The sequence below is a fragment of the Catellatospora sp. NPDC049111 genome (assembly GCF_040648615.1).
Classification (GTDB): domain Bacteria; phylum Actinomycetota; class Actinomycetes; order Mycobacteriales; family Micromonosporaceae; genus Catellatospora; species Catellatospora aurea.
The window spans coordinates 1-56,734 of the sequence record NZ_JBEZEB010000034.1 but is presented as its reverse complement, the minus strand read 5'-3'; the positions used below and the strand labels follow the sequence as shown (position 1 = coordinate 56,734).

50 protein-coding genes (1 of these 50 cut by a window edge) are annotated in these 56,734 nt (G+C 71.9%); 29 read left to right on the top strand and 21 right to left on the bottom strand.

Translation table 11 applies throughout. The features are described 5' to 3' along the window. The 8 genes in view from panD to AB0B66_RS32380 are tightly spaced (at most 33 nt apart) and all read left to right on the top strand, a layout consistent with a single transcriptional unit that may run on beyond the window. On the top strand, positions 1 to 188 hold the 3' portion of the coding sequence (gene panD / locus AB0B66_RS32415; RefSeq protein ID WP_360537153.1) for an aspartate 1-decarboxylase. 184 nt of this gene lie to the left of the window's left edge; only the last 188 of its 372 coding nucleotides appear in the window; the start codon falls outside the window, past its left edge; it ends in the stop codon at positions 186 to 188. Positions 189 to 191: 3 nt separating this feature from the next. Continuing rightward, the gene (locus AB0B66_RS32410; RefSeq protein WP_360537151.1) at positions 192 to 1,283 is read left to right on the top strand and encodes a potassium transporter TrkA; all 1,092 of its coding nucleotides are present in this window, start codon (positions 192 to 194) and stop codon (positions 1,281 to 1,283) included. Positions 1,284 to 1,316: 33 nt separating this feature from the next. Next, the gene (locus AB0B66_RS32405; protein ID WP_360537149.1) at positions 1,317 to 2,687 is read left to right on the top strand and encodes a DUF6002 family protein; all 1,371 of its coding nucleotides are present in this window, start codon (positions 1,317 to 1,319) and stop codon (positions 2,685 to 2,687) included. Beyond that, positions 2,687 to 5,170, top strand: a complete 2,484-nt coding sequence (locus AB0B66_RS32400) for a non-ribosomal peptide synthetase (RefSeq protein WP_360537147.1) — start codon at positions 2,687 to 2,689, stop codon at positions 5,168 to 5,170. The genes AB0B66_RS32405 and AB0B66_RS32400 overlap by 1 nt, the downstream gene beginning before the upstream one ends. After that, on the top strand, positions 5,167 to 6,549 hold the full coding sequence (locus AB0B66_RS32395) for a polyketide synthase (RefSeq protein WP_360537146.1): 1,383 nt from the start codon (positions 5,167 to 5,169) through the stop codon (positions 6,547 to 6,549). The genes AB0B66_RS32400 and AB0B66_RS32395 overlap by 4 nt, the downstream gene beginning before the upstream one ends. Next, positions 6,542 to 8,893: a lantibiotic dehydratase gene (locus AB0B66_RS32390; RefSeq protein ID WP_360537144.1), complete on the top strand. Its 2,352-nt coding sequence runs from the start codon at positions 6,542 to 6,544 to the stop codon at positions 8,891 to 8,893. The genes AB0B66_RS32395 and AB0B66_RS32390 overlap by 8 nt, the downstream gene beginning before the upstream one ends. A 2-nt stretch (positions 8,894 to 8,895) precedes the next feature. Continuing rightward, positions 8,896 to 12,378, top strand: coding sequence for an amino acid adenylation domain-containing protein (locus tag AB0B66_RS32385; RefSeq protein WP_360537142.1), 3,483 nt, complete (start codon positions 8,896 to 8,898; stop codon positions 12,376 to 12,378). Continuing rightward, entirely contained in the window at positions 12,375 to 15,323 is a 2,949-nt protein-coding gene (locus tag AB0B66_RS32380; protein WP_360537140.1) for a beta-ketoacyl synthase N-terminal-like domain-containing protein, read from the top strand. The genes AB0B66_RS32385 and AB0B66_RS32380 overlap by 4 nt, the downstream gene beginning before the upstream one ends. Positions 15,324 to 15,326: 3 nt before the next feature. On the opposite strand, the gene AB0B66_RS32375 is transcribed toward AB0B66_RS32380, so the two are convergent. Both AB0B66_RS32375 and AB0B66_RS32370 read right to left on the bottom strand, forming a co-directional pair. Further along, positions 15,327 to 16,691 carry a condensation domain-containing protein gene (locus tag AB0B66_RS32375; protein ID WP_360537138.1) on the bottom strand — a complete coding sequence of 455 codons (1,365 nt, stop codon included), beginning with the start codon at positions 16,689 to 16,691 and terminating at the stop codon, positions 15,327 to 15,329. A gap of 61 nt (positions 16,692 to 16,752) precedes the next feature. Beyond that, positions 16,753 to 18,312 (bottom strand): MFS transporter, encoded by a 1,560-nt coding sequence (locus AB0B66_RS32370; protein WP_360537136.1) that lies wholly within the window; start codon positions 18,310 to 18,312, stop codon positions 16,753 to 16,755. Between the two features lie 282 nt (positions 18,313 to 18,594). Between AB0B66_RS32370 and AB0B66_RS32365 the strand changes: the two genes are divergently transcribed. Further along, a complete protein-coding gene (locus AB0B66_RS32365) occupies positions 18,595 to 19,542 on the top strand; it encodes an NADP-dependent oxidoreductase (RefSeq protein WP_360537134.1) in 948 nt (315 codons plus the stop codon). Here AB0B66_RS32365 and AB0B66_RS32360 read toward each other — a convergent pair. After that, positions 19,539 to 19,913, bottom strand: coding sequence for a DUF4259 domain-containing protein (locus AB0B66_RS32360; protein ID WP_360537132.1), 375 nt, complete (start codon positions 19,911 to 19,913; stop codon positions 19,539 to 19,541). The two genes, AB0B66_RS32365 and AB0B66_RS32360, sit on opposite strands and share 4 nt — an antisense overlap. Positions 19,914 to 20,102: 189 nt before the next feature. Between AB0B66_RS32360 and AB0B66_RS32355 the strand changes: the two genes are divergently transcribed. Beyond that, positions 20,103 to 20,396 carry a hypothetical protein gene (locus AB0B66_RS32355; RefSeq protein WP_360537130.1) on the top strand — a complete coding sequence of 98 codons (294 nt, stop codon included), beginning with the start codon at positions 20,103 to 20,105 and terminating at the stop codon, positions 20,394 to 20,396. 54 nt (positions 20,397 to 20,450) lie between these two features. On the opposite strand, the gene AB0B66_RS32350 is transcribed toward AB0B66_RS32355, so the two are convergent. The 3 genes from AB0B66_RS32350 to AB0B66_RS32340 all read right to left on the bottom strand — a co-directional run bounded on the left by AB0B66_RS32350 (position 20,451) and on the right by AB0B66_RS32340 (position 22,647). Further along, entirely contained in the window at positions 20,451 to 21,668 is a 1,218-nt protein-coding gene (locus tag AB0B66_RS32350; RefSeq protein WP_360537128.1) for an esterase-like activity of phytase family protein, read from the bottom strand. 115 nt (positions 21,669 to 21,783) lie between these two features. Further along, positions 21,784 to 22,167, bottom strand: coding sequence for a hypothetical protein (locus AB0B66_RS32345; protein ID WP_360537126.1), 384 nt, complete (start codon positions 22,165 to 22,167; stop codon positions 21,784 to 21,786). Positions 22,168 to 22,200: 33 nt separating this feature from the next. Then, positions 22,201 to 22,647 carry a hypothetical protein gene (locus AB0B66_RS32340; RefSeq protein WP_360537124.1) on the bottom strand — a complete coding sequence of 149 codons (447 nt, stop codon included), beginning with the start codon at positions 22,645 to 22,647 and terminating at the stop codon, positions 22,201 to 22,203. Between the two features lie 60 nt (positions 22,648 to 22,707). On the opposite strand from AB0B66_RS32340, the gene AB0B66_RS32335 reads away from it, so the two are divergent. Then, entirely contained in the window at positions 22,708 to 23,181 is a 474-nt protein-coding gene (locus tag AB0B66_RS32335; protein WP_360537122.1) for a hypothetical protein, read from the top strand. A gap of 4 nt (positions 23,182 to 23,185) precedes the next feature. On the opposite strand, the gene AB0B66_RS32330 is transcribed toward AB0B66_RS32335, so the two are convergent. After that, positions 23,186 to 24,739: a phospholipase D family protein gene (locus tag AB0B66_RS32330; protein WP_360537120.1), complete on the bottom strand. Its 1,554-nt coding sequence runs from the start codon at positions 24,737 to 24,739 to the stop codon at positions 23,186 to 23,188. 145 nt (positions 24,740 to 24,884) lie between these two features. Further along, a complete protein-coding gene (locus AB0B66_RS32325) occupies positions 24,885 to 25,868 on the bottom strand; it encodes a hypothetical protein (protein WP_360537118.1) in 984 nt (327 codons plus the stop codon). Positions 25,869 to 26,100: 232 nt separating this feature from the next. Between AB0B66_RS32325 and AB0B66_RS32320 the strand changes: the two genes are divergently transcribed. From AB0B66_RS32320 to AB0B66_RS32295, 6 genes are read left to right on the top strand one after another with little or no spacing between them, the layout of a single operon-like run. Further along, positions 26,101 to 27,150 (top strand): LacI family DNA-binding transcriptional regulator, encoded by a 1,050-nt coding sequence (locus tag AB0B66_RS32320; protein WP_360537116.1) that lies wholly within the window; start codon positions 26,101 to 26,103, stop codon positions 27,148 to 27,150. A gap of 2 nt (positions 27,151 to 27,152) precedes the next feature. Further along, positions 27,153 to 28,727: an FAD-dependent oxidoreductase gene (locus tag AB0B66_RS32315; RefSeq protein ID WP_360537114.1), complete on the top strand. Its 1,575-nt coding sequence runs from the start codon at positions 27,153 to 27,155 to the stop codon at positions 28,725 to 28,727. 26 nt (positions 28,728 to 28,753) lie between these two features. Next, entirely contained in the window at positions 28,754 to 30,031 is a 1,278-nt protein-coding gene (locus tag AB0B66_RS32310) for a sugar ABC transporter substrate-binding protein (protein ID WP_360537112.1), read from the top strand. Next, entirely contained in the window at positions 30,028 to 30,921 is an 894-nt protein-coding gene (locus tag AB0B66_RS32305) for a sugar ABC transporter permease (protein WP_360537110.1), read from the top strand. Before AB0B66_RS32310 ends, AB0B66_RS32305 begins: the two co-directional genes overlap by 4 nt. After that, positions 30,911 to 31,741, top strand: a complete 831-nt coding sequence (locus AB0B66_RS32300; RefSeq protein ID WP_360537108.1) for a carbohydrate ABC transporter permease — start codon at positions 30,911 to 30,913, stop codon at positions 31,739 to 31,741. The genes AB0B66_RS32305 and AB0B66_RS32300 overlap by 11 nt, the downstream gene beginning before the upstream one ends. Positions 31,742 to 31,744: 3 nt before the next feature. Further along, positions 31,745 to 32,698, top strand: coding sequence for an acetylxylan esterase (locus AB0B66_RS32295; protein ID WP_360537106.1), 954 nt, complete (start codon positions 31,745 to 31,747; stop codon positions 32,696 to 32,698). Positions 32,699 to 32,799: 101 nt separating this feature from the next. Here AB0B66_RS32295 and AB0B66_RS32290 read toward each other — a convergent pair whose 3' ends face one another. Genes AB0B66_RS32290 through AB0B66_RS32280 form a run of 3 tightly spaced genes read right to left on the bottom strand, consistent with a single transcriptional unit; the run spans position 32,800 to position 34,203 of the window. After that, positions 32,800 to 33,003 carry a hypothetical protein gene (locus tag AB0B66_RS32290; protein ID WP_360537105.1) on the bottom strand — a complete coding sequence of 68 codons (204 nt, stop codon included), beginning with the start codon at positions 33,001 to 33,003 and terminating at the stop codon, positions 32,800 to 32,802. A gap of 41 nt (positions 33,004 to 33,044) precedes the next feature. Next, positions 33,045 to 33,494: a hypothetical protein gene (locus tag AB0B66_RS32285; protein WP_360537103.1), complete on the bottom strand. Its 450-nt coding sequence runs from the start codon at positions 33,492 to 33,494 to the stop codon at positions 33,045 to 33,047. Positions 33,495 to 33,549: 55 nt separating this feature from the next. After that, complete coding sequence (locus tag AB0B66_RS32280; protein WP_360537101.1) at positions 33,550 to 34,203, bottom strand: DUF402 domain-containing protein; 654 nt, start codon at positions 34,201 to 34,203, stop codon at positions 33,550 to 33,552. An 82-nt stretch (positions 34,204 to 34,285) separates the two neighbouring features. Here AB0B66_RS32280 and AB0B66_RS32275 point away from each other — a divergent pair, with 82 nt between their 5' ends. The 3 genes from AB0B66_RS32275 (at position 34,286) to AB0B66_RS32265 (ending at position 35,736) form a co-directional block, all read left to right on the top strand. Further along, on the top strand, positions 34,286 to 34,582 hold the full coding sequence (locus AB0B66_RS32275; protein WP_360537099.1) for a metalloregulator ArsR/SmtB family transcription factor: 297 nt from the start codon (positions 34,286 to 34,288) through the stop codon (positions 34,580 to 34,582). Next, positions 34,579 to 34,965 carry a VOC family protein gene (locus tag AB0B66_RS32270; protein ID WP_360537097.1) on the top strand — a complete coding sequence of 129 codons (387 nt, stop codon included), beginning with the start codon at positions 34,579 to 34,581 and terminating at the stop codon, positions 34,963 to 34,965. Before AB0B66_RS32275 ends, AB0B66_RS32270 begins: the two co-directional genes overlap by 4 nt. Positions 34,966 to 35,046: 81 nt before the next feature. Then, a complete protein-coding gene (locus AB0B66_RS32265; protein ID WP_360537095.1) occupies positions 35,047 to 35,736 on the top strand; it encodes a hypothetical protein in 690 nt (229 codons plus the stop codon). Here AB0B66_RS32265 and AB0B66_RS32260 read toward each other — a convergent pair. Beyond that, positions 35,720 to 36,412 (bottom strand): alpha/beta hydrolase, encoded by a 693-nt coding sequence (locus AB0B66_RS32260; protein WP_360537093.1) that lies wholly within the window; start codon positions 36,410 to 36,412, stop codon positions 35,720 to 35,722. The genes AB0B66_RS32265 and AB0B66_RS32260 overlap by 17 nt on opposite strands. 92 nt (positions 36,413 to 36,504) lie before the next feature. Between AB0B66_RS32260 and AB0B66_RS32255 the strand changes: the two genes are divergently transcribed. Continuing rightward, positions 36,505 to 37,695, top strand: a complete 1,191-nt coding sequence (locus AB0B66_RS32255; protein ID WP_360537091.1) for a serpin family protein — start codon at positions 36,505 to 36,507, stop codon at positions 37,693 to 37,695. Positions 37,696 to 37,779: 84 nt separating this feature from the next. On the opposite strand, the gene AB0B66_RS32250 is transcribed toward AB0B66_RS32255, so the two are convergent. Beyond that, positions 37,780 to 38,346, bottom strand: coding sequence for a helix-turn-helix domain-containing protein (locus AB0B66_RS32250; RefSeq protein WP_360537089.1), 567 nt, complete (start codon positions 38,344 to 38,346; stop codon positions 37,780 to 37,782). A gap of 105 nt (positions 38,347 to 38,451) precedes the next feature. Here AB0B66_RS32250 and AB0B66_RS32245 point away from each other — a divergent pair, with 105 nt between their 5' ends. Together AB0B66_RS32245 and AB0B66_RS32240 are read left to right on the top strand one after the other, a co-directional pair. After that, positions 38,452 to 39,381: an SDR family NAD(P)-dependent oxidoreductase gene (locus AB0B66_RS32245; RefSeq protein WP_360537087.1), complete on the top strand. Its 930-nt coding sequence runs from the start codon at positions 38,452 to 38,454 to the stop codon at positions 39,379 to 39,381. A 28-nt stretch (positions 39,382 to 39,409) separates the two neighbouring features. Next, complete coding sequence (locus tag AB0B66_RS32240; RefSeq protein WP_360537085.1) at positions 39,410 to 40,450, top strand: MBL fold metallo-hydrolase; 1,041 nt, start codon at positions 39,410 to 39,412, stop codon at positions 40,448 to 40,450. Between the two features lie 61 nt (positions 40,451 to 40,511). On the opposite strand, the gene AB0B66_RS32235 is transcribed toward AB0B66_RS32240, so the two are convergent. Continuing rightward, positions 40,512 to 41,303: a hypothetical protein gene (locus AB0B66_RS32235; RefSeq protein ID WP_360537083.1), complete on the bottom strand. Its 792-nt coding sequence runs from the start codon at positions 41,301 to 41,303 to the stop codon at positions 40,512 to 40,514. Between the two features lie 284 nt (positions 41,304 to 41,587). Between AB0B66_RS32235 and AB0B66_RS32230 the strand changes: the two genes are divergently transcribed. Next, positions 41,588 to 42,817, top strand: coding sequence for an MFS transporter (locus AB0B66_RS32230; protein WP_360537081.1), 1,230 nt, complete (start codon positions 41,588 to 41,590; stop codon positions 42,815 to 42,817). Positions 42,818 to 43,063: 246 nt separating this feature from the next. Here AB0B66_RS32230 and AB0B66_RS32225 read toward each other — a convergent pair whose 3' ends face one another. Continuing rightward, complete coding sequence (locus AB0B66_RS32225; protein WP_360537079.1) at positions 43,064 to 43,609, bottom strand: hypothetical protein; 546 nt, start codon at positions 43,607 to 43,609, stop codon at positions 43,064 to 43,066. A gap of 609 nt (positions 43,610 to 44,218) precedes the next feature. Between AB0B66_RS32225 and AB0B66_RS32220 the strand changes: the two genes are divergently transcribed. Next, positions 44,219 to 44,731, top strand: coding sequence for a hypothetical protein (locus tag AB0B66_RS32220; RefSeq protein WP_360537077.1), 513 nt, complete (start codon positions 44,219 to 44,221; stop codon positions 44,729 to 44,731). Between the two features lie 254 nt (positions 44,732 to 44,985). On the opposite strand, the gene AB0B66_RS32215 is transcribed toward AB0B66_RS32220, so the two are convergent. Together AB0B66_RS32215 and AB0B66_RS32210 are read right to left on the bottom strand one after the other, a co-directional pair. Then, the gene (locus tag AB0B66_RS32215; protein ID WP_360537075.1) at positions 44,986 to 45,450 is read right to left on the bottom strand and encodes an SMI1/KNR4 family protein; all 465 of its coding nucleotides are present in this window, start codon (positions 45,448 to 45,450) and stop codon (positions 44,986 to 44,988) included. A gap of 186 nt (positions 45,451 to 45,636) precedes the next feature. After that, positions 45,637 to 47,886, bottom strand: coding sequence for a cellulose binding domain-containing protein (locus AB0B66_RS32210; RefSeq protein WP_360537073.1), 2,250 nt, complete (start codon positions 47,884 to 47,886; stop codon positions 45,637 to 45,639). Between the two features lie 428 nt (positions 47,887 to 48,314). Here AB0B66_RS32210 and AB0B66_RS32205 point away from each other — a divergent pair, with 428 nt between their 5' ends. Continuing rightward, the gene (locus AB0B66_RS32205; protein WP_360537071.1) at positions 48,315 to 48,788 is read left to right on the top strand and encodes a DIP1984 family protein; all 474 of its coding nucleotides are present in this window, start codon (positions 48,315 to 48,317) and stop codon (positions 48,786 to 48,788) included. Between the two features lie 280 nt (positions 48,789 to 49,068). On the opposite strand, the gene AB0B66_RS32200 is transcribed toward AB0B66_RS32205, so the two are convergent. The 4 genes from AB0B66_RS32200 to AB0B66_RS32185 all read right to left on the bottom strand — a co-directional run bounded on the left by AB0B66_RS32200 (position 49,069) and on the right by AB0B66_RS32185 (position 52,644). Next, positions 49,069 to 49,839 carry an ABC transporter permease gene (locus AB0B66_RS32200; RefSeq protein WP_360537069.1) on the bottom strand — a complete coding sequence of 257 codons (771 nt, stop codon included), beginning with the start codon at positions 49,837 to 49,839 and terminating at the stop codon, positions 49,069 to 49,071. Further along, positions 49,836 to 50,624 carry an ABC transporter permease gene (locus AB0B66_RS32195; RefSeq protein WP_360537067.1) on the bottom strand — a complete coding sequence of 263 codons (789 nt, stop codon included), beginning with the start codon at positions 50,622 to 50,624 and terminating at the stop codon, positions 49,836 to 49,838. The genes AB0B66_RS32200 and AB0B66_RS32195 overlap by 4 nt, the downstream gene beginning before the upstream one ends. Beyond that, on the bottom strand, positions 50,624 to 51,565 hold the full coding sequence (locus AB0B66_RS32190; protein ID WP_360537215.1) for an ABC transporter ATP-binding protein: 942 nt from the start codon (positions 51,563 to 51,565) through the stop codon (positions 50,624 to 50,626). Before AB0B66_RS32190 ends, AB0B66_RS32195 begins: the two co-directional genes overlap by 1 nt. Positions 51,566 to 51,645: 80 nt before the next feature. Further along, positions 51,646 to 52,644 (bottom strand): zinc-dependent alcohol dehydrogenase family protein, encoded by a 999-nt coding sequence (locus AB0B66_RS32185; protein ID WP_360537213.1) that lies wholly within the window; start codon positions 52,642 to 52,644, stop codon positions 51,646 to 51,648. Positions 52,645 to 52,709: 65 nt separating this feature from the next. On the opposite strand from AB0B66_RS32185, the gene AB0B66_RS32180 reads away from it, so the two are divergent. The 3 genes from AB0B66_RS32180 (at position 52,710) to AB0B66_RS32170 (ending at position 56,682) form a co-directional block, all read left to right on the top strand. After that, positions 52,710 to 52,919, top strand: a complete 210-nt coding sequence (locus AB0B66_RS32180; protein ID WP_360537065.1) for a DNA-binding protein — start codon at positions 52,710 to 52,712, stop codon at positions 52,917 to 52,919. A 45-nt stretch (positions 52,920 to 52,964) separates the two neighbouring features. Further along, positions 52,965 to 54,038, top strand: coding sequence for a serine/threonine protein phosphatase (locus AB0B66_RS32175; protein WP_360537063.1), 1,074 nt, complete (start codon positions 52,965 to 52,967; stop codon positions 54,036 to 54,038). A 244-nt stretch (positions 54,039 to 54,282) separates the two neighbouring features. Further along, the gene (locus AB0B66_RS32170) at positions 54,283 to 56,682 is read left to right on the top strand and encodes a discoidin domain-containing protein (RefSeq protein ID WP_360537061.1); all 2,400 of its coding nucleotides are present in this window, start codon (positions 54,283 to 54,285) and stop codon (positions 56,680 to 56,682) included. The last annotated feature ends 52 nt before the right edge of the window (positions 56,683 to 56,734 follow it).

The following is a 56,734-nucleotide window of genomic DNA, read 5'->3' as shown; positions in this document are numbered from 1 at the left end:
GCGAGCGGGGCAGCGGCGTGGTCTGCGTCAACGGCGCGGCCGCGCACCTGATCCACCCCGGCGACCTGGTCATCATCGCGGCGTACGCGATGATGAGCGACGACGAGGCGCGCGACAGCAAGCCGAAGGTCGTCTTCGTCGACGAGGCCAACCGCATCGCCGCCGTGCACAGCGATCCCGCCGTCTGAGCCATGACGAACCGGCACCACATCGCCATCGTCGGCAGCGGCTCGCTGGCGACCTCGATCTGCGAGTCGCTGGCCGTGCTCGCGCCGCCGCACGGCGCGCTGAACGCGGCTCCGATCGAGGTCACCGTGCTCGCCCGCAACCCCGACGCGGTGTCGGCCATCGCCCGCCACTGCCGGGCCCGAGCCGCGGTGGCGGGCACCACGATCAGCTTCACCGGGGAGCGGCTCGGCGACGAGGCCGCCACCCTGGCCCGGCTCCAGCCGACGTACCTGGTGTGCTGCGCGTCCGCGCAGTCGCCGTACGAGAAGGTCGAGCGGCCCTCGCCGTGGACGCGGCTGGTCGGGCGGGCCGGGTTCGGGGTGACGCTGCCGTTGCAGGCCACCGTCGTGGTGCGGCTGGCCCGCGCGATCACCACGGCCAGCCCGCACACGGCGCTGATCAACGCCTGCTTCCCCGACGCGGTCAACCCGCTGCTGGCCGCGATGGGGCTGCCGGTGCTCTGCGGCGTCGGCAACGTCGCCACCCTGGCCGCCTGCCTGCAGGCCGCGCTGGGGCTGCCCGACCAGCGCCGGCTGGCCGTGCTCGGCCACCACGCGCACCTCGACGCCCCCGACGCCCCGGGCGACGACGTGCTCGCCTGGCGCGACGGCCGGCCGGTGCCCGGGGTGACGGCGCTGCTCGCGCCCGACCGGGCGCTGCCCCGGCCGCAGCTCAACGCGATCGCCGGGCACGCGGGTGCACGCCTGCTCACCGACCTGCTGTCCGGCGCGGAGGTGCACACCAGCCTGCCGGGGCCGCTCGGCCTGCCCGGCGGCTACCCGGTGCGGCTGACCGGCGGCGGGCTCGCACTCAACCTGCCGGGCCTGAGCCCGGCGGAGGCGATCGAGTGGAACGTGCGCGCCGGCCGCCGCGACGGCATCGAACTCGGCGGCGGCCGAGTCCGGCACCTGCCCGCTGCGGTGGCCGCACTGGAGCCCCACCTGCCCGAACTGGCGCACGGCTGGGACGCCACCGACTACGACGCGGTGCAGGACCTGTTTCGCGTGCTGCGCCGCCGGCTGCGGGCCACGAGCCCCAGCCCGGCCCTCATCTGAACCGAACCCCACGCCGACCCAAAAGGAGCAAGGGTGCTCACGACAGCGACCGCCCCGGTGACCCGCAACCTCATCGTCGACTACTACCAGGTCATCGCCGCCGCCGTAGCCCGGCTGGGCGCGGGCGCCGGTGGCCCGGCCGGCACGGCGGGTTTCGCGCCCGGGTTCGACCTGCCGGACCTGTCCGACGACGTGCGGCAGTTCTTCGCCGCCGCCAACGCCACGTGGCGCGAGCTGGGTGCGCACGGCGGCCACGGCGTGCAGTTCATGGACCTGACCGGCAACCCCGGCACGCACACCACCAAGACGTTCCCGTCCATGCTCATCGTCGCCCGCGCCGTGGAGCACATCCGGCGCACCGGCGAGTCGATCTGCGTCTTCACCCCGACCTCGGCCAACAAGGGCATCGCGCTGCGCGACGCGGTCAGCCGCGCCATCGCCGCGAAGCTGGTCACCCCCGAGCAGCTGCGCGTCGTCGTGCTGGCACCGGCCTCGACCCGGCACAAGTTCCGCCGCGACGCGCTGTCGGCCGACACCGCGCTGCGGGCCGCCAACCCGCTGCTGCGCTTCGGCGGCGCGGAGCCCGAGGGGGTCAAGGCGCTCGGCCGGGCCTTCGTCGACGCGTACGCGCGCCAGGCGTACGACAAGCACGGCACCACGCTGTGGTTCTCCCTGGCCCTGCCGAACTACCTCGTCGCCGACGCGGCCCGCGCCGCGTTCGAGCTGGACGCGGCCCCGGCGATCGCCGCCGCGCCGCGCTGGCACGCCCACGCCGTGTCCAGCGCGTTCGGCCTGCTCGGCTACAACCTGGGCCGGGACGTGCTGGAGGACTCCGGCCGCGCCGACGGCTCGCCGCGACCCGGCTTCCTGCTGGTGCAGCATCTGGGCACCCCGGACATGGTGCTCAACCTGCGCACCGGCTCGTTCTCCCGGGACGGGCTGCCCGCATACCGGATGGACGCCGCGACCGGCCTCTGGTCGCAGGACGCGGACCCGCACTTCCCGGCCGTGGCCGACGACCTCGACGAGGTGCTCGACCCGACGTTCTACACGCACCAGCCGGTCACCTCGCCCGCCATGAACGACCTCATCAAGCGGTACGGCGGCGACGGCATCACGGTGTCGCGGCACGAGTGCGTCGCCCGCTACCCGCAGCTGCGCGACTGGCTGCGCAACACCCCCTGCGAGCTGCCCGCCGACCCGGCCGACCTGCGCGAGTGGTCGATCGTCATGGCGCTGACCGGTGTGCTCAACGCGATCGACCGGGGGCTCGTGCCCGCCGGCCGGGAGATCGTCGTGCACGGCTCGGGCAGCTACCGCGACGACGACTACGCGGTGTGCGAGCCGGACGCCGAGGTGTCCACGGTGGAGGAGATCGCGGCGGCGGTCCTGGGCGGCCGCTGATGACGATCGCCCTGCCCCCGGCGGCGGTGGACGAGCTGGCGAGCGCCTGCGGCGTCACCGCCGACCGGGCCGCCCACGCTGCCGTCGCACTGCTGGCCCGCCGCTACACCGGCCGCGCCATGCAGTCGGTGCGGTGCCCCGACGGCGTCGCCCACTTCGACCTGACCGCCGACGGCACGGTTCACGAACTGGCTACCCGACGTCCGGACCCGGACCCGGCGTCGTCGTATGCCGACGAGCAGCTCACCGACCTGGCGGTGCTGCCGGGCAGAGACGGCGCGCTGGTCGTGCACGGCTGTCCGGACGAGCTGGCGGCAGCGTTCGCCACCGACCTGGCGACGCTGCTGTCGGTCATGGCCGCCGACCCTGGCCGGTCCACCGCGGACCTGCTGCCGGATTCCGCCTATGAGCGCGGCCGTCCCGGTGACCTGGCCGCGCTGCACGGTGGGCCGCGCCGGGAGCCGACCGGGTGGGAGCCTGGTGCGGACACGATCAGCACCGCGTTCGCGGCGCAGGTGGCGAGGCATCCCGACCGGTCCGCGGTGCTCGCCGACGACGGGGAGCTGACCTACCGGCAGCTCGGGTCGGCGGTGGCGGCCACCGCGGCGGCGGTGCGAGCCGCGACCGGTGGCACCGTTGGTGGCCGGGCGGCGCTGCTGTGCCGGCACGGCGCGACCACGGTGGTGGGGCTGCTCGCCGCGCTGGCGGGCGGCCGGGCGTACGTGCCGTTGGAGCCGAGCTTCCCCGCCGGGCGGCTGGTCCACATCCTCGCCGACAGTGACGCCGACGTGCTGCTGGTCGACGACGCGTACGCCGACCTGGCCCGGCGCATCGCCGCCGAGGCGGGCCGACCGGACCTCACGATGGTCCACATCGGCGCGCACACACCGCCCGTGGACCTCGACGAGCTGGTGGCTGCCCTCGCCGGGCCGGCCGCGCCGGACGATCCGGCCTACCTGCTCTACACGTCCGGCTCGACCGGCGCGCCCAAAGCCGTGGTGCAGAGCCACCGCAACGTGCTGGCCGGGGTGGCCAACCACATCCGCAATTTCGCGATCACCCCGGCGGACCGGACCAGCGTGCTGACCTCGTTCGGGTACGACATGGCGGTCACCGATCTGTTCGGCGCGATCCTGTCCGGGGCCGCCGCGGTGCCGTCCGACATCCGCGCGCACGGCCTCGGCCACCTCGCGCGGACGATCGGCCGGCACGGCGTGACCGTCTACCACTCCACCCCGACCGTCTACCGCTACCTGCTGGCCGGGCTCGGCGAGGGCGGGCGGCTGCCGAGCGTGCGCGCGGTGCTGCTCGGCGGCGAGGAGGTCACTCGGCACGACGTGGAGCTGTGCCGCCGCCACTTCGCCCCCGGGGCGGTGTTCGTCAACGGGTACGGCACCACGGAGATCAGCTTCGCGGCGCAGCACCACCTCGGCCCGGACGCCGTGCTCGACCACGCGGTGGTGCCGATCGGGCACCCGCTCGACGGCATCGACGTGGTGCTCGTGGACGCCGCCGGGCGGCCGGCCTGCCTGACCGGCGAGGTCGTCGTGCGCTGCGCGCACGTCGCGCTCGGCTACCACGGGCGGCCGGAGCTGACCGCGAGCCGGTTCCGGGAATACCGCGGCACTCGCGCGTACTGGACCGGCGACGTCGCGCGGCGGCTGCCGGACGGGCGGCTGGTCTTCCTGGGCCGCGCCGACCGCCTCGTCAAGATCCGCGGCTACCGGGTCGAGCTGGGTGAGGTCGAGTCCCGGCTCGCGGCCCTGCCCGGCGTCGGCCAGGCCGCCGTCGTGGCTCGCGACGGCAGGCACGGCAAAGAGATCATCGCGTACGTCGTTCCCGCCGCCGTGTCCGTGAACCCGAACGGGTTGCGGGCGGCGCTGGCCGAGGCGCTGCCCGACTACATGGTGCCGCGTGCCGTCGTCATCCTGGACGCGCTGCCGATGGGCGACACCGGCAAGCTCTACGTCCGCGCACTGCCGGAGCCTGGTCCGGCCCTGCCCGCACAGCGGACCGGCGGCACCGCCGTCGCGCCCGACGAGCTGGAACAGGTGATCGCGGCGGCGTGGTGCGACGCCCTCGGCGTGGCCGAGGTGGACCGGCACACGGCGTTCTTCGACCTGGGCGGGCACTCGCTGCTGCTGGCACTGGTCCAGGAGCGGCTGCAGCAGGCGCTCGGCGAGCGGATCTCGATGCTCCGGCTCCTGGAGTTCCCGACCGTCGCAGGGCTCGCCACCCACCTGCGCGCCGCACGCCCCGAGGCCCGGCCGTCGGCGGCTCCGGCCGCACGCGGCGGCCACCAGGCGGCGGACCAGGCCACGAAAGCCGAGTCCGTGGACGCCCCGAACGCCGCGGCGGCCGGGAGCGCCTGGTCCGAACTCGATGTACAGCCGGTGACCGACCCCGGCCACATCGCCGAGCGCATGCGCCGCCGCCGCGCCGCCAGGCAGGGCTCCACCGAGCGGGTGGAGACGCCGTCATGAGCGATGACAACCTGATCGCCGTCGTGGGCATGGCCTGCCGGGTGCCCGGCGCGCCGGACGTGGCTGCCCTGTGGCGCAACCTGCTCGACGGGGTGGACGCGGTCCGCCGGTCGACCCCGGCCGAACTCGCCGCCGCGGGCCTGCCCACCGACGGGACGTACGTGCCCGCGTTCGGTTGGCTGGATGCGCTGGAGGACTTCGACGCGGGGCGGTTCGGCTACTCCGACACGGAGGCGGCGCTGCTGGACCCGCAGCACCGGATCTTCCTGGAGACGGCCTGGCACGCGCTGGAGGACGCCGGGCTCGACCCCGCCCGCGGGCAGGCGCAGATCGGCGTGTTCGCGGGCTGCGGCGTGAACCGCTACCTGCGTCACCACCTGCTCGGCAACCCGGCCGTGAAACCGGCCGGGCCGCTGCCCGACGACTGGGACGACGCGCTGGCCGGCGGCACGAGCGACTACCTGCCCACCCGGGTCGCGTACGCGCTGGGCCTGACCGGGCCGGCCGTGGCCGTGCAGACGGCCTGCTCGTCGTCGCTGGTCGCGGTGTGCCAGGCGGCGCAGAGCCTGCTGGACTTCCGGTGCGACGTCGCGATCGCGGGCGGGGCGGCGGTCGTGTCGACCGGGCAGCTCGGCTACCGCCACCGGCCCGGCGGCACGTGGGCCGCCGACGGGGTGTGCCGCCCGTACGACGCGGACGCCACCGGCCAGGTCTTCGGCAACGGCGGCGGCGCGGTGGTGCTCAAACGCCTCGCCGACGCGCTCGCCGACGGCGACCACGTGCACGGGGTGCTGGCCGGCTGGGCGGTCAACAACGACGGCGCGGCCCGCGCCGGCTTCAGCGTGCCGGGCGTGGCCGGCCAGGCGGCGGTGGTCGCCGAGGCGCTGGCCGCCGCCGACTGGGACGCGGACGGCGTCGGCTTCGTGGAGGGCCACGGCAGTGGCACCCCGGTCGGCGACGCGATCGAGATCGAGGCGCTGACCCGGGCGTTCCGGGCGTCGGGCGCGCGGCCGGGGCAGTGCGTGCTCGGCTCGATGAAACCCAACACCGGCAACCTCGACGCCGCCGCCGGAGTGCTCGGCCTGATCAAGACGGTGCTCGCCGTACGCGACGGGCGAATCCCGCCGACCCTGCACTTCCGCCGCCCGCACCCCGATGTGGACCTGGCGGCCACGCCGTTCACCGTCAGCGCCGAAGCGCGCGACTGGCCGGGCCCGCGCCGCGCCGGGGTCAGCTCGTTCGGGCTGGGCGGCACCAACGCCCACGTGCTCGTCGGCCAGGCACCGGAGAGCTCCGGCCCGCCGCGGCCCTGGCAGCCGGGCTACGCGTTCCAGCGGCGGCGGCACTGGATCGAGCCCGTGGCGGCCGGGCATGCGTGAGACCGACAAGCTCGAATGGCGGAACACCGGCACCACCGAGCCCGAAGGGCTCGTGCCGCTCGGTGACACCGGATGGCACGCGTGGCGCTCGGCCGTGCTGCGCGCGCCCGGGTTCCCCGCGACCGGCCTCGACCTGCTCGCCGCGCCCGAGTGCGCGAAGGAAGCCGACGCCTTCCTCGCCGCCGGAGCCGACCGCGCCGCGTTCGACGAGGCCTTCTCGGCCGCGACTCGGCGGATGACCGCCCGCCTGCACGGCATCGCCGCCGATCCGCTGTTCCGCGAGGCGGTGACCTGGCAGAGCCTGAACGCCGTCGAAGCCCTCGACGGGCTGCTGCGCGCGGGTCCGGACGCGAACCGCAACTCCCGCCACCGCCCGCGCGAGATCCTGGTGACCCGCTACTGGCAGCGCTACTGCGCCAAGAACGACACCATCGGCTTCTTCGGCCCGGTCTGCTGGGCGTCGCTGACCGCCGACGACGTCACCGCCCGTGTCGAGGCCGGTCCCGATCTCGTCCGGGCCCGCGTCGTGGACCTGGAACGCCGGGTCCTGTCCGCGTACGCCGACCGGCTCGCCGCCGACCCGAGGTTCCGGCCCTGGCTGCCCGTCACCCGGCAGCCTCAGCTCGCGCTGCGCGGCGACGACCTGCTGCAGCCGGGCCTGCCCGCGCGGCGGCTGTCCCCGGCGCACGCCGTCCTGCTGGGCGCGTGCGACGGCGTGCGCAGCGCCCACGAGGTGGCCGCGCTCGCGGTGGCCGATCCGCGTACCGGCCTGCGCGGCACGTCGGACGCGCTCCTCGCGCTGACCCAGCTCGCCGAGCAGGACCTGCTGCGCTGGGGCATCGAACTGCCGCTGACCGTGCTCGCCGAGTCCGCACTGGAGCACCGCCTGGCCGCCCTGGCCGAACCGGCGCTACGGGAGGAGGCGCTCGCCGGGCTGGCCCGGCTGCTCGCCGCCCGCGACGGGCTGGGCGCGGCGGCCGGCGACGCCGCCGCGGTCCGGGCCGCCCTGCTGCGGCTGCAGGACGAGTTCGTCGCGGTGACCGGGGGAGACGTGCTCCACCGCCCCGGCGCCACCTACGCCGGGCGTGGCCTGGCCTACGAGGAGACCCTGCGCGACCTGGACGTCGCCTTCGGCGAGCCGCTGCTGACCGTGCTCGCCGACACCCTCGTGCCGCTGCTGGAGGCCGCCCGCTGGCTGACCGCCGCGATGGCCGGCGCGTTCACCGGAGCCCTGCAAGAGCTGTACGACGACGCCGCCGCCGACGGGCCCGTCGTGCTGGGCGACCTGTTCGACGCCGCCCTCGGGGTCCTGTTCGGGCAGGGGCCGGTCGCCGACGTGCTCGCCGACTTCACCACCCGCTGGTCGCGGCTGCTCGGCCTGACCGGCTCGGTCGACGGCCCGATCCTCCTCGACCCGGCCGAGGTCCGCGCCGGGGTCGCCCGGCTGTTCGGCGCGGCCGGGCCCGGCTGGACCGCGGCTCGCCTGCACAGCCCCGACCTGCACCTGTGCGCGCCGAACGCGCAGGCCCTGGCCGACGGCGAGTTCACGGCGGTGCTCGGCGAGCTGCACGTCTCCTGGCTCACCTGCGACAGCGGCACCCTCACCCGCTTCCACCCCGACCCCGGCGCGCTGCGCGCGGCGCTGCACCGCGACCTGGGCGACCGGAACCTGCTGCTCTACCCGGTGGACTTCCCCGAGTTCACGGCGCGGATCGCGTTCACCCTCGACGGGCCGGGCGACGTGCGGCTCGCGTACACCGCCGCACCCGTGCCCGACCCGGCGCAGGTGCTGCCGCTGGCGGCGGTGACGGTGTCGCTCGTGGACGGTGAGCTGGCCGGGCACGCCCCGGACGGTCGGTCCTGGCCGCTGCTGGAGCTGTTCGGCCCGTTCCTGTCGTCGCGGGCGGTCAACGCGTTCAAGGTGGCCGCCGACGGGGCCCACACCCCGCGGGTGAGCATCGGCCGTCTGGTCGTGCACCGGCAGACCTGGCGCACCACCGTCGCCGACTGCGCCCACGCCGCCGACCTGCCCGACGAGGCCGCCCGCTACCTCGCCGTACGCCGCTGGCGGGACCGGCTCGGGCTGCCCGAGCAGGTGTTCGTCCGGGTCGGCACCGAGGTCAAACCGGTCTACGTCGACTTCACCAGCCCGGCGTACGTCGCCGCGTTCGTGGCGATGGTCCGGGCCGCGGCACGCACCGGCGGTTCCGGGGTGCCGCTGACGGTGTCCGAGATGCTGCCGGGCCCCGAGCAGGCGTGGGTGCCGGACGGGGCCGGCCGGCGCTACTTCAGCGAGCTGCGGATGGCGATCCGCGACCCCGCGACCGCACCGACGAGGAGCTGACCATGTCGATGGCATCGGGCGAGACCCTGCCGTTCCCCGACCGCAGGTATGCCGACCTCGTCGCCGACCACGCCGCGTCGGCTCCCGACGCGATCGCGGTCCGGCAGTGGGACACGGTGCTCACCTACCGGCAGCTGTGCACGCTCGCGGACGAACTTGCCGCCACACTGAGCGCGAACGGCCCGCAGCCGCTGATCGGCGTCTGCGCCGACCGGCAGCCGATGCTGGTCGCCGGGCTGCTCGGGGTGCTGGCCTCGGGCGCGGCCTACGTGCCGCTGGACCCCGCCCTGCCACCCGCACGGCTGCGCGACATCGCCCGCGAGGCAGGCCTGCGAACGGTCGTCTGCGATGCGGTCGGCGCACGGGCGCTCGACGGCACCGACCTCCACCTGCTACCGCTCCCGCAGACGCCTGGTCCGGATGTGCCGACGGGAGCCTCGGTCCAAGTGGCTCCGGCAGGTGGCGACGACCTCGCCTACGTGATGTTCACGTCGGGGTCGACCGGTCGGCCGAAGGGTGTGATGATCCCGCATCGGGCGCTGACCGAGTTCGTGACCAGCCTCGCCGTGATCGCCGGGCTCACCCCTGCCAGCGTCTCGCTGGGTTTCGCGTCGATCGGATTCGACGCGTCCGTCATCGACATCCTGGCGCCGCTCGCGGCTGGTGGCACCGTCGCGCTCGTCGGGACCGCCGACCGGGCCGACCCGACCCGCTTGCAGGGGTTCTGCGCCGAACACCGGGTCACGGTCGCCTTCGTGCCCCCGGCGCTGCTGCCCGTGCTGGACCCGTCCGGCCTGCCCGAGCTGCGGGTGGTGCTGACCGGCAGCGAGGCGCCGGGGCCGGAGCAGGTGGCACGCTGGACGGCCGGGGGTCGCCGGTTCCTCAACCTGTTCGGTCCCACTGAGACGACGGTGCTGGTCACCTGGTTCGAGGCGACCGGTGACTGGGACCGGCCGCTGCCGATCGGCCGCCCGGCCGCCAACCACCGGGTGCACGTCGTCGACGAGCACCTGCGCCCGGTCGCCGACGGCGTACCCGGCGAGCTGCTGGCGGGAGGAGCCGGGCTGGCGCTGGGTTATCTGGGCACGCCGGAGCTGACCGAGGAGAGGTTCGTGCCCGACCCGTTCTCCGGGGTGCCGGGCGCGCGGCTGTACCGCACTGGTGACCTGGTGGTCCGTCATCCGGACGGGCTGCTGCACTTCCTCGGGCGCGTCGACCGGCAGGTGAAGATCCGGGGTCAGCGCGTCGAGATCGGCGAGGTCGAGGCGGTGCTGCGCAGCCACCCCGAGGTCGGGCACGCCGCCGTCGCGGCGGTCGACGGCCCGGGCGGCAAGCAGCTGGTCGCGTTCACGACCGGTGCCGCAACCGCGCAGGCGCTGCACGAGCACGTCGCGGCCCGGCTCGGGCCCGCGATGGTCCCCACCAAGATTCGCGTAGTGTCGCACCTGCCGCTGCTGTCCAGCGGCAAGGTCGACCTCGACCGGCTCGTCGCGGAGAGCGGCCCCGTGGGCGGGACGCCGTTCGCCGCTCCGGCCACACCGGCGGAGGCCGAGGTCGCCGCCGTCTGGGCCGAGCTGCTGGGGCTGGCCCGGGTCGGCCGCGACGACGACTTCTTCGACACCGGCGGGCATTCGATCACCGCGATGCGGCTGGTCGCCGCGCTGCGCCCGCGCCTGCGCCGCGACGTGGCGATCGAGGACGTGCTGCAGGGCCGTACCCTGCGGGCGATAGCGGCCCGGGCGTCGGCCGCGGCCGCGCTCGGCGACGAGCCGCCGGTACGCGGCCGCCCGCCCGCGCTGTCGCCCGCGCAGCAGCGCCTGTGGTTCCTGGAGCGCTACTCGCCCGAAGCCGCCGCCGCCTACAACATCGTGCTCGCCGAACGGCTGCGCGGACCCCTCGACGAGCAGGCGCTGCGCGCCGCGCTGACCGCCGTCGCCGAGCGCCACGAGGTGCTGCGCTGGCGCATCCCGGACGCGGACGGGGTGCCGTACGCGGTGCTCGATCCGGTGGGCCCGGTGCCGCTGCCGGTCACGGACCTGAGCACGCTGCCCCCGGCCGAGCAGGAGGACGAGCTCGCCGCGCAGCTCGCCGCCGAGGCGGGCGGCCGGTTCCGGCTGGCCACCGACGCGCTGTGGCGGCATCGGCTGTTCCGGCTCGGCGAGGACGAGCACGTGTGGGCGGTCACCGCCCACCACGCCGTGTTCGACGGCTGGTCGCAGGCCATGCTCTACGACGACCTCGCCGCCGCGTACGCCGGTGCGGCCCTGCCGCCGTTGCCCGCCACCTACGGCGACTACGTGGCCTGGCGGGCCGAGCGGCGCGAGCAGCGCGCCGACACCGACCTCGGCTGGTGGACGTCCCACCTGGACGGTGCGCCGACCGTGCTCGACGTCCCCGGCGACCGGCCCCGGCCCGCCGAACAGACCTACCCCGCCGGCTACTGCGGCACCTGGCTCGACGCCGACACCACCGCCGAGCTGCACCGCTTTGCCCGCGAGCACGGCGCGACCCCGTCGGCGGTGCTGCTGGCCGCGTTCGGGCTGGTCCTGGCGAGCTGGGCCGGGCAGGACGAACTCGTGATCGGCACCCCGGCGGTGGACCGCCGCCACCCCGACTTCGAACCGATGGTCGGCTTCTTCGTCGACATCGCTCCGCTGCGGCTGCGTACCGACGCCACGGTCGGTTTCGCCGAGCACGTGCGCGCGGCCCGCGACGAGCTGATCGCCGCGCTGGCCCATCCCGAGGCGCCCCTGGAACGCCTGGTGCAGGCGTTCGGGCTGGGCGGTCAGACGGTCCGCAGCCCGCTGGTCCAGGTGCTGTTCAACGTGTTCAACTTCGCCGCGCCCCGGCTGGACCTCAAGGGCCTGATCAGCGAGCCGGTGCCGGTGCCCGCGCCGGGCTCGGCGTTCGACCTGACGCTGTACGGCGTGGAACGCGACGGCCGGATGCGGCTGGAGATCGTCCACAACAGCGACCTCTACGACGTGTCCCGGATGGACCTGCTGCTGGACTCGCTCCGGCAGGTGATCATCCGCGGTGTCGCAGCGGGCGACCTGACCGGCGGCGAGCTGGCCCCGTCGCGCGGCGTCACCGCCGACGCCTCCCCTCGGGCCACGGCACGACCGCAGCGATCGGAGAACACCGCGGGCGCGGCACCGGTGACGCAGACCGAGCACGCCGTCGCCGCCGTGTGGTGCGAGGTCCTGGGCCGCGCGGCCGTCGGGGTGACCGACAACTTCTTCGACTCCGGCGGCGGCTCGCTGGCCGCGGTCACCGTGCAGCAGCGGCTCAACCGGATGCTCGGCCGGGACCTGCGCGTCGTCGACCTGTTCCGCTACCCGACCGTACGGGCGCTGGCGTCCTTCCTCGACGGTGTCGCGACCGCGGGCGACCCCGACGACGCGGTGGAACTGGCGTTGCGCCGGGGCGCGGCCCGGCGTGCGCGGACCCGGCACCGCGCCGCGACCGAAGGAGATCACCGGTGAGCGACGACCTGACCGACGACCGGACCGACGGAGCTGAGCCGATCGCGGTGATCGGCATGGCCTGCCGGGTGCCGGGCGCGCCCGACCTGGCCGGCTTCTGGGACAACCTGGTCGCCGGGCGGTCCGCGCGTACCGAGCTGAGCCGCGAGCGCCTGCTGCGCGCCGGGGTCCCGGCCGAGCAGCTCGACGACCCCGACTTCGTGCCGGTCGGCTACCTGCTCGACGACGTCGAGGACTTCGACGCGGGCCTGTTCGGCCTGACCCCGCGCGAGGCGGCGCTGGCCGACCCGCAGCACCGGCTGTTCCTGGAGCTGTGCCACAGCGCCCTGGAACACGCGGGCTGGGACCCGGCCCGCTTCCCCGGCGACATCGGCGTCTACGGCGGACGGGGCATGGAGACCTACCGCTGGCAGCACATCCACGCCAACCGGGCGATCATGGCGGTCACCGACCACACCACGATCGGCAACGGCAACCACGCCGACACGTTCACCACCCTCGCGTCGTACCACCTGAACCTGCGGGGCCCCAGCGTCGGTGTCTACACGGCCTGCTCCACGTCGCTGGTCGCCGTGCACACGGCCGCCGAGGCGCTGCGCGCGGGCGAGTGCGACATGGCATTGGCGGGCGGCGTCAGCATCGAGCTGCCCGCCGACCGGGGCTACCTGCACCGCGAGGGCGCGGCCGACTCCGCCGACGGGCACTGCCGCCCGTTCGACGCGGCCGCCTCCGGGGTCGTGGCCGGCAGCGGCGGGGGAGTCGTGCTGCTCAAACGGCTCGCCGACGCGGTCGACGACGGCGACCAGGTGTACGCCGTGGTGCTCGGCAACGCCGTCAACAACGACGGCGCGGCCAAGGTCGGCTTCACCGCGTCCGGCGTCGCCGGGCAGGCCGCCGCCGTCGCCAACGCCCTGGCCACCGCGGGCGTCGACCCGCGCACCGTCACCTACGTCGAGGCGTCGGCGACCGGCAGCGCCCTCGGCGACGCCATCGAGGTCGAGGCGCTGACCTCCGTGTACGGCCGCAGCCGCGCCGATCGGCAGTGGTGCGCCCTGGGCTCGGTCAAGTCGAACATCGGCCACCTCAGCCAGGGCGCGGGCGTCGTCGGTCTCATCAAGACCGCGCTCGCCCTCCACCACGGCCGGATCCCGGCCAGCCTCGGCTACACCGCCGCCAACCCGGCCCTGAACCTGCACGAGAGTCCGTTCTACGTCAACGCGGCCCTGGCCACGTGGGATACCGGGACCGCCCCGCGCCGCGCCGCGGTCAGCTCCTTCGGCATCGGCGGCACCAACGCCCACGTCGTGCTCCAGCAGGGCCCTAACCGCGCACCGGCCGTCCTTGAGCCGGGCAGGCCGCAGGCGCTCATCGTCTCGGCGCGGTCGGCGGCGGCCCGTGACGCCGCCGTAGCGCGGCTTGCCGACCACCTGGCCGCAGCCGGTGACCCGGACCTGGCCGACGTCGCGTTCACCCTCCGGGCGGGCCGGGCCGAGCATCCCTACCGCGCCGCCGTCGTCGCCACCGGCGGCCCCGACGTGGTAGCCGCGCTCCGCGACCCGCAGCGCCGCCAGTCCGGCATCGCCGTGGCCAACCCGCGTGTGGTCCTGCTGTTCGATGACCAGGCACCCGGACCGGTCGGCCTCGGCCTGTACGACGCCGAACCGAAGTTCGCCGCCGCCGTCGACGGGTGCGCCGCGGCGGCCGGGCGCGACGCCCGGGAGCTGCTGGCAGACCCGCTGCTCGCCGCGTTCACCGCCGGTTACGCCACCGCGCGGTTGTGGCAGTCGTGGGGTGTGCGCCCGGCCACGATGCTCGGCCACGGCGTCGGCGAGTACGTCGCCGCGACACTGACCGGGGTCTTCGACCTGGCCGACGCGCTGCGCCTGGTCGCCCTGCACGGGCGGCTCGTACGCGAAGCCGCCGGGACCGCGTTCACGGTGTCGGCCGCCCCGGACAGGCTCGCGGCGCTGCTGCCGCCGCAGGCGTCGATCGTGGCCGTCGACGGCCCCGCCACCTGCGTCGTCACCGGCCCGGCCGAACTGCTGGAGCGGCTCACCGAACCCTCCGGCCGAAAGATCGCCACCCGGCGGCTGCGCACCGTGCACGCGTCCCCGTCAGCCGTCACCGAAGCGATGCTCGCCGAGCTGACCAACGCGGTGGCGGCCGCCCGCCCGGCTGCCCCGAGCAGCCCCTACCTGTCCTGCCGCACCGGGCTACCGGTCACCGCCGACCAGACCCGCGACCCGGCGTACTGGGCCGGCCTGCTGCACGAACCCGTCCAGTTCGGACCCGGTGTCGCCACGGCGCTGACCGGCGGCGCGACCGTGTTCCTGGAGTGCGGGCCGGGCCGCCGCCTCGCCGGGCTCGCCCAGATGCAGGCGCCCAAGGACGGTCCCGCCCCGCTGCACAGCCTGCCCACCGACCCCGCCGCCGACCTGCCCACCTGCTACGCCGCGGCGGCCGCGCTGTGGGTGCACGGGGTGCCGCTGACCTTCGACGGCACCGGCCGGCGGGTGCCGCTGCCCGGCTACCCCTACGAGCGGACCCGCCACTGGATCGATCCCGATCCGCCGGCGGCGGTGCAGATCCCCCCGGCGGCGACGGCGCCGTCCACGGCCAGGGACGGCGCGGCCACGAGCGGCACGGCCCGGAACGGAACACCGCCGACCGGCAGCGCCACGGGCGCACCAGGGGCGGCGGAGCCGGAGGTGGCGGCCGTGCTCGCGCCGATCTGGACCTCGCTGCTGGGCATCGAGCGGATCAAGCCCGACGACGACTTCTTCGCCATCGGCGGCACGTCGCTGACGGCGGTGCAGCTCGTGGCCCAGGTGCGGGCGTCGTTCGGGGTGCGGCTGTCGATGCGGCTGATCTTCGACGCGCCGACGCTGGACGCCATGGCCCGGACCATCGAGCAGCGCCGGGCCGCCGCCAAGGCCAAGGCGTGACCGTCAGGCCCGCTTGACCAGCTCCGACAGGCGGATGTCGGGCTCGTCGACCACGGCGCGCAGCAGGCGCTCGTACCCGTCGGCGAGCCCGGCCACCACCGGCTCCGTCAGCAGTCCCGTGTCGTAGACGAACGTCGTCGACAGGCCCTGCGGGCCGGGCCGGGCGTACACCATCAGGTCGTGCAGCACCTTCGGGATGCCCAGGCCGAAGTCCTCCACGGCCAGTCCCGGCAGGGCGAGCCGGCTCGCGACCTCGACCTCCTCGTGCAGGAACATCGCCTGGAAACCCTGCGCCCGGCCCGGATGCGACGGCTCGTCGAGCGCCGCGACCACCTGCCCCCACGGCAGGTCCTGGTGGTCCAGCGCGTCGATCACCGTCTCCCGGGTGCGCGCCAGCAGCTCCCGGAACGTCGGGTCGCCGGACAGGTCGCCGCGCAGCGCCAGCGCGTTGTTGAACAGCCCCACCAGCCGGGCCAGCTCCGGCCGGGTGCGCCCCACCCCGGCCACCGGGATGCCGATCGCGAAGTCGTCGCGGCCGCTCGCCCGGTACAGCAGCACGTGCAGCGCCGCGAGCAGCACCATGAACCGCGTGCACCGCGCCGCCCGGCCCAGCTCCTCGACCCGCCGGACCAGCCCCGGGTCCACGGTCCGGGCGAGCTGCGCCGCGGGCGCGCCCTTGGCCGCGGGCCGCGGCAGCGCGTCGACCAGCTCCAGCGGCGCCAGCCCCGCCAGCTGCTCGCGCCAGTACTCCCGGTCCTCGTCCTCCTTCTCCGTGTCCGCGACGGACTGCGACCAGGCGAAGTCGCCATATTGGACGAGCAGGTCAGGCAGGTCCGGCTCGGTTCCCGCGACCAGCGCCTGGTAGAGCAGGCCGAGTTCGCGGTCGATGACGCCGAGCGAGGCCCCGTCGGCGAGGATGTGGTGGATCGTCATCCGCCACACGTGGTCGTCGTCGGCCAGGCGCAGCAGCGACGTGTGCACCAGCGGTCCCTTCCGCAGGTCCAGGGCCAGGGTGCGGCGTTCGTTCAGCAGCTCGCGGGCCCGCTGTTCGCGCTGGTCGACGGGGAGGTCGCGCAGGTCGAGCACCTCCATCGCGATGCCGTTCGCCGGGCCGACGACCTGCACCGGGCCGTCCGGCCGGTCGGCGAACAGGGTGCGCAGGATCTCGTGCCGGTTCACGACCGCGTCGACGGCACGTGCCCAGGCGCCGGCGTCCAGCGGGCCGCGGAACCGGTGCACCAGGTCCACCAGCGGCGACATGCCGCCGGAGTGGGTCGTGCACAGCAGCCACCAGCGGGCCTGCAACGGGGTCAGCGGCAGCTCCACCAGATGTGACGGCCGGACGTTGACGGGCGATTCCGCTGTCACATCAAGCATGGTGAACATCTTGGAGTCGGGTGCGGACGGTGTCCACCCGTTCGTCGTATTCCTAACCGCGTTCCAGGGCCCGGTTCAGTTCGGACAGGTGCCGGTCCAGGAGGGCGGCCTGGGCGCGTACCGCCCGGGTCCGGTTCTCGGTCAGGGCCCGGTCGTGGTCGATCGCGGCCCGCACCGCCGACCGCACCGGCTCGGCCTCCAACTGCGTGAGCGCGGCTGCCGCGGTCTTGGGCGGCAGGGGCCGCTCGGACACCAGCCGACGCAGCCCGTGCCGGGCCCGTACTGTCCACCGGCCGTCGGCGTAGCGGAGGCTGACCCTCGGTCCGGTGGCCGCGCCGGCCAGCCCGTACAGCGCGGGCAGCGGCTTGCCGTCGCCGGGCTTGGGCGGCGGCGGCGCGGTGTCGTCGAGTTCGCGCCACAGCCGGTGCCCGATCACCGGGGTCAGCGTCACCGCGAAATACAGGCCGGTCGCGACGAGGATCGCGTTGTTCAGGCCCAGAAACTGCACCAGGTATCCGGCGAGCAGGCCGCCCAGCGGCGCGCCGCCGAACGCCACCGCCGTGATGATGCCGCCCATCCGCGACAGCATCTCCTTCGGCGTGCGCTGGTAGATCATCGCGCTGACCGTCGGGTTGAGCGACGACATGAAGATCCCGCCGACCAGTGTCACCACGACGATCACGAGCAGGTCGTCGGTCAGCGCCAGCACGATGAAGCGCGGCACCCCGCCGATCAGATATCCGGCCACCAGCATCGGGTAGCGCGGCATGATCGGCGCGACCCACGCGACGAGCACGTTCCCGGCGATGAGCCCCAGCGCGTACGCGGTGGCGACCGCGCCCAGCGCCGCCGGGTCGTCCATCGTCTGGTACACCCACAGCGGCACGAACACCACGGCGCTGGCCTGGTTGAACAGGTTGGTGAAGAACAGCATCCCGGTCACGGCGCGCATCAGCCGGTTGCGCCGGAACCAGGTGAACCCCTCCCGCAGCGCGGTGAAGTACGGCACGGCCGTCTTCGCGTCGGCGGCCGCCGTCACCGCGGCCCGCACCGGGACCATCAGCACCACCGCGACCGCGTACGTCGCCGCGTCGATCCAGATCCCGCCGATCGGCCCGAACACCACCACGGCGATCCCGGCCAGCGACGACCCGGCCAGGGTGGACGTGCGCAGCACGCCCTCGCGTACCGCCGCGACCCGGGCGTAGTCGCTGCCCGCCGCGCCCATCAGCGGCACCACCATGGTCGCCTTGGCCCGGTCGCCCTGCGCGCGCAGCACCCCGAGCACCGCGACCAGCGCCAGCAGCAGCCCGAACCCGTGCGCGCCGGCCACCGCGATCGCCGCCATCACCGCGACACTGCCCACGTCCGACCACAGCGACGTACGCCGGGCCCCGACCCGGTCCTGCAGCGGCGCGGCGAGCACGCCGCTGACCACGTACGTCAGCGTCTCGGCCCCGGCGACCAGGCCGACCTTCACCGGGTCGCCGGTGGTGACCAGCACCAGCCACGGCACCGCGAAGAAGGTCATCCGGGTGCCGATGTTGGAGATGGCCTCCGCGGCGATGAGCCTGACGAGGTCGGCGCGGTGGCGTCGGGGCAGCTTGTCCAATCCGGATCAGGCCGCCCGCACCGGCTCGGTCACAGTCCCTCCACGGCTGCTCCACCACCGGTCGTTGTCCGGCGGGAAGCACAGCATAGAGCCACGTCGCTGCCGGCCGTCGATGCGCGGCGCTGTCCTGTTTCCGCACCGCGAGGGCGGTTTCCTTGCGTGTGAACTCCGGTGAGCGGACGCCTGTACGCCCGATAATGGGGGTGTTCAACTGCGGTTTCGTCCAGAACGCGTCCAGGCGGGCGGGCTGGGCGCTGATGATCTGAGGGGAGCGGCGGCCGGATGAGCACGATGTTCGCCGTGCGGGCCCATGCCAGGGGCGGCCCGGAGCAGCTCGTCTACGAGCAGGCGCCACGGCCCGAGCCGGGGCCGGGCGAGGTGCTGGTGGCAGTGAAGGCCGCCTCCATGACCCCGCAGGAGCTCACCTGGCCGGAGACCTGGACATACACCCCAGACGGTTCGGGGCCCGAGCGCACCCCGGTCACCCCGTCGCACGAGTTCTCCGGCGTCGTCGCGGCGACCGGCGCGGGCGTCGACAGCCCGGCCGTGGGCGAGGCCGTCTACGGCCTGATCCCGTTCACCCTGAACGGCGCGGCCGCCGAGTACGTCGTCCTGCCCGCCGACGTCGTGGCCGCCAAACCCGCCACCGTCGACCACGACCACGCGGCGGCGCTGCCGCTGGCGGCCCTGAGCGCCTGGGAGGCGCTGCGCGAACACGCCGACGTGCAGCCGGGGCAGCACGTGCTGGTGCTGGGCGGCGGGGGCGGCGTCGGCATGTACGTAGTGCAGCTCGCGGCCGCGCTCGGGGCCCGGGTGAGCGCCACCGCGTCGGCCGGTGATCTCGAATTCGTCGAAGGCCTGGGCGCGCAGCAGGCCGTCGACTACAAGTCGAACCTCGCGGACCAGATCCAGGACGTGGACGTCGTCGTCGACGTGGCCGGGGCGGCCGCGCAGGCCCAGGCGTGGCCCGTCCTGAAATCCGGCGGCACCCTGGTCGCCATCGCCGCCCCACCCGACCAACAGGAGGCCGAGCGCCACGGCGTACGCGCGACGTACTTCATCGTCAAGCCCGACCGGGAGGCCCTGCGGGCGATCGCGGAACTCGTCGACGCCGGCAAGGTTCGTGCGGTGCTCGACCGCGTGTTGCCCTTGGCCGAGACCCGCTCAGGCTACGAGGCCCTCGAACACGGCCGCCGCCGTGGCAAGATCGTCATCCACGTCGCCGATTAGGCTCGTTTGTGCGCGGCCAGCTCGGACAGCTGGTCGAAGGTCCGCTCCAGGACGGCCCGCCGCTGCTCCTTGAAGCCGGGCGCGGGCTCCAGCCCGTCGATGGCCCCGTCCCAGGCGGTCAGGAACCGGGTCTTCCAGCCGTCGACGACCTCCGGCTCGGGCAGCCCGGCGCCGACCCAGCCCTGCTGGGTGATGAGGTGGAGCAGTTCGAGGTTGCACGGCACCGCGACGCCCCAGTACTCGTCGGGCTCGATCTCGACCGGATCGCCGGACATCGCCTCGGCGACCTCGCTGATGAGCCGGTCGGTCAGCATCGACAGGTGGTCGGCGGCGGTGTCGTCGTCGAAGTTCCCACTTCCCCAGGTCCCCATGCCTACCTCCTGCGCCGGTTGCCGCAGGCAGCCTACCGACGCGGAGGGACAGTTTCGAACCCTCCTGACCGATCCCGCGATCCCTGACCCCTGCCGGCCGGTGCGAGGTCGCACCTCAGTCGTGGACCTAGATGATTTGTTGTCGCCCTGACGACCACAAATCATCTAGGTCCAGGTCAGGCTGCCTGCGTGGAGGAGTGGGAGTGGGTGTTGTTCGCGCAGAGCAATGTGGTGACCTGGGAGCAGGCCAGTGGGATGCTGACGGCGGCAAAGGTGCGGCACCGGGTGCGCACCGGGCGCTGGCGGCGGGTGTGCCGGGGCGTGCTGGTGGTGGGCGATGGACCGTTGAGCGTCGACCAGCAGCGCTGGCGACCGCATCCTGCGCTTCACCTCCCACCAGGTGCGCAACAGACCTGGCGAGGTCGCCGCCGCGCTCCGCGCGGCCCTGACCGCAGCAGGCTGGGAACAAGATTCCAGATCTAGCTGATTTGTTGTCGTTCCAGCGACAACAAATCAGCTAGATCCAGCGGCGGGTGGTCAGTCGAGTACGCGGTGGTCGGCGTGGAGGGAGCGGTCGAGGCGGATGGTGATGAACTCGTTGTCGTCGGGGCGGCCCGGGGTGCGGCCGGACGAGAACGGGAAGTTGTTGTCGTTCAGCACCGCCAGGGTGCGGTTGTCGAGGATCAGCACGTCCTCGATCGTCTGGAACGGGAAGCGGAACGTGTCGGCGGTGCCGCCCAGGTGCTTCGGGTCGGCGATGTTCAGCAGGTCGGCGACCAGCGTCTTGTCGACCAGGCCGTCCCGGTCGCGGTCGGCCAGGTCGATCAGGTAGATCTTCTTGAACGCGGCCGCGTCGCCCTGGTTGTTGTCGCGCTCGATGACCAGGAAACGCTGCTTGTCGACCGCGATGAAGTCGCCGATCGCGTTCGACGGCGACTCCAGCCGGTACGTCCAGCGCCTGGCCGTGTACGCCCCGGCGGCCCGGTCGAACTGGTTGATCCGCAGCGTGCCCGCGGTGTCACCGCTGACCGTGCCCTCCAGCAGCGGGTACAGGTACCGGCCGTCGACGGAGGCGGCCATGCCCTCGAAACCCTTGCTGCTGCCCAGGTTCGCGGTCACCGCCAGCCGCGCCGCGCTCTCCGGCGCGTTGACACCCGGCAGCGGCACCGGAGCGGCCAGCATGCGCCCGGCCCGGTCGAAGTGCAGCAGGTACGGGCCGAACTCGTCGCCGATCCAGTAGCTGCCGTCGGCGGCCTTGACGATCGACTCGACGTCGAAGTCGGCCCCGGTCAGCACCCGGTCGGCCCGGGTCAGCGGCCACGACACGAACCCGGACGGGTCGGTGAGGTTGATCCCGCCGACGACGTCGACCTGCTTGGTGCCGAAGTCGGGAATGACGCGCTGGATGCGCAGTACGAAGTCGCCACTGTTGTTGATGTTGCCGTAGCCGTTGTCCGACAGCGCGTCGTAGCTGCCGTCGCTGTTGCGGGCGATACCGCTGAAGCCCTGTACGGGCTGGTCGGCGAACGGCGGCGTGACGCCGTTGACCGGCGCGGTGCCGAGCAGCGAGCCGGACGGGTCGCTGGCGGGCACGAACGTCAGCGCGGGCAGTTTCGCGAAGCCGGTGAGCACGGCGGGCCCGAAGTCGCCGGTCCGCTCGGTCTCCGCCGGGGCCGCCGAACCGCCGTGGGGCAGGGCGACCGCCAGGGTCAGCGCGGTCAGGCCGGTCACGGCCAGACGGGGCAGTCGTGTCATGTGTCCTCCTCGAACGGGTGATCGCCCTGGACGTTAGGCATCCTGGTTGAACCCGCCGAGAACGTCCGCTCAACGGCGCATGGAGATCGCCGTGCGGAGCAGCCGTGAGGTGGCCTCAGGCCCTGTGCACGCGTGCCTGCTTCGCGAGCTTGTGCTGCAGTCGCCGCAGGGTGCGAATCGTCTCCTCGTCGGACAGACCGGTGGTGGTCGACCACTCGTAGCCCGACCCGAAGATGTCGCTGGCGAAGACGATCTCTGTGGCGATGAGCGCCCGCCGCCAGTCCCAGGGGCTGAGCGGCTGGCCCGCCTTGAGGGACGCGCGCAGGCGACTGACCTGCACATGGAAGTCCTCGACGCCCTCGAAGCCCATGGCGACGGCCAGTGCGGCGGTGGCATGAGCGGGCCCACCCCAGTCAAGCAGGCCGCGGACGATCAGATGGCGTTCGGCATCGGTCAGGTCGATCTGGATCAGATCTTGGCTTGTCACGGCTCGCATCATGCCGCGTCCGCCGGTCAGGCGCTCGCGGATTGTTCAGCGCCGCTTCCACCAGGACCGCCGGGGCGGGTCGGCTGCCGGCGGCGCCCCGCACAGGGCCCGCGCCGTCTCCTTGCTGATCAGCTGAGAGATCTCCCTCGTGGCGCAGTTGACCAGGATGCCGTGGCAGTCCGGGCCGTCGGCCGCCATCCGCAGCACGACCTCGCCGGAGATCCCGGCGTCGAAGCGTGGTCCGAAGACGCGCAGGAAGACCTCCGGGTCCGCGAAGGTCATGATCCGGCTGAGCCCGTCGCCGTGGGACGTGCTCGCGACCGTGAGCCTGCCGTCGGAGGCGAGGTCAGCGCGACCTTCGCGCCGCATCATCATGTTGGTCATCACCCCGACCGTCGAGGTCCGGAACAGCGTGATGAACCGCTCGAACGTGGCCGCGTCGGGAGAAATAGCGTGTGCGACCAGGGCGTCGGACAGCGGGGTCTCGGTCATGCGGCGAAACGATAATGGAGATCGGTTCCGGCCGTGGGCCGTGCGGTCATACTCTGCCGGGTGAGCACTCTTTATCTGGCCCGCGTTGTCGAGCAGCAGCCGGTGGCGGATGCCGCCGGGCAGCGGGTCGTCGTCGAGTGCGTGACCGTGCACCCGGACGCGGGGCTGCCGCCGCACGCCACCGAGGGCAGCGACGCCGAGCGGCGGTTCGTACTTCGGCTGATCATCGATGGTGACGCGGCGGGCGACGACGAGGATCCGGAGCTGTCCCTAACCCGCCAGGTCGCCGTCGACGAGGACGGTTTCGCCAGGTCGGCGGTGCTCGACCTCGGGTTCGACGACGGCTTCTGGCGGGAGCACTGCACGCGGTGGTGGGCCGTCGCCGAGGTGGTGCCGGGCGTGCCGGTGCGGGAATGGCTGGCCGAGCCGAGTGACTCCTGCCCGTACCAGGTGGCGACGTTCGAGGCGGTGCTGCGCCCGGGTGTGTTGCGCCGCCCGCGCCCGGACGTGTACGGGAGCACCGCCTACTGGTGAGCGGTCAGAAGCGGTTGCGTACGCGCATCGTGCTGGGCCGCCCGTCAGGGTCGCAGATCAGCTCGTAGACGAGCCGGGCGGGCAGCCGCCGCAGGCCGCGCACCTTCGGCGGGTCGTAGCGGCGCAGCCGGGTACGCGGGCGAGGACCGACCTGCCCGGATGCGTGCCAGTCGTCCAGTTCCCGGGCCGCGGCGGCGAACAGGTCGAACGCGGCCGCGGGATCGGCCAGCCGCGGATCCGGCCCGCCGAGGTGCTCGCCCATCAGCTCCAGCCGCAGGTCGCGGGCGTACGACGGCTCGGCCGACTCGTCCACGACGGCGCACGTCAGCTCGGAATCGTACGTCCACGAGCGCAGGTTGAAGTTGTCCGACCCGACGGTCGCCCAGGTGTCGTCGACGATGCACGACTTGGCGTGCACGTAGATCGGCGTCCCGGCGGCGTTCTCCAGGCCGTACACCGCGACCCGGTCGCCGCCCGCCCTGCCCAGCACCTTCATGGCCTGCTTGCGCCCCCACGACTCGGCCCGCGAGACGGCGGGTGAGGCCGCGTCCGGCGCGAGCGGCACCACGCAGATCAGCCGCAGCTCGGGGTTGTTCCGCAGCGCCTGCGCGAACGGCTGGATGACCCGGGCCGACCACAGGTACTGGTCCTCGACGTAGATGAGCTGCTCGGCACGGGCCAGCGCCTTGAGGTAGCCGCGGGCGATGCTGCGCTCGCCGCGCGGCGCGAACGGGTAGCGCCCGAGCCGCCGCCGCGGGTAGGTGCGCAGCGTCTGCACGCTGTGCGTGCCGCAGCGCGGCGGGTCGGGCAGCGGCTCGGGCAACGCGGGGACCTCGGTGCGCAGCCGGGACAGCTTGTCGCGGGCCCAGTCCAGCACGTTGAGGGACAGCGCGCTGGGGTCGTCCCAGCGTTCCCGGAACACGTGCTCGACGTCGCCGACGGCCGGTCCGCGCAGTTCGAGCTGGATGTCGTGCCAGGGCGGGTTCGGGCCGTAGACCTCGGCCATCGGCGGGGCGAGGGGGTCGCCGTGGTGGTCGGCGTCGTCGTTGCGGCCCCGGCACAGGTCGATGCCGCCGACGTAGGCGACGTCGCGCTCGGGGCGGCCGGGGTGGCGTACGACGAAGAGTTTCTGGTGGTGCGAGCCGCCGAAGCGGACCCGCATGTCGAGCAGCACGTGCGCGCCCGCGGCCTGGAGCTCCTCGGCGAGCTGGCGGTTCTGCGGGGAGCTGAAGTGCAGCCAGTCCGGGTGCGAGCGCCACAGCAGGCCGTACACCTGGACCCCGCGCCGGGCGGCGTCGCCGAGGACCTTGGTGACCTGGGTGCGCGGCCCGTCGAGTTTCTCGTCGGGGTCGCCGCGCCAGTCGGTGAACATGACGACGTCACCGGCCTGCGTGTCGTTGAGCACGCTGACCAGCTCGCTGAAGTAGGTCGCTCCGTGGACCAGCGGCCGGGCCAGGTTTCCCGGGCTCCAGGCCAGTCCGTCGGCGTGGCGGCGGTCGATGCCGGTGGCCGGGTTGCCGCGCTCGTCGGCGGCCAGGAACCAGGAGTCGGGGGTCACGCCAGCGACCGTAGCCCCGATCCACCCCGCTGCGGGAGTGGCGAATATCGCGAAGACCCGGCGGAGATCGCCGTTTCGGGTCAGGAAATGCAGTCTGGCAGCACTTTCTGACCCGAAACGGCGATCTTCGCCGTCGCGGCCACCGTCAGACCGCGCGGGCCACCGCGATGGTGCCGTCGAGGCGGGGGCCGGCCTCGTAGAACATGTACTGCACGCCGCCGTCGGTGCCGAAGCTCGCCGCGGCGCTGCGGCCCCGGTCGGGCCAGGCGTCCATGGCGTAGTGGAAGACGCCCAGGTGCACCTCGCGGTCGAAGCTGTTGCCGACCTCGGTGAGGTACATGTCGCCGCCGTTGCCGTGGTAGACGACGTACGTGGTGTTGTTGCGCTTGAGGATGTGCGGCGCGGCGATGTCGGTCTGCCCGTCGGGGCCGGGTGTGACCAGCGGCGTCGGGTCGAAGGAGAAGGTCTTGCCGTCGGCCGACCAGCCCCAGAAGATCTTGCGAGTGCCGTTGGTGACGCCCATGAACACCATGACGTACTTGTTGCCCAGGCCGGGCACCGCGTGCTCGAACACGCGGGCGTACGACGTCTCGGTGCAGTTGGGGATGACGCCGGTGTGCAGCACCCGCCCGAAGTAGGTGTAGTTGACGCCGTCGGTGGACCAGGCCATCCGGGTGGTGTTGTTCTCGCCGTGGAAGTACAGGTAGAACTTGCTGTTCGCGGCGTTCCAGATGACGTGCGGGGACGACACGTGGCTCACCGAGTAGTGCGGCGACCAGACGTTGGACACGATCGGGTTGTTCGGGTACTCGGTGAACTGGCCGCTGAGCGAGTCGCCGTAGGCGAGGCAGATGCCGCCGGGGGCGTCGTGCGGGGCGTAGTACAGGTAGTACCTGCCCAGGGGCGAGCTGATCTTGTCGTACACCCCGCGGATGCACGGGAAGATCAGCTCGTTGGTGGGGTTGTAGCGCAGGTTGGCCTTGTTGAACGGGGTCCCGATGTACTGGTACGTCGGGAAGCCCGCGGGGCCGGCGTGGGCCGGGCTGCCCAGGGCCGAGGCGGTGAGCCCGCCGGCTGCGGCGGCCGCGCCCGCGACCAGCAGCTGCCGCCGGTTGAGGAGCGGTTTCATCGGTGGTGCCTCCCATCGATGGAGATAACCGAAAGTAACGGTGAGTCTCGGGTTCGCGCCGCGCGGCCGTCAAGGGGCTAATACGAATTAGTTCAGGAACTTCTGCTCGGGCGATTTTCGTTGTGGGCCTTGACGAAGCGCCTCGAAGGCCGCAGGATCTCATCTCACCGAAACACCTAATGCGCATTAGCTCGAAGATTGGACACGCACCGTGACCGGAGCCCGCAGGCGGGTGACCCAGCAGGACATCGCCCGCATGACCGGCGTCAGCCAGGCGACCGTCTCGCTCGTCCTCAACGGACGGTCCGACGCCGACGTCAAGCTCTCGGCCGAGACCCGCGAGAAGGTGCTGCGGGCCATCGCCGAGACCGGCTACGTCGCCGACCCGATCGCCCGGCGGCTGGCCGCCCGGCACAACCGGATCATCGGCGTGTTCACCTACGAGCCGGTGTTCCCCAGCGCGAACAGCGACTTCTACCACCCGTTCCTGGTCGGCATCGAGCAGCAGGCCGAGGTCCTCGGCTGCGACCTGCTCCTGATGACCAGCGCGCCGGTGGTCGACGGGCGGCGGCGCATCTTCCACGGCGACAACCGGCTGCGCCTGGCCGACGGCAGCGTCCTGCTCGGCCGCACCATCGACCGCACCGACCTGGCCCGGCTGCTGGCCGAGGAGATCCCGTTCGTGTCGATCGGCCGACGCGACGACGCGGGCGGCCCGGTGCCCTACGTCGGCGCCGACTACGCGGACGCGACGTCCGAGATCGTGCGCCGTGCCGTGGCGCTGGGGCACGACCGGCTGGCCTACCTGGGCCTGGGTGCGGGTCCGGAGTCGTGGGCCGACCGTGGTCGCGGATTCCGGGAGGCGGTGGCCCAGGCGGCGGCCTACGGCGCGCACTACGCGCCGCCAGGTGACCCGTCTTCTGCCGTGGAACCGGCCGACGACGCCGCGATCGTCGTGCGGGACACCGCTGCGGTCCTGGACGCGGCGCTGGCCGCCGGGGTGACCGCAGTGGTGGTCGAGGAGCACGCCGACGGGGTCGCGCTGTACGAGCTGGCCCGCGAACGCGGGGTTTCGCTGTCGGTGGCGACGCTCGGGGAACCCACCCGGGCCGCGCTGCCGACGGCAGTGGAGTTCACCAGCCTGCGCATACCGCGCCAGGCGATGGGCGCGCAGGCCGTCGAGGTCCTGACCGCCCTGATCGAGGGCGCGCCCGGCGAGCGGCAGCGCCTGCTGCCGTGCGAGGTCGTGTCCGGCGAGACGCTCAGCGAAAGAGGTAATTGACGATGCGGGCCGAGATTCTGGTGGTCGGGGGCGGCCTCGGCGGGGTGGCCGCGGCGCTGGGTGCGCTACGGGCGGGCCGGCGGGTGGTGCTCACCGAGGAGTACGACTGGCTCGGCGGTCAGCTGACCAGCCAGGCCGTGCCGCCGGACGAGCACAGCTGGGTGGAGCAGTTCGGGGTCACGGCGAGCTACCGCGCTCTGCGCGAGGGCATCCGCGACTACTACCGGACCCACTACCCGCTGATCCCGGCCGCCCGGGCGTGGCGGGAGCTGAACCCGGGCGGCGGCCACGTCAGCCGGTTGTGCCATGAGCCGCGGGTCGCGGTCGCGGTGATCGAGTCCATGCTGGCCCCGTACCGGTCATCGGGTCGCCTCACCGTTCTGCAGCCGTACCGGCCGGTGGCCGCCGACACCGACGGCGACCGGGTCACCGCGGTGACGGTCGAGCACGTGCGCACCGGCGACCGGCTGACGGTCGAGGCGGCGTACACCCTCGACGCGACCGAGACCGGGGAGCTGCTGCCGCTGACCGGGACCGAGTACGTCACCGGGTTCGAGTCGCAGCACGAGACCGGCGAGCCCAGCGCCCCGGACACCGCGCAGCCGATGAACATGCAGGCGGTGTCGGTGTGCTTCGCGATCGACCACGTCGACGGCGACCACACCATCGACAAGCCCGCGCAGTACGACTTCTGGCGCGCCTACCAGCCGGACTTCTGGGGCGACCGGTTGCTGTCGTTCCGCTCGCCGAACCCGCGCACCCTGGCGATCAGCGAGCGCAGCTTCACCCCGAACCCCGACGACGACCCGCTGTCGGTCGTCGCCGACCAGCGGGTCAACCCGGGTGACGGCAACCTGTGGACCTTCCGGCGCATCGCGGCCCGCAAGCTGTTCACCCCGGGGACTTACGAGAGCGACATCTGCCTGGTCAACTGGCCGATGATCGACTACTTCGAGAGCCCGGTCATCGACGTGCCCGACGCGGCCACGCACTACGCGAACGCCAAGCAGCTGTCGCTGTCGGTCTTGTACTGGCTGCAGACCGAGGCGGGCTTCCCCGGCCTGCGGCTGCGCGGCGACGTCACCGGCGGCGCGGACGGCCTGGCCATGGCCCCCTACATCCGGGAGTCGCGGCGCATCCGGGCCGAGTACACGGTCGTCGAGCAGGACCTGTCGCTGGCCGTACGCGGCGACAAGGGCGCGGTCGAGTACCCCGACGCGGTCGGGGTCGGCATGTACCGCATCGACCTGCACCCCTCCACCGGCGGCGACAACTACATCGACGTCGGCTCGTGTCCCTTCGAGATCCCGCTCGGCGCGCTGATCCCGCGCCGGATGGAGAACCTGCTGCCCGCGGGCAAGAACATCGGCACCACGCACATCACCAACGGCTCGTACCGGCTGCACCCGGTCGAGTGGAACGTGGGCGAGGTGGCGGGGGCGCTCGCGGCGTACTGCCTGGACAACGGCCAGTCGCCGCGCGGCGTGCGCAACACCCCGGAGCACCTGTCCGGGTTCCAGGCACAGCTCATCCGGGACGGCGTGCAACTGCGCTGGCCCGACGTCTCCGGCTACTGACCGGCCACTTTGAGTTGGAGTTATCGATGAAGATACGCGCACTTCTGTCCGCCGCGACCGCCGGCGCGCTCGCCCTCGGTCTGGCCGCGTGCGGCGGCGCCGAGGAGCCGAGCACCGGCCCCGTGTCGCTGCGCATGACGGTGTGGTCCTCGAACGAGGCGCACCTGAAGCTGTTCAACGAGATCGCCGACGCCTACCAGGCGAAGAACCCGCGGGTCACCGAGGTCAAGTTCGACCCGATTCCGTTCGAGAGCTACACCACCACCCTGACCACGCAGATCGCCGGCGGCAACGGCCCGGACCTGGCCTGGCTGCTGGAGAACTCCGCGCCGGACTTCGTCGGCTCGGGCGCGCTGCTGCCGCTGGACGACACCCTGGCCAAGGCCGACGGCTACAACGCCGCCGACCTCAGTCCGTCCGCGACCAAGTTGTGGCAGGCCGGCGGCAAGCTGTTCGCGTATCCCTTCTCGACCTCGCCCTTCGGCGTGTTCGTCAACACCGACCAGCTCAAGGCCGCCGGGCAGCAGACCCCGGCCGAGCTGATCGCCGCCAACCAGTGGACCTGGGAGAAGGCGGCGGCCGTCGCCGCGGCGTCGGCGGCCAAGAGCGGCAAGGCCGGCCTGGTCGTGCGCGACTTCGACTACAAGGGCTGGGACAACCTGTCCACGGTCTGGACCGGCTGGGGCGCGCAGGCGTGGAGCGCCGACGGCAAGACCTGCGGGTTCGACCAGCAGCCGATGGTCGACGCGATGACCTTCCTGCACAAGGCGATCTTCACGGACAAGGCGCTGCCGGGCCCTGGCACCACGGCCGACTTCTTCGCCGGTGAGGCCGCCATGACGGTCACCCAGATCTCCCGGGCGTCGCTGCTCAAGGAGGCCAAGTTCGGCTGGGACCTGGTCCCGCTGCCGACCGGCCCGAAGGGCGCGTACGCCGTGATCGGCCAGGCCGGGCTCGGCGCGTTCAAGAAGGGCAAGAACGCCGACGTCGCCGCCGACTTCCTCGCCTTCTTCACCAACCCGGAGAACTCCGCCAAGCTCGCCGCGTACTTCCCGCCGCCGCGCACCTCGCTGCTCACCGCCGACACCCTCGCCAAGACCAACCCGCTGCTCAAGCCCGAGCAGCTGCAGAAGGTCGTCATCGATGGCATCTCCACCGGCGTCGTCAAGCCGAGCCACACCGGCCAGGCCGAGATCGCCCAGGCGGTCCGGGCCGCGCTCGACCCGCTGTGGAAGCCCGACGCAGACGTCAAGGCGGTCCTCGGCGGCGTCTGCTCGGCCATCAACCCCCTGCTGGCCAAGTGAGCACTCGCTTCTGGACAGGTAGCCGGCGCGACACCCTCGCCGGCTACCTGTTCATCGCCCCCCAGCTCATCGGCTCGGTGCTGTTCGTGTTCGTGCCGCTGGGCCTGGTGTTCTGGTACAGCCTGCACGAGTGGAACGTCCTGGCCGACACGTTCACCTTCGTCGGCGGCGAGAACTACCAGGCCCTGGCCGACGACCCGAAGCTCGCCGACGCGCTGGTGGCCACCGGGTTCTTCTCCGCCGGGCTGGTCGTGCTCAACCTGAGCCTGGCCCTGCTGCTGGCGGTGCTGCTCAACCAGCGGCTGCGCGGCACCGTGTTCTTCCGGACCGTGTTCTTCTCACCGGTCGTGGTGAGCCTGGTCGCCTGGACCATCGTGTGGAGCTTCCTGCTGCAGGACAACGGCGGCATCAACGGCCTGCTGGAGACCGTCGGCGTCGACGGGCCCAACTGGCTGCGCGGCGAGGGCACCGCCATACTCGCGGTGATCGTGGTGCAGGTGGTCAAGAACGTCGGCCTGAACATGGTGCTGTTCCTGGCCGCGCTGCAGGGCGTGCCCGCGAACCTGTACGAGGCCGCCACCGTCGACGGCGCGAGCCGCCGCCGGCAGTTCCTCAGCATCACCGTGCCGATGATCAGCCCGACCATCCTGCTCACGTCGATCATCACCGTGGTCGGCTCGCTGCAGGTGTTCGCGCAGATCGCGGTGCTCACCCAGGGCGGCCCGGGGACCTCCACCACGGTGCTCGTCTACTACCTCTACCAGCAGGCGTTCCAGTTCCACCACTTCGGATACGGGGCCACCCTGTCCGTGCTGCTGTTCGCGATCGTGCTGCTGCTGACCCTGGTGCAGTGGCGTATGCGCCGGAAGTGGGTGTTCCATGAGTCGTAGGGCCAAGACCGCCGTGTACGGCGTGCTCTGCCTGCTGGCGCTGCCGTTCCTGTTCCCGACCTGGTGGATGGTGACGTCGTCGCTCAAACCGGTCAACGACATCTTCGCCTTCCCGCCGACCCTGTTCCCGGCCGACGTCAGCTTCGACGCGTACGCCAAGGCGTTCGAGCTGCAGCCGTTCGCCCGGCAGTACGTCAACAGCATGTACATCGCGGCGCTGGTCACGATCGGCACGCTCGCGGTGTCGTCGCTGGCCGGGTACGCGTTCGCGCGGATCAGGTTCAAGGGCGCGAACTTCTGGTTCGTGGTGATCCTGGTCGGCCTGCTCATCCCGAGCGAGGTCACCATCGTGCCGCTGTTCAAGATGTTCGACGCGTGGGGCATGGTCGACACGCACTGGCCGCTGATCCTGGTGCCGATCCTCGGCGCGCCCAGCGTGCTGGCGACCTTCATCATGCGGCAGTTCTTCCTCGCCCTGCCCGGCGAGCTGGAGGAGGCCGCGAAGGTCGACGGCCTCGGCCGCTTCGCGATCTTCCGGCTGATCGCGCTGCCGCTGGCCCGCCCGGCCCTGGGCGCGGTCGCCATCTTCACCTTCCTGCACAGCTGGAACCTGTACCTGGAACCGATCGTGTTCCTGTCCAGCTCCGAGATGTTCACCCTGCCGCAGGCGCTGACCCAGTTCGTCGACGCGTACGGCGGCCCGATGTGGGACATCCAGCTGTCCGCGGCGTCGCTGACCGCGCTGCCGGTGCTGGTGGTGTTCGTCATCGCGCAACGCCAGTTCATCGAGGGCCTGGCCCACACCGGGCTCAAAGGATAACCGATGCCGATCACCGAGCCGAACCCGGGGGAGTACCGCAGCACGCTGCGGGCGCCGGACGACTTCGACGCGTTCTGGGCCCGCACGCTGGCCGAGGCGGGCACGTACCCGCTGGACGCGCGCTTCACGCCCGCGTGGCGGCGCACGGTCGAGGTCCACGACGTGACCTTCGCCGGGTTCGGCGGGCACCCGGTCAAGGCCTGGCTCGCCCTGCCCGCCGGGACCACCGAGCCGCTGCCCTGCGTGGTCGAGTTCCCCGGCTACGGCGGCGGCCGCGGGCTGGCCCACGAGTGCCTGCTCTACGCCGCCGCCGGCTACGCCCACCTGCGCATGGACGTACGCGGCCAGGGCAGCGGCTGGAGCCACGGCGACACCGGCGACCCGGTGGGGACCGGGCCGCAGCATCCCGGGTTCATGACCCGCGGCGTGCTCGACCCCGACACCCACTACTACCGCCGGGTCATCACCGACGCGGTCCGCGCGGTCGCGGCCGCCCGCGCGTTCCCGCTGGTGGACGCGGCACGGGTCGCGGTCACGGGGGAGAGCCAGGGCGGCGGCCTGGCCCTGGCGGTCGGGGCGCTCGTGCCGGACCTGGCGGCCGTCGCGTCGGACGTGCCGTTCCTGTGCGACCACCGGCGCGGCGCGGAACTGGCCACCGCCGGGCCGTACCGGGAGGTCACCGCGTATCTCGCCGTGCACCGCGACCACGAGGCCCAGGTGTTCCGGACCCTGTCCTACAGCGACGGGGTGCTGTTCGCCGAACGCGCGACGGCCCCGGCGCTGTTCTCCGTCGCGCACATGGACGCCAGTTGCCCGCCCTCGACCGTCTACGCCGCCTACCACCGCTACGCGGGGCCCAAGCAGATCGAGGTCTACCCGTTCAACGGCCACGAGGGCGGCGAGGCCGTCCAGGACGCCACCCGCCTGGCGTTTTTCGACGAGGCATTCGCGTACTGACCGCCGCCGCACCCCGGGGGACGGCTGCAGTTTCGGAGAAACCGCAGTAATCGCCGAGCTGATACGTGCAGTTTCCCGGAAAGTGCGTACCCGGTCGGCGGTCAGGGGCGTCGGGCGACGCGTTTGGCGTCGGCGATGGCGCGGTTGCGGCGGAGGTCCACCTCGTACAGCACGACGCGCAGCGACTCTTTCAACGTCTCCTGGTTGTCGCGCAGCGCGCCGCGGACCGCGGCGCGCACGACCAGGTACAGGACGAGCATCTGGACGGCGAACAGCAGGATTCCGAACAGGATCGGTGCGGTCATGGCGTGCAGGCTAACCGGCTCGCGCCAGCGGCGGTGCCCGGTCAGCCCGTCTTCGGATCGACCCAGGTGTCGTAGCAGACGCGCCAGCCGCCGCTCTCGTCCGCCAGGTTGTAGTGCCACAGCGCGGTCTTGCCGTCGGCGTAACGCAGCTCGGCCCGCACGTGGTAGAGCGTCGGACCCTCCGACTGGTCCACGATCGCGACCTCGGTGATGCGGTAGCTCTCGATGTCCGGCTCGTTGTTGTAGCTCGTCCACTCCGCCAGCGGGTACTTCTTGCGCTCGCTGTCGCAGACCAGGGCGTAGGCAGCCGGATAGTCGCCGTCGCGCAACGCGTCCAGGTAGGCGGTGGCCGCCTGCTCCATGCCGGCCTTCGTCTGCGGGTCGGCCCACATCCGGTAGCCGACGTAGGCGGGGGTGCCGCAGCACAGCAGCAGCGCGACACCGATCAGCGCGGGGATGAAGAACCGGTTCTGGTCCTCGTTCTTCGCCATGCCGTCCTTCCCATAGCCGGTGCTCTATCGGAGGGTACGGCCGTCGCGCCAGCGGTCACCAGCTGCGCGGGCGGTCCCAGCCGGGCGGCGGCTCGTCGGCGACGTCGGGGCCCCAGCCCGGTTCGGGGCGGAAGTCGCACCATGTTCCGTCGAACGGGAACACCCCGGCCTCGACCAGGCCGACGACCTCCTGCCCGGCCCGGCGCACCCGGGCCTCGTCCTCGACCCAGTAGTGCTCGGGCTGGGCCAGGCGCTCGGCGAACAGGTCCTCGTCCTTCCACCGCCAGCTGCGATCGGCCTCGATCCACAGGTCGAGGTCCCAGTCTGCGGTGTCCAGGCCCCCGAGCCGGTCGTCGCGCCACGCGACGCCGGGGCGCTCCAGGTTCGCGTACCAGTTGCGGAAGCGCCCGTCGTCGGCGAAGAACCAGCGGATCGAGTAGTCCGCGCCCGCCGGGTGCCACGACAGCACGCCGTGCCGGGCGACGAACGCCATCGGCCGCTTCGGCCCGGTGACCCACTCGGCGAGCGGCACCTGCGACATGGTCAGGTCGTCGAGGCGGTTGAGGTGCCAGCCGTACGTGCCGCGGGCGCACCACAACAGCAGGCCGCGCTCGTCGTGGCGCACCGCCCGCATCGGGTACAGCCCGCCGATCTGCCGGTTCTGGAAGTGGCGGACGCAGACCGGCTCACCCGGCTCGAAGGTCACCATCCCGGCAACCTATCCGACCCGGGGGCCGCGGGCCGGGAGCCACGGAGGGTCGCCTTGATAGGCAAGCAAGCACTTGCCTATAGTGGCTGACGTGGGTGATGTCTTCAAGGCGCTGGCCGACCCGACCCGTCGGCACATCCTCGACGAGCTGGCCGAGCGCGACGACCAGACGCTGTTCGAGATCTGCGTCCGGCTGACCACCAAGTATCAGGTCACCTCCTCGCGCCAAGCCGTGTCCCAGCACCTGGAGCTGCTGGAGGCCGCCGGCCTGGTGCGCACGCGCCGCGAGGGGCGCTACAAGTTCCACACCATCGACACCCGCCCGCTCGCGCAGATCGCCGAGCGGTGGATCAGGACGAAACCACAGGAGAACCCATGAGGATCAACGTCATGAGCATCATGGTCGACGACCAGGACAAAGCGCTCGCCTTCTACACCGACGTGCTCGGCTTCGTGAAGAAGACCGAGTTCCCGGCCGGGGAGTACCGCTGGCTCACCGTCGTCTCGCCCGAGGACCCCGACGGCGTCGAGCTGTCCCTGGAGCCCGACCAGCACCCGGCGGCCAAGCCGTTCAAGGAGGCCCTGGTCGACGACGGCATCCCGTACACCTCGTTCGCCGTGCCCGACGTCAACGCCGAATACGAGCGGCTGACCAAGCTCGGCGTCGTGTTCACCCAGCCGCCGCTGGAGATGGGCGTGGTCACCACGGCCGTCTTCGACGACACCTGCGGCAACCTGATCCAGATCGCGCACATGCACTGACCGGTGTCGGATAGGCGGCGATCCGGGGACGGAGACGGTTAGCCGACTGAGGGTACGGCGCACGGGCCCTACGCTCCCGGCATGCGCCGTACCCCTCGCCTTCTGCTGGCCGTCCTCTGTGTGCTGGCCGCCGGCACCGCCTGCGGCTCCGACAAGGGCGACCCGGTTGCCGCGCCCACCTTCGACACCGTCGTCAGCCCGAGCGCCGTCGCCGAGTCGCCGTCGGCCGCCCCGTCTCCGGCGCGCAGCTCGGCCCGCCCGTCGCCGGCCGCGCCGACCTGGCCGTCGCCGGCCGACTGCGTGTCCTACAACCCGAACAACCTGACCGTGCAGTACGCCGCCGGCATCCACCAGGTCATGGACGGCTCGAAGATCGTCGCGCGGGTGCACGGCGGACCCGGCGAGATCATGGGCGAGCAGGCCCTCGCCCTGGCACAGCGCTTCAAGCGGCACTGCTTCATCGGGCGCGGCAACGGCCGGGAGGACGCCAACGCGTACGTGTTCGACTACTGGCGCGACTCGTCCGGCAAGCGCACCACGATCCCCGGCGAGGACGACGCGTGCTCGTCGTACGACCGGGGCAACCTGCAGGTCAACGACATGGGCGGCGGGCAGGGCTGGCGGGTCAAGGACGACGACAACGTGCTGCACCTGTTCGACGACGAGTCCGACGCCCGCGACGGCCGCCTCGTGCTGGCCAAGTACGGCAGGATCTGCCGCATCGGCAGCCCGCCCGACGACGACCAGGACTACGTCACGTACGGGAAGTGAGGAACCGCCGCACGGCGGCGGTGAACTCGGCCGGCCGATCCTGGTGCACCATGTGCCCGGCGTCGATCACGGCCAACTCGCTGTGCGGCAAGGCCTGCGCCAGCTCCGTGATCGTCTCCTGACGTACGTAGCTGGTCGGGCCGCCGGAGATCAGCAGTGTCGGCACGGTGATGGCCCGTGCCTCGTCGCGCCAGCGCGGATCGGGCTCGTCGATCTGCGAACGCAGTGCCAGCACCGCGTCCCAGTCGAACGACAGCTCGCCCGCGGGCCGCTGCGGCGGCACGGGAGTACGCGGATACATCAGGCCCGCGTCCTCCACGACCAGCGCCTCGACCCGTTCCGGGAACCGGGCCGCGAACAGGTACGCCACCACACCGCCGAGGGAGTGCCCGACCACGGCGACCCGCTTGAGCCCGAGCACGTCCAGCAATCCCGCGACGTCCGCCACGAGCTGGTCGATCGCATATGCGGACGTGCGTTCGCTGCGCCCGTGGCCGCGCTGGTCCACGGCGTACACCCGCCACCGGTCGGCCAGCTGCTCCGCGACGGTGTCCCAGTCGCCCGGCCCGCCGCCGCCGATCCCATGCAGCAGCACCACCGCAGGCGCTTCCGGTTCGCCCCACGCCCGGTACGCCAGCCGCACCCCACCGACGTCCACCTGCTCGTAGTCGTTCATCACCCGAACCTATCCCGCCCGTCACGGTCCCTGGCCGGGCCGGTCCCGCAAAGTCGGTTGCGGACGGGCGGACAGGCCGTAGCCTCACGCTCGTGATCACAGAGGGTGTGGCCGGAGCGAACATGCTGACAGCCCGATGGGCGGCCGCGGTCGGCGACGGGGAGCCGACGGTGCTGTCCGGCGCGGGGGTGTGGCCGCTGCTGGCATACCTGTCGTCGGCCGCCGAGGGCGTCGAGCGGGCGGAGCTTGAGCAGGCCCTCGGGATGCCTACGGCCCCGGCCGTGGCGGCCGCGACCGAGCTGCTGGACCTGCTGCGCTCGGCGACCGGCACGCACGCGGCGCTCGGTCTGTGGGTGCACCGTTTGCTGCGGCTGCACGACGAGTGGCTCCGGGCCGTCCCGGCCGACTCGGTCGAGGTGCTGGCGGGCGCGGAAGTCTTCGACGCATGGGTGCGCAAGCACACCGACGGGCTGCTGGACGGCATGTCCACGCCGCCGGACCCGGACACGTTGCTGATCCTGGCGACGGTGCTGACGGTGCGGACCCGGTGGCAGGAGCCGTTCCTGGACGGCGTGCTCGGCATCGAGGACGGCCCGTGGGCGGGGCGGCAGTTCGCCTCGCTGCACCGCTGGACGCAGGACCGGGACCGGCTGGCGGTGTACGACACCGAGCACGGCCAGGTGACCGTGCTGTCCGTGGACGGCGTCTCGGACATCACCGTCGACCTGGTGATCGGCGAACCCGACGTGCCCACCGGCGCGGTGCTCGCGGCCGGCATCACCGCGCCGGACGCGGGCGGTCCACGCCGGCTCGGCTCCCAGCTCACCGCCGCGGACGCGCCGGGACTGCGGCTGGAGTCGAACGCCGCCCGCAGCGTGCCCGTGCTGTCCGCCTCGGTGCCCCGCTTCACCGTCTCGCGGGAGCACGACCTGCTGGCCGACGGCGAGCTGTTCGGGCTGCTCACGGTTGCCCGCCCGGACCGGCAGCGCCTGCCCGGGATGAGCGACACGCCGCTCGCGGTGGGTGCCGCCCGGCAGGAGTTGACCGCCTCCTTCACGGCCGAGGGCTTCGAGGCCGCGGTGGCGACGCGATTCGACGTCATGGTGGGCGGCGGGCTGCCGGATCAGTGGCGCGACGACGTCGGTGTCGAGTTCGACCGGCCGTTCGGGTTCGTGGTCCGGCACCGGCCGTCCGGGTTGGTGATGCTCGCGGGCTGGGTGACCGAGCCGGACCCACCGCTGCCGGTGCGCGAGTTCTCCCGCGGCGAGGACGACGACTTCTAGCGGCGACTCGCCACCGGGTGGCGGCGAAGCCCACCCCTGCGCGGGCTGGTCCGCGAGTCGCGGTCGACCAGCGCGGGCGGGTGATCAACGGGCCGGGCGCAGCCCTTCCCGGACGACCTCCAGCACGCGCTCCGGTGCGGCGTCGCCGCCGTAGCGCTGCATGGCCTGGCAGCCGACCATCAGGGTCTTGACGTCGGCGACCGTGACGTCGGCGCGGACCGCGCCCGCGGCCTGTGCCCGTACCAGCAGGTCGCGCATCGCGTCCTTGAACGCCTGCTCATGCTCGGGCATCACGGCCTCGATGTCGAAGCCCTCGCCGGCCAGCGCGTCGACCAGGCCTTTGTCGGTCGCGCCGGCGGAGGTCATCAGGTCGAAGAAGCCGAAGAAGGCCTCGCCCGGGTCAGCCGTCGCGGCCAGTTCGCGAGCCTGGCCGACCAGGTGCTCCACCCGGTCCACCACGATCGCCTGGTACAGCGCCTCCTTGGTGGGGAAATGCCGGTAGACGGTGCCCGCGCCGACTCCGGCCCGGCGGGCGATCTCGTCGATGGGCACGGCGAGGCCCTCGGCCGCGAACACCTCGTAGGCGGTCTGCAGCACCTTGGCGCGGTTGCGCCGGGCGTCGGCGCGCAGCGGCCGCGTGTTGCCGGTCATCGTGCTTCCCAGCGGGGGAGACGTGGGTCACTGGCAAAACGGGGCGCACGTTCCGTATAGTAAGTGGGGCGCACGTTCCGATTATATGCACTCCGAGGAGACGCCATGAACGCCACAGCCACGGCGGGCCGCTGGACCGCCACGGACGTGCCCGACCAGGCAGGCCGCGTCGCCGTGATCACCGGTGCGAACACCGGCATCGGGTACGAGGCCGCCAAGGTGCTCGCCGCCCGCGGCGCAACCGTGGTCCTCGCCTGTCGCAACCCCGAGCGGGCCGACGACGCGCTCGCCAGGATCGCGGCGGCGGTCCCCGGAGCCCGCGCCGAGTTCCTGCGGCTGGACCTGACCTCGCTCGCCTCGATCCGCGAGGCCGCCGCCGAGCTGCGCGCCCGCCACCCCGAGATCGACCTGCTGGTCAACAACGCGGGCGTGATGTGGACGCCGCGCAGCACCACCGCCGACGGGTTCGAGCTGCAGTTCGGCACCAACCACCTGGGCCACTTCGCCTTCACCGGGCTGGTGCTCGACCGGCTGCTGCCCGTCGTCGGCTCCCGGGTCGTCACGATCAGCAGCATGGGCCACCGCACCGGCCGGCTCGACTTCGACGACCTGCAGTCCGAGCACTCCTACGGCCGCCACCGCGCCTACGGCGCGTCGAAGCTGGCCAACCTGATGTTCACCTACGAACTGCAGCGCCGCCTGGAGGTCGCCGGTGCGAACACCGCTGCCGTCGCCGCGCATCCGGGCGGCGCGGGCACCGAACTCGTCCGCAACTCGCCGCCGCTGATCCGGTTCCTGTACCCGCTGTTCGAACCGCTGATCACCCAGAGCGCCGAGCGCGGCGCGCTGCCGACCCTGCGCGCGGCGACCGACCCGTTCGCGCGCGGCGGGCAATACTACGGACCGGACGGTATCGGCGAGGTCAAAGGCTTCCCGAAGCGCGTCGGCTCCAGCTCCCGCTCGCACGACAAGCTCGCCCAGCGCCGTCTGTGGCAGGAGTCGCTCCAGCTCACCGGCGCCACGTTCCCTGTCTGACCGACCACCGACCACTAAGGACACCGACATGCCCGCCATCCTCGCCGCACTGGGCGCGACCCCCAGCGGAGCCCGCGCCGAGCGGGTGCGCCGGTCGCCGCACTTCCGCGACGGCTCCTTCCGCAACAGCACGCCCACCCGCACCATGGTCGGCGGCGAGAGCCGCCCCAGCGTGCGCGAGTTCCTCACCGGCGGCGAGCGCCGCCGCCCCAGCGCCCCGGTGCCCCTGGTCACCGGCGAGGCCGCGACGTCCGCCGACGGGCTGCACCTGACTTGGTACGGCCACGCCACCGTGCTCGTCGAGATCGAGGGCGCGCGGGTGCTGCTCGACCCGGTGTGGAGCGACCGGTGCTCGCCGACTCCCGGGATCGGCCCGAAGCGGCTGCACCCGATGCCGGTGGCGCTGGCCGACCTGCCGCGTATCGACGCGATCGTCATCTCGCACGACCACTACGACCACCTCGACATGCCCACCGTGCAGGCGCTGACCCGCAGCCAGCAGGCCCCGTTCCTGGTGCCGCTCGGGGTGGGCGCGCACCTGGAACGCTGGGGCGTGCCCGACCACCGGATCATCGAGCTGGACTGGGAGGAGAGCGCCGACGTCGCGGGCCTGACCCTGACCGCGACCGAGGCCCGCCACTTCTCCGGCCGCACCCTGCGCCGCAACGGCACCCTGTGGAGCTCCTGGGTCATCGCGGGCGAGCAGCGCCGCGTCTTCTACACCGGCGACTCCGGCTACTTCGACGGCTACGCCGCGATCGGCGAGCGCCACGGCCCGTTCGACGCCACGCTGATGCAGATCGGCGCGTACGACAAGGGCTGGCCCGAGATCCACATGTTCCCCGAGGAGGCGGTCGCCGCCCACCTCGACCTGCGCGGCGACCTGCTGATCCCGGTGCACTGGGCCACCTTCAACCTGGCTCTGCACCCGTGGGCCGAACCCGTCGACCGGCTCTGGGCCGAAGCCAAGGCCTGCGACGTCAACCTCGCCGTGCCCCGCCCCGGCGAGCGGGTCGACGTCACCGCCCCGCCTGCTCTCGACCCCTGGTGGCAGGCGCTGTCCTCCTGAAACCGAGGCGGCCCGGCCGCGTCCTGTCGGACGTTTGGCCGGGCCGCCTCGTGCGCTCCGGTCAGCGAGTCCGGCGCGTCTTGACGCCCGACGGCTCGAAGTCGTACAGGGTCTCGTTGATCCGCAGACCGTCGACGGCGCCGATCCACATGAAGTCGCGGCCCTTGCCCACCGCTGCGGTGTAGATGGTCGCCGGGTCGCCGCCGTCGGCGTCGAGCCTGGTCTTGACGTCGGCGAAGGAGCACTGGGTGGTCAGGTTGCAGCCGGTCACCGTGCCCGCGGCGCCGGTGAGGAACCAGGTGCCGTTCTGGGTCGCGTCGATGAACGGGCTCCACTGGTTCGTCGGCGTCGTCAGCGCGGCCGGCACCCATACCAGCGTGGAGTAGGTCGTCGCGTTCGAGGCCAGGTTCGGGTCGATCTCGAACCTGATGTTGGGCAGGTTCGCCGCGCCGCCGTACGAGACGTTCTCGCCGGTCTGGAACACGTGGAAGCCGACCCGGGTCAGCCCGGACACCGGCTTGCCGAAGAAGTCGACCTCGTTGCCGAAGTCGACCTTCTCGACGAACGGAGTCGTGCCCGGGACGACAGCCACCTCGATGCCGAGGCTGCCCTGGCCGTACGGCGGCCGCGCCTGGGGGCCCGTCACGCCGAACGAGCCGAACGGTCCGTTGCGCAGGTCGGCGACGGGGGAGCCGATCGTGTTGCGGGTGATCACACCCCAGTGGTCCCGGTTCCCGCCGTCGCCGTCGCCCTCCGCGGACGCCGATCCGGGGGTGACCGCGGCGATGACGGCGACCAGCGGCACCGCCAGCAGCGCCGTCAGCCAGCGGCGCTTACCGATGCGAGTCTTCACGCGCACTCCTCGTGGATGTCGGTTGTCAGAGCCCGGTCACCGTAACGTGACGGTATGTAATGGAGTGATTGCGACATGCGGTGTATATGCCACATTTGTCCTCATGCGCCGAAGCGGGTTCATCGAGTGGTCCGGGCGGTGCCGTGGGCGTGCCTACAGCACCGCCCGGACCCGGTGCAGTCCTCGGGTACTTTGACGGCGACGGACCGGCGGGGGAGGGCGCGCTGACAGGGACAGAGGCGAACACTCCGCCCGCGCCCCGGCGCGGGCTGTGGCCGCTGCTGGTGGCACAGACCCTGTCCGCGCTCGGCGACTCGTTCTCGTACGTCGCGATCCCGCTGCTCGTCCTGCACGCCACCGGCTCGGTCGCCCAGATGGGCGTGGTCACCGCGCTCGGCGGCGCGGCGACGCTGGTCACCGGCGTGTTCGCCGGCGTCGTCGTGGACCGGTTCGATCGCAGACGCCTGCTCGTCGGGTGCGACCTGGCGAGACTGCTGCTGTACGGGAGCATTCCGCTGGTCTGGCTCGCCGGGCCGCGGCCCTGGTTGCTCTACCTGGTGCTGCCCCTGGCCAGTGCCTTCGGCATGGTGTTCCGGGTGGCGCACGTGACCGTCGTGCCCAGCCTGGTGCCCGCCGACGAGATCACCCGCGCCAACAGCCGGCTGTTCGCGGCGTCCTCCACGGCATACCTGGTCGGCCCGGCCCTGGCCGGTCTGCTCTCCGGCCGGTTCGGCCCGACCACGGCGATCGCGGTCGACGCGGCCACCTTCGCGGTGTCCGCTGCCGTGCTGGTCCTGCTCCGCCTGCGCCCCGTCGGCGCGCCTGCGGACCCGGCCGAGAGTGAGCGGCCGATGGACGTGCTGCTGGCCGGGGCGCGGTTCATCGCGCGGCATCCGACCCTGCGCCCGATGACGGTGCTGCTGACCGTCCTGAGCAGCCTCACCTTCGGCCTCACGGACGTGGTGATCTACCGGCTGAAACACGACCTCGGCCAGAGCGACGGCACCGTCGGCTACGTGCTCGCGGTCGGCATCGTGGGCACGCTGCTGGGGTCGGTCGCGGTGACCCGGCTGCGGCGGCGGTACGGCTTCGCGCCGACGTGGACCGGGGCGTGGGCGCTGTGCGGCGTCGCCATGGCCGGGATCGGGCTGGCCGGCCGGGTTCCCGTGGTGGCCGCCGCCGCGACGGCTGTGCTCGGCTGCAGCGCCGTGGCCGGTATCGCGTCGATGTCGCTGCGGCAGGAGGTGACCCCGGCGCCGCTGCTCGGCCGGGTCACCTCGGCGTTCTGGACCCTGCACTCCGCCCTGACCCCGCTGGGCGCGGCGGCGCTGACGGCCGCGGCCGCGGGCTACGGCTCGTCGGCGACCCTGATCGCGGCGGGCGCGCTGTGCACGGCCACCGCGGCGACCGCGCTGTGCACGCCGCTGTTCCGAGTGCAGCCGGACCGTGCACTCGGTGCAGCGGATGCCCTGGTCGAGCAGGGCGACGGCGGGCGGCTGCCGGATGGCGTGTGAAAGGCGTGTGGGTATCTCGACCGCCCCTGGCCGGTGTTCAGCGTCAACATGCCGGGTGAGGACGTTATGAACACCGTCGAGGTCAAGATCGGACGCTACGACGCAAAGATCGGTACCTACGGGGTCGACGAGAGCCAGACCCAGCGCTTCTACACCAAGATCTGATCGATCCGCCTGACGTGCGGATGCGCGGAGGCCGCGCTGCCTGGCGCGGCCTCCGCACCCTTCGGAATACGCGATCGACTGCTACTCGCACACTTTCCATTCGCCGGCCTCCACCACCAGGTGGAGGGTGAACGGCCGAGGGTTCACCGGATCGGTCACGCGGAGCGTGACGTCGGCGGCCGTGCTGCCATCACGCTGCATGAGGTCGGTCTTCACGACCGTGTAGCTGTGGATTCGCCGGCCGAATTGCTGGGCGGCCTGGATGGCGATGTAATCGGACTCGCTGAACCGGGCATGCAATTTGGCACACTGCCGGCCGTAGGCACTGTGGAGGTGATCGGCCCTAAGCTCGTCGAGATAGACGAGGGCGGCGGCCTTCGCCCGCTCAGTCGCTCCAGCGCCGGTGGGATCGGTCTCCTTGACGGTCGTCGGTTCTGGTGTGGCGGCCGCGGGCCGCCCGGTCATGGCAGACCTGACCGGGCCCGTCACGTCGTGAGGACTGCGCAGCAGGAAAGGCCCGCAGACCACGGCAGTCCCGGTGACGAGCGCGAGGTATAGCGTCACCTTGATACGGGTCTTCCGCAGGCTGCTCTTGGCCGGGGACTGAGTCGGCGGCGCGTCGATCATGGGACACAATAGGAACGATCGTTGCGAGGTTGGCGTTCCCGCGTACGGTCCGGGATGCGGACCGATCGGCTGGGGCTGCTTTCCGAGTGCGGGCCGCGTGGCGGGGCAGCGCCCCGCCGGTCTCGTCGCCAGCGTGCTGTCACTCTCCGTGCACGCTTGCCGCGACGGTGCGTAGTACCCGGCGTGCCGGGATGTCGTACCCGCGTGGACCGAACCGCCGCCCGGTTGGCAGAGGAGTGGCTGATGGCCACTCGGGTTTCTCTCCATGTGCCTCGTGTTTGGAGAGGATTTGCGCGAATCTGGTCGGTGCATGTCCTTTTGTGGCAAACTCGAAACGGATCGCGGAGGTAGGAACTATGACTGCGGGTATTCCAGCCCACTATCCGGAAGAAGTTTGGCTCGGAATTGATCAAGGAAGAGTACGGGCTCGCAACGTTTACTACGTTCGAGACCCCGGTTTTTCATCCGAACTAGAAAATCTGCAACGACAAATCCTCCAAGCGCTCGAACGACGCAGTGTCGGTCCTATCACAATCACGTACTTTGCTGAAATTGCTACGGTGGCAACCATGGCTCGGATGGAACATGGGGAGCCACTCTTCTCTGACGATGAAATATATCAAGGTCTCCTCTGGTGGCGGGCTTGGCTCAATGACATCGCCGACCGATAAGTGGCAAGAGGACGACTACGCGCGGCGAAAGGACCGCTTGGAGCGCAAAAGGAACCACGCAGGCTCCTTGGGCGTCATTGCCTCAGCATTTGCCGTCGCGTCGCTGAGTACGGCAGCGAACGATATCTACGACGGCGTGCCGTATGCGTTTCGTGCTTTATTGCTAACCTGCATTACGGTCGCGGGCATCTGTATTGCTAAGTCTTACGAGCGTTATCGTGCGTCGCTATGGCACTTGGACACTGCAAAATGGAACGACGACCGCCAGGCCGCCGAGCCCGGGGCCTTGCCTGGCCCGGAACGCCCTCTTGCGCAATACCTGCGGACCTATTACCCCGAATGCGCACGCAAGTACCTTCTGGCTGGAAAATATGCTTTGATCATTGCAGTCGGCAATCTCCTCTTCATTGCATGGTATCCAGTGCTGAAGAATTTTGCGGTGCTGGGCTAATGCGCGTGTTTGATCGCTTGTAGAGTCTGCCTGCCTCAGATCGCACGTCCTCCCGTCAGTGACCAGTCCCGCATCTCGAGCTCTTCCAGTAGGCCGGGCGGCTACTTCTTCTTCCGCCTCTGCCAATCGCCGGCGGTCGGCGGCACTGCTGAGCTCCCTGGAGCCGCCGCGCTGTCAGGTACCGGGTGATGTGCGACAGAGTGATGCCCGTAGACGTGCGACAGACGCAGCGCCAGTCGTACGCGCTGCGTCGGCTAGGTGAGATCGGCCCGGACGCCGTACCTCGCGACGAACTCCAGAAAGTCCTCGGCGACACGGGTCGGTTCGCCTACGTCGTGGTAGTAGAACCAGACTTCGCCGCGACACTGACCGTTCTCCACCGGGAAGCCCCAGAAGTCTCCCGTACCCACCGGTGCCAGGGCGACGGCAGAGCCGACGGGGAACTCGGCCCGGCTTACGGAGACGATGTTGTCGGTATCGTTCCGAGACCTGCCCGCCCGCACGGGCAGCAAGTCGATGAAGCCGAACATGCCGCCGCCATACCTTGCCATGAACGTCTTGTATTGGGTCGGCAGCGTCGCGCCAAGTGCCCGCTCCGCGTCGGCGACTTCGTCCGATGACGCGGTCCGGGCCTCGATCAGCCGGAACTCCTCCTCGTCGAACTTCGTCGCACGAGCGCGCAAGGGCTCAACGAGCGGGTCGAACTGCTCGAACTCCATGGACGCCAGGTTAGCCAAGTTCGCGCCCGCGAATCGGACCGAGGCTTCCGCACGACAGTTGGTGCCGAAACGTCGCGATGCCGGGCAGTTAGGACCGTACCCGCCGTGCCATTGATGACATGTTCGGCGAGAACGGCCCTGACGGCCTGGCGACGGCCTGCCGCCATGATCAGGCCTTCAGGGAGATCACCTCACATAGATGTTGGGGGAGGGTGGGGTGGTCATGCCGTCGCCGATGAAGAAGCTCGGGTGGGGCGGCTGGTTGTAGGCCGTGTTCTGCCAGGCGATGGCGACGCGGTACATCGGGTCGTGCATCAGGGTGTGGATGCGACGGTCGGTGGTGTTGGTGGTGGCGTAGATGCGCAGGGCGGTGTTGTCGCTGGTGCGCCAGATGACCTCCTCGCGCCAGTCGCCGAACAGGTCGCCGGACAGGGCCGGGGTCGCCTTGGTGCCGTTGTTGGAGGCGACGCCGCCGGCGGTGAGCAGGCGGGTGTCGCCGCCGGTGCCGTACTTGTCGATGCGGGTCTGGTCGAGAAGTTCCCGGACCGGGTCGCCGTCCCACCAGACCAGGAAGTTGATCGAGCTGGGCTCGCGGCCGAGGGACGCGCCGTTGGCGGTGTTGCGCAGGGTGGTGTCGGATGCCGACCAGGCTTCCGCGCCGGGGCTGCCGGCCCAGATGTCCCCGGCCACGCCGCGGCCGTTGTCCGCGCCGGAGGCGGTGGACCACAGAACCTGGCCGGTACGCGCGTCGGCGAGCCAGGAGCCGGGCTGGCTGGTCGACTCGCTGACCTTGAAGACCTCCAGCCCTGCTCGGCCGGGGACCAGGTCGCCGACGTGCAGGGCGTCGCCGTGGCCGCGGCCGGTGTTCCACAGCGGGGAGCCGTTGTCGTTGATGGTCATCGCGCCGAAGATGATCTCGTCGCGGCCGTCGGCGTCCACGTCGCCGACGGACAGCTGGTGGTTGCCCTGCCCGGCGTACGCGCTGCCGGCGCTGTTGGAGTCGAACGTCCAGCGCCGGGTCAGCGAGCCGTTGCGGAAGTCCCAGGCCACGATGACGGTACGGGTGTAGTAGCCCCGCGACATGATCAGCGATGGCCGGGTGCCGTCGAGGTAGGCCGTGCCGGCGAGGAAACGGTCGACGCGGTTGCCGTAGCTGTCGCCCCAGGACGAGACGGTGCCGCGAGCCGGTTCGTAGTTCACCGTGGACAGGGCCGCGCCGTTCAGGCCGTTGAACATGGTGAGGTATTCCGGCCCGGACAGGATGTAGCCGCTGGAGTTGCGGTAGTCGGCGCTCGCGTTGCCGATCACGGTGCCGACGCCGTCGCGGGTCGCGTCGGCGGTCTTCATGGCGACCTCGGCGCGGCCGTCGCCGTCGTAGTCGTACACCTGGAACTGGGTGTAGTGCGCCCCGGCCCGGATGTTGCGGCCCAGGTCGATGCGCCACATGCGGCTGCCGTTGAGCCGGTACGCGTCGACGTAGACGTTGCCGGTGACGCCGGACTGGGAGTTGTCCTTGGCGTTGTCGGGGTCCCACTTGAGCACGATCTCGTACTGGCCGTCGCCGTCGAGGTCGCCGACGGAGGCGTCGTTGGCGGAGTAGCCGCTCGCGGGAGCGGAGATCGGCACGTCGAGGTAGTTGCCGCCGGTGAAGCGCAGCGACGACTCCGAGGCTGCCTGCTCGGTGCCGTTCAGGACGGCGCGCACCGTGTACGACGCGTCGGCGGCGGCCCCGCTGTCCAGGTAGTTGGTCGAGTTCGTGATCGGCGAGGAGTTCACCTTCGTGCCGCCGCGGTACACGTTGAAGCCCGTGCTGTAGGACTCGGTGCCCAGCAGCCGCCAGGAGACCAGGTTGGCGCTGCCGGAGCGGACGCTGACCAGGCCCCGGTTCAGGTCCTCCATCTGCTTGGCCCCCGACGGCGGCGGGCCGGACGGCGACGGGCTCGGCGAGGCGGGCGCGGACGGTGACGCCGAAGGCGACGCGGGCGGTGACGCCGACGGCGCGGCCGAGGTCGGCGCGGGTGCGCCGGTGCAGGTGGTGCCGTTGAGCGCGAAGCTCGCCGGGGCCGGATTGGACGTGTTGTTCCAGGAGGCGTTGAACCCGAACGCGGTGCTCGCGTTGGTGGCGATGGGGCCGTTGTAGCCGGCGTCGGTGACCGACACGTTCGCGCCGGACTGGGTGAAGCTGCCGTTCCAGAGCTGCGTGACGGCCTGCCCGGCGGTGAAGGACCAGGTCAAGGTCCAGTTGGTGACGGGGTCGCCGAGGTTGGTGATGGTGACGTTGGCGCCGAAGCCGCCGCCCCACTGGTTGGTGACGGCGTAGTCGACGCGGCAGCCCGCGGCCGCCTGGGCGCTGACCGCGGTCACGACGCCCGCGGTCAGGACGGTGACGGTGGCGGCGGTGAGCACCGCGAGCCGCCGTCGGGTACGAGTGGGCATGATGCCTCTCCCGAGGATGGGTGGACCGGGGCGACGCCCGGCACGGAGATCGGGGCCTGGTCCAGGCGGGGTTCCGTCCGCGGGCGCGGTGTGTCACGGCCCGTGCGGTGGAGGACGGAGTCGACCGGCCTGGCGTGGATGCATGCCCGGTGCATCCGTTTCGCCCATAACGCGGTAGCGTGCCCTGCTCCCGGCAAGGATGTTAGACCTGTCGATGCCTCCTCACAAGCCACCCCCCACCCACCGCCCAGCCCGAAGGAAGGGCACCTTCCCATCGCCATGCGTTGTGCAAGGTGCCCTTCCCATCACCTCGAGGCCGTGGCCTGCGGTGATGGTCGCGTGATCCGGTCGCGGCCCGGAAAGCGACGTGCACCGGGTGCGTCACCTGCGCTAACCTCGCCATCTTGATCACACGGGGAGGTACCACGGTGAAGCTTGCCGAAGCGCTGGCGCTGCGTGCCGACGCCGTACGCCGGGTGGAGCAGCTGCGCGCCCGGATCGTCGGCAGCGCCCGCTACCAGGAGGGCGAGGAGCCGGCCGAGGACGCGGCGGCGCTGCTGGCCGAGTCCGGTGAGGTGCTGACCGAGCTGGAGACGCTGATCAGCCGGATCAACCGCACCAACGCCACCGTGAGCACGGCGGGCGGGCTCACGCTGACCGAGGCGCTGGCCCGCCGCGACGTGCTGCGGATGCGGCACTCGGTGATCACCGCCGCGGCCGACGCCGCCGCGGGCCGTGACCAGCGCGGCATGGCCGTACGCCAGCTGCGCTCCGAACTGAAGATGCTCACCGCGCTGTCGGTGGCCGAGCTGCGCGCCCAGGCCGACCGGCTCGCCCGTGACATCCGCGAGGTGGACGTGGACATCCAGCGCGCCAACTGGGAGGCCGACCTCGTCGACTGACTCCTGGGGAGGTGAAGCAGGTAGCCGTCGCGGAGGCGTGCACTACCGCGGACCGGCGGTTCCGGTCCACTTTCTCCGGCGCGCGAAGGGCAGCGCGGGGGTTCAACTCCCCGGTCACCACGTATGCCCCCACGGCACACATGTGATGGCGCACAGGGAACAGCACACCACCGCGTGCAGATCCGTGACGGCGAGGGCGGGCTCGGGGCACGCACCTCACCCAGGTTAGGAAGGGCACCTTCTACAACGCGGAGCGTTGTGAAGGTGCCCTTCCTTGCTCTCAAGGCAACAGCATGCGGGACAGGCGGCGGGTGGCGAGCCAGGAGCCCAGGGCGGCCATGGCGAGCAGGTAGCCGACGGCGACGAGCATGCCGGGGTGCAGGTCGCCGGTGGTGAGGCCGCGCAGCAGTTCGATGCTCTGGTAGAGGGGCAGGGCGGCGACGACGGGTTGCAGCACCTGCGGGTAGACCGACAGCGGGTAGAACGTGGTCGCGAACAGGAACATCGGGAGCATGACCAGCTGCAGGTACTGCTGGTGGTGGAACTCGCGGATGACGGTGATCGCGGCCATGCCCGCCGCCGAGAAGGCGTACGCGACCAGCACGCACGCGGGCAGGGCCAGCAGCGCCCACCACGAGTGGACCATGCCGAACCCGGTGATCACGAGCAGGAAGCAGGCCGCGGACAGGGTGCTGCGCAGCACCGACGCGGCGATCTCGCCGTGCGCGATGTCGCGGACGGTCAGCGGGGTGGTGACGATGGCGTCGTAGAACTTCTCGAACCGCAGCCGCCACCAGACCGAGCCGGTGGTCTCGCTGATGGCGCTGTTCATGGCCGAGGTGGCCAGCAGCGCCGGGGCGACGTACGCGGCGTAGGCGATCGCGCCGCCGTCGCCGTCGATGAGCTGTCCGATGCCGACGCCGATCGACATCAGGTAGAGGAACGGCTCGAAGACGCCGTTGACGGCGAGGTTCCACGGCCGCCCTTTGCGCAGCACCCACAGGTGCCGCAGGACGATCAGGTGCGCTGCGGGCATCAGGGGTCCCTTCACGGGTGCAGGTTGCGGTGGTAGGTGCGCCGGGCCACGAGGTAGCCGGCGAGCGCCAGGGCGGCCAGGTACGCGGTGTGGGTGAGGCTCCCGGCCCAGGTCGCGGTGCCGAGGGTGAGCGTGCGGCACAGCTCGACGCCGTGCCACAGCGGGGTGAGCGCGACCAGGTGCTGCACGGCCTCGGGCAGCTGGGTGGTGGCGAAGAAGGTGCCCGAGAACAGGTACAGCGGCATGACCACCCACTTGAACAGGGTCTGCACGGGCCGTACGTCGGGCAGGGTGACCGCCCAGGCGGCGACCGGCATCGCGAACGCGAACCCGGTGAGCACCGCGGCGGGCAGCGCCAGCACGGCCAGCGGCGACGCGGCGACCCCGAACATGAACATCACCGCACAGAACGCGGCCGCGCCGATGGCGATCTTCACGGCCATGAACAGCGCGTGCCCGTGCAGCACGTCGACCGGCTCCAGCGGCGTGGACACGGCGACCGGGTACGCCCGGCCGGGCATGCGCTGGTAGCTGACCGGGAACGCGGACTCGATCATGCCGTTCTGCATGGACGCGGCGGCCAGCATGCCGGGGGCGAAGAACGCCAGGTAGCTGACACCGCCCAGGGCGTCGACGTGCGAGCCGACCACGGCGCCCAGCCCGGCGCCGATGGCGACCAGGAACAGCAGCGGGTTGGCCACGCTGATGACGATGGTGCCCTTCCAGTTGCGCCGGTAGTGCAGCCAGCAGTAGCGGTAGAAGCGCAGGGCCATGCCCGGCGACTTGGTGGCGGTCGTCATCAGTCGACCAGCGTCCGGCCGGTGAGGGCGAGGAACACGTCCTCCAGGCTCGCCCGGCGCACCAGCGCGGTCAGCGGGGTCAGGCCGAGGGCGTGCGCGGCGGACAGCGCGGCGTCACCCTCGGCGGTGTACCACAGCAGCCGGTCGGGCAGCTCCTCGATCCGGTCGCCGGTCACCGACTGGCGCAGCTTGTCGAGGGCGGCGGCCTGCTCGCCGATGCCGAAGCGCAGTTCGAGGACCTCGCGGGTGGCGTGCTTGGCGATCAGCTCGGCGGGGGAGCCGTGGGCGACGATCTTCCCGCCGTCCATCACCACGAGCCGGTCGCACAACTGCTCGGCCTCGTCCATGTAGTGGGTGGTCAGCACCAGGGTCACGCCCTGTTGCTTGAGCCGGAACAGCCGGTCCCACAGCACGTGCCGGGCCTGCGGGTCGAGCCCGGTGGTGGGCTCGTCGAGCAGCAGCAGCTCAGGCTCGTTGATCAGCGAGCGGGCGATGGTGAGGCGGCGGCGCATGCCACCCGACAGCGCTTCGACGCGCTCGCCGGCCTTGTCGGACAGCTGCGCGAAGTCCAGCAGCTGGGTGGCCCGCTCGTCGATGAGGCGGGTGGGCAGTCCGAAGTAGCGGCCGTAGATGAGCAGGTTCTCGCGCACGCTGAGTTCGCTGTCGAGCGCGTCGTCCTGCGGCACGACGCCGAGCCGGGCGCGGATGCGGCGGCCGTCGGTGGCCGGGTCCAGGCCGAGCACGCGCAGCGTGCCCGCGGTGGGCGGGGAGACGCAGGCGATCATCCGCATGGTGGAGGACTTGCCGGCGCCGTTGGGGCCGAGGAAGCCGAAGGCCTCTCCCCGCTGGAGCGCGAAGTCGATGCCGTCGACGGCGGTGAAGGGGGAGGAACGTTTGTCCCGCGGCGGGTAGGTCTTGACGAGCCCCGTGGCTTCTGCGATCACGTCTGACACAGGCAGCAGCGTAGAAAATGTGATGCGAAATGTGCAAGAAATTTACATGCTCAAGCAAAATTCATACTTCACGGTATGAGCACCGCCGCGCCCTCGACCCGGTCGCCCGCCAGATCCGCGAGCGCCGCATCGGCCCGGTCCAGCGGGTACGGCGTCACGCTCACCGCCAGCGGGTGTGCCGCCGCCAGGGCCAGGAACTCGCGCCCGTCGTCGCGGGTGTTCGCGGCGACGCTGCGCAGCTGCCGCTCCTCGAACAGGTGCCGCTCGTAGTTCAGCACCGGGATGTCGGTGAGATGGATGCCCGCGATCGCCAGCGTCCCGCCCCGGTCCAGGGCGGACAGTGCCGGTGGCACCAGGTCGCCGACCGGCGCGAACAGGATCGCCGCATCCAGCGGCACGGGCGGCGGCTCGTCCGCGCCGCCCGCCCATACCGCGCCCAGGCTCAGGCCCAGCTCGCGCGCGGCGGGCGAGCGGGTCATCACGTACACCGTCGCGCCCTGGGCGATCGCGACCTGCGTGGTCAGGTGCGCCGACGAACCGAAGCCGTAGATGCCCAGCGTGCCGCCGGGCGGCAGCTCCGCCCGGCGCAGCGCCCGGTGACCGATGATGCCCGCGCACAGCAGCGGCGCGAGATGCGCGTCGTCGTAACCCTCCGGCAGCCGGTAGGCGTAGTCGGCGGGCACGGTGGCGTACTCGGCGTAGCCGCCGTCGGCGTCCCAGCCGGTGTAGCGGGAGGCCGGGCACAGGTTCTCCTGGCCGCGGCGGCAGTACACGCAGGTCTGGTCGGTGTGGCGCAGCCAGGCGATGCCCGCGCGCTCGCCGGCCGCCCAGCCGGTGACGGCGTCGCCGAGCGCGACGACTTCGCCGACGACCTGGTGGCCGGGGACCACCGGGCTGCGGTGCGGCGGCAGGTCGCCCTCCGCGACGTGCAGGTCGGTGCGGCACACCGCGCAGGCGCGTACGCGTACCAGCAGCTCGCCCGCGCCCGGCTCGGGCACCGGCCGGCGCACCGCCCGCAGCGGGCGCGTCGCGATCGGCCCCGGCGCGGCGACCTCCCACGCGGCCATGGTCTCCACACCCTCCATCATCGCCGGACCAGGCCATGTCGGGGCCCTGATCTACGATCGGTGCCATGAGCACAGCGGCGGGCGACGAGATCCCGAAGATCAGCGCACCGGCGAACCGGGCCCTCGACCTGGCGGGTCACACCACACTGTCCGCGATCTCCGAGCTGACCAAGAAAGACCTGCTCGACCTGCACGGGGTCGGCCCGAAGGCCATCCGCATCCTGCGCGAGGCGCTCGCCGAGCGCGGGCTCGGCTTCGCCGACGAGCGCGAATGATCATCTGCCGGTAGTCTCCCGTCACGACGACGGGGGAGGACCACCATGCGAGACGACGGCCTGGCGTACGGCGCGCGGCTGGCCCGCCACTACGCCGCCTCGGCCGCGCTCGCGCTGCTCAGCGACGCCGAACTCGCCGACCGGCTGGCCGCGGCGGAAGTGGTCGGCGTGGGCATCGGCGGTGTCACGGCCCGGCTCGACGTGGGCGGGACGGCCGTGTTCGTCAAACGCATCCCGCTGACCGACCTGGAGCGCCGCCCCGAGCACGTGCGCTCCACCGCGAACCTGCACGGGCTGCCCACGCACTGCCAGTACGGCATCGTCTCGCCCGGCTTCGGGGCCTGGCGCGAGCTGGCCGCGAACACCCTCGCCACCAACTGGGTGCTGGCCGGCCGGAACCCGGGTTTCCCGCTGATGTACCACTGGCGGGTGCTGCCCGGCGCCCCGGCCGTCCCCGCCGAGCACGCCGACCTCGACGTGACGGTCGCGTTCCTGGGCGGCGACCAGGCGGTCCGCGAGCGGCTGGAGGCGCTGGCGGCGGCCTCGGCGAGCCTGGTCCTGTTCCTCGAGCACCTCCCGCACCAGCTCGGCGACTGGCTGGCCGGGCCCCTGGCGGCCGGTGGCGAGGAGCTGATCGCGGCCTGCCGGATGATGGAGCAGGGCATGGTCGACGGCGTGGACTTCCTGCGGGCGCAGGGTCTGCACCACTTCGACGCCCACCTGCGCAACCTGCTCACCGACGGCCGGCGCGTCTACTTCGCCGACTTCGGGCTGGCGGTGTCGTCCCGGTTCGCGCTGTCCCCACAGGAATCGGCGTTCCTGGCCCACCACGCTGACCACGACGCCGGGTACGTCCGGATGACCCTGGTGAACTGGCTGGTCCACCGGGTGGTGGGCGTGCCCGTGCCCGGTGACGGCGGACCCGCCGAGCGCAACGCCTACATCCGCGAGTGCGCCGCCGGGAAGCGGCCGGACGGTGTGGTGCCGGAGCTCGCCGACATGATCGTCCGGCATGCGCCGGTGGCCTCGATCATGAACGACTTCTACTGGCAGCTGTTCGGCGGCGTGCTCGACACGCCGTACCCGGCCGCCGAGGTGGCGCTCGCACTGACCCGATGACTCCGATCGTGCAAGCACTTGCACGCAACGGTGCTACAAACGGTGATGTTGCGAGTCGGTTTTGGAATTGTTTCCGTCGACATCTTGCCGTGCCCGGGACACGGGCATAGGGTTTTGCCAATCCCCGCCCGGGGATGCGGTCCCGCTCACCGCCGTTCGCTGCCGGACATCCGATGTCCGGTGACGGAGGGTGCCACGCTCCCGCGCCACGCCACCCTCCGGCTGTGCAGGAAGGGAGTGCGTCATGGCAGTATCCCGGCGGAGGTTCGTCACCTCCGTGGCGTCCGGATCGGCGCTGGCCGCGACAGGCGGCGCCATCGCCGGAGGGCTCACGGCGGCGGCCCCGGCCGCGGCGGCCAGCCCGCCCGGCGACGTCGTCGGCAAGATATCGGTCGGCTACCAGGGGTGGTTCGCCTGCACCGGCGACGGGGCCCCGATCAACGGCTGGTGGCACTGGAGCAACAATTGGGGCCAGCCGCCGTCGCCGAGCAACAACGCGATCGTGTCCTGGCCGGACATGCGCGACTACCCCGCCCAATACCAGACCGCGTACGCGAACCTCGGCAGCGGCCAGCCCGCGAAGCTGTTCTCGTCCTACGACCAGTCCACGGTGAACCTGCACTTCCAGTGGATGCAGCAGCACGGCTGCGACACCGCGGCGCTGCAGCGGTTCAACCCGTTCGGCGGCGAGGGCCCGACCCGCGACGCGATGGCCGCCAAGGTCCGCACCGCGGCCGAGGCCTACGGGCGCAAGTTCTACATCATGTACGACGTCACCAACTGGACGAACATGCAGTCGGAGCTGAAGACCGACTGGACCACCAAGATGTCGGCGTACACCTCGTCCCCGGCGTACGCCCGCCAGAACGGCAAGCCGGTCGTGTGCATCTGGGGCTTCGGCTTCAACGACCCGGGCCGCCCGTTCGCGCCCGCGGCCTGCCTGGAGGTCCTGAACTGGTTCAAGGCCCAGGGCTGCTACGTCATCGGCGGCGTCCCCACCTACTGGCGGCAGGGGATCAACGACTCCCGCGCGGGCTTCTTCGACGTGTACACGGCGTTCAACATGATCTCGCCGTGGATGGTCGGCCGCACCGGCGACGTCAACGGCCTGGACTGGTTCTACACCAACGTCAACGTCCCCGACCAGGCCGAGTGCAACAACCGGGGCATCGACTACCAGCCGTGCGTGATGCCCGGCGACCTGTCCTCGCACCACCGCTACCACGGTGACTTCTACTGGCGGCACCTCTACAACATGATCCGCGTCGGCGCGCAGGGCCTGTACGTGTCCATGTTCGACGAGTACAACGAGGGCAACCAGATCGCCAAGACCGCCGAGAACGCCTCGCAGGTGCCGACCGACTCCGGCATCGTCACCCTCGACGAGGACGGCACCGTCTGCTCGTCGGACTACTACCTGCGCATCACCGCCGACGGCGGCCGCATGCTCAAGGGCCAGCTCGCGCTCACCGCGGTCCGGCCGACGCAGCCGGTCGTCGGCGGCCAGCCGCCCGTCGAGTCCGACCTCGCGCGCGGCAAGCCCACCTCGGCCAGCAGCACCAACGGCAGCTTCGTGCCCGCCAACGCGGTCGACGGCAACCAGGCCACGTACTGGGAGAGCGTCAACAACGCGTTCCCGCAGTGGCTGCAGGTCGACCTCGGCGCGGCCGCCACGGTCAGCCGGATCGTGCTGAAGCTGCCCGCGGGCTGGGAGACCCGCACCCAGACGCTGTCCGTGCAGGGCAGCACCAACGGCTCCACGTTCGCCACGCTGGTCAACTCCGCCGGGGTGGTGTTCAACCCGGCCGTGGGCAACACCGTCACGCTGAACTTCACCGCGGCCACGGCCCGCTACGTGCGGCTCAACATCAGCGGGAACACCGGCTGGCCGGCGGCGCAGTGCTCCGGCCTCGAGGTGTACGGCACCGCGCAGCCGCCGCAGAACGACACCCAGGCCCCCACCGCGCCGGGCAACCTGACCGTCACCGGGCAGACCAGCAGCAGCGTGTCGCTGTCCTGGCAGGCGTCGACGGACAACGTCGGCGTCACCGGCTACCAGGTGCGTCAGGCGGGCAACGTCGTCGCGGGCGCGACCGGGACGTCGTACACGGTGACCGGGCTGAGCCCGTCGACGACGTACAGCTTCACGGTCACCGCCCAGGACGCGGCCGGCAACACCTCGGCCCCGTCGAACACGGCTACCGCCACGACCAGCGCCGCCCCGGCGTCCAACCTGGCCCGCAACAAGCCCACCCAGGCCAGCAGCTACACCCAGAACTACGGGCCGGGCAACACCGTCGACGGCAACGCCGACTCGTACTGGGAGAGCGCCAACAACGCGTTCCCGCAGTGGCTGCAGGTCGACCTCGGCGCGGCGACCACGGTCAGCCGCATCGTGCTCAAGCTGCCGCCGCCGTCGGCGTGGGCCAGCCGCACCCAGACGCTGTCCGTGCAGGGCAGCGCCAACGGCTCGACGTTCAGCACCATCGTGAACTCGGCCGGGTACACGTTCAACCCGTCCTCGGGCAACACGGTGACCATCACCTTCCCGGCGACCTCCACCCGGTACGTGCGGCTGAACTTCACCGCCAACACCGGCTGGCCCGCCGGGCAGCTCTCCGAGTTCGAGGTCTGGGCGAGCTGACCCGCCCCCGCGGGTCGAGAACCGGCCCGCGGTCCGCGACGCCGACGCGGAC

Bases quoted from the DNA above. Each gene is read 5' to 3' on its own strand.
- AB0B66_RS32265 (WP_360537095.1), top strand. From the start codon at position 35,047: ATGCGCCGTACCCCTCGCCTTCTGCTGGCCGTCCTCTGTGTGCTGGCC.
- AB0B66_RS32350 (WP_360537128.1), bottom strand. From the start codon at position 21,668: ATGACACGACTGCCCCGTCTGGCCGTGACCGGCCTGACCGCGCTGACC.
- AB0B66_RS32220 (WP_360537077.1), top strand. From the start codon at position 44,219: ATGAAATATATCAAGGTCTCCTCTGGTGGCGGGCTTGGCTCAATGACA.
- AB0B66_RS32285 (WP_360537103.1), bottom strand. From the start codon at position 33,494: ATGGCGAAGAACGAGGACCAGAACCGGTTCTTCATCCCCGCGCTGATC.
- AB0B66_RS32295 (WP_360537106.1), top strand. From the start codon at position 31,745: ATGCCGATCACCGAGCCGAACCCGGGGGAGTACCGCAGCACGCTGCGG.
- AB0B66_RS32325 (WP_360537118.1), bottom strand. From the start codon at position 25,868: ATGAAACCGCTCCTCAACCGGCGGCAGCTGCTGGTCGCGGGCGCGGCC.
- AB0B66_RS32400 (WP_360537147.1), top strand. From the start codon at position 2,687: ATGACGATCGCCCTGCCCCCGGCGGCGGTGGACGAGCTGGCGAGCGCC.
- AB0B66_RS32270 (WP_360537097.1), top strand. From the start codon at position 34,579: ATGAGGATCAACGTCATGAGCATCATGGTCGACGACCAGGACAAAGCG.
- AB0B66_RS32245 (WP_360537087.1), top strand. From the start codon at position 38,452: ATGAACGCCACAGCCACGGCGGGCCGCTGGACCGCCACGGACGTGCCC.
- AB0B66_RS32240 (WP_360537085.1), top strand. From the start codon at position 39,410: ATGCCCGCCATCCTCGCCGCACTGGGCGCGACCCCCAGCGGAGCCCGC.
- AB0B66_RS32170 (WP_360537061.1), top strand. From the start codon at position 54,283: ATGGCAGTATCCCGGCGGAGGTTCGTCACCTCCGTGGCGTCCGGATCG.
- AB0B66_RS32290 (WP_360537105.1), bottom strand. From the start codon at position 33,003: ATGACCGCACCGATCCTGTTCGGAATCCTGCTGTTCGCCGTCCAGATG.
- AB0B66_RS32390 (WP_360537144.1), top strand. From the start codon at position 6,542: ATGCGTGAGACCGACAAGCTCGAATGGCGGAACACCGGCACCACCGAG.
- AB0B66_RS32175 (WP_360537063.1), top strand. From the start codon at position 52,965: ATGCGAGACGACGGCCTGGCGTACGGCGCGCGGCTGGCCCGCCACTAC.
- AB0B66_RS32260 (WP_360537093.1), bottom strand. From the start codon at position 36,412: ATGAACGACTACGAGCAGGTGGACGTCGGTGGGGTGCGGCTGGCGTAC.
- AB0B66_RS32300 (WP_360537108.1), top strand. From the start codon at position 30,911: ATGAGTCGTAGGGCCAAGACCGCCGTGTACGGCGTGCTCTGCCTGCTG.
- AB0B66_RS32225 (WP_360537079.1), bottom strand. From the start codon at position 43,609: ATGATCGACGCGCCGCCGACTCAGTCCCCGGCCAAGAGCAGCCTGCGG.
- AB0B66_RS32180 (WP_360537065.1), top strand. From the start codon at position 52,710: ATGAGCACAGCGGCGGGCGACGAGATCCCGAAGATCAGCGCACCGGCG.
- AB0B66_RS32345 (WP_360537126.1), bottom strand. From the start codon at position 22,167: ATGATGCGAGCCGTGACAAGCCAAGATCTGATCCAGATCGACCTGACC.
- AB0B66_RS32310 (WP_360537112.1), top strand. From the start codon at position 28,754: ATGAAGATACGCGCACTTCTGTCCGCCGCGACCGCCGGCGCGCTCGCC.
- AB0B66_RS32195 (WP_360537067.1), bottom strand. From the start codon at position 50,624: ATGACGACCGCCACCAAGTCGCCGGGCATGGCCCTGCGCTTCTACCGC.
- AB0B66_RS32215 (WP_360537075.1), bottom strand. From the start codon at position 45,450: ATGGAGTTCGAGCAGTTCGACCCGCTCGTTGAGCCCTTGCGCGCTCGT.
- AB0B66_RS32365 (WP_360537134.1), top strand. From the start codon at position 18,595: ATGAGCACGATGTTCGCCGTGCGGGCCCATGCCAGGGGCGGCCCGGAG.
- AB0B66_RS32250 (WP_360537089.1), bottom strand. From the start codon at position 38,346: ATGACCGGCAACACGCGGCCGCTGCGCGCCGACGCCCGGCGCAACCGC.
- AB0B66_RS32360 (WP_360537132.1), bottom strand. From the start codon at position 19,913: ATGGGGACCTGGGGAAGTGGGAACTTCGACGACGACACCGCCGCCGAC.
- AB0B66_RS32395 (WP_360537146.1), top strand. From the start codon at position 5,167: ATGAGCGATGACAACCTGATCGCCGTCGTGGGCATGGCCTGCCGGGTG.
- AB0B66_RS32315 (WP_360537114.1), top strand. From the start codon at position 27,153: ATGCGGGCCGAGATTCTGGTGGTCGGGGGCGGCCTCGGCGGGGTGGCC.
- AB0B66_RS32280 (WP_360537101.1), bottom strand. From the start codon at position 34,203: ATGGTGACCTTCGAGCCGGGTGAGCCGGTCTGCGTCCGCCACTTCCAG.
- AB0B66_RS32340 (WP_360537124.1), bottom strand. From the start codon at position 22,647: ATGACCGAGACCCCGCTGTCCGACGCCCTGGTCGCACACGCTATTTCT.
- AB0B66_RS32185 (WP_360537213.1), bottom strand. From the start codon at position 52,644: ATGGCCGCGTGGGAGGTCGCCGCGCCGGGGCCGATCGCGACGCGCCCG.
- AB0B66_RS32410 (WP_360537151.1), top strand. From the start codon at position 192: ATGACGAACCGGCACCACATCGCCATCGTCGGCAGCGGCTCGCTGGCG.
- AB0B66_RS32385 (WP_360537142.1), top strand. From the start codon at position 8,896: ATGTCGATGGCATCGGGCGAGACCCTGCCGTTCCCCGACCGCAGGTAT.
- AB0B66_RS32210 (WP_360537073.1), bottom strand. From the start codon at position 47,886: ATGCCCACTCGTACCCGACGGCGGCTCGCGGTGCTCACCGCCGCCACC.